Origin of the sequence: Phaeovulum sp., assembly GCF_030684035.1 — a bacterium.
Classification (GTDB): Bacteria; Pseudomonadota; Alphaproteobacteria; order Rhodobacterales; family Rhodobacteraceae; genus UBA6213.
The window spans coordinates 1-53,477 of record NZ_JAUXPI010000022.1 but is presented as its reverse complement, the minus strand read 5'-3'; the positions used below and the strand labels follow the sequence as shown (position 1 = coordinate 53,477).

The following is a 53,477-nucleotide window of genomic DNA, read 5'->3' as shown; positions in this document are numbered from 1 at the left end:
CATGGTCGATCTGGCGGCGCAGAAGCACGGGATGAAGGGGCTGCCACGCGATGAGTTGCCGAAATTCGGCAAGCTGGCGCGCCAGGTTTATCTGTTCATCCCGATCTTCATTCTGATCGGCGCGCTGTTCATGGGCTATTCGGTGATCCGTGCCGGAACGCTCGCCATGGCGGCGGCGACCGTGGTCAGCTGGCTCACGCCATACAGGATGGGCCCGCGCGCGATTCTCTATGCGCTTGAAATTGCGGCGAAGATGAGCCTGCAACTGGTGGCCGTCTGCGCCGCGGCAGGGATCATTGTCGGGGTCATCGCGCTGACCGGGGTCGGCACCCGCTTTTCATCGCTGCTGCTCGGCCTTGCCGGCCAGAGCCAGGCGATGGCGCTTTTCTTCGCGATGGTGGTGGCGATCATCCTCGGCATGGGCATGCCGACCACGGCGGCCTATGCGGTGGCGGCCTCGGTCATCGCGCCCGGCCTGGTGCAGATGGGCATTCCAATGCTGACCGCGCACTTTTTCATCTTCTATTTCGCGGTGATGTCGGCGATCACGCCCCCGGTGGCACTGGCGGCCTATGCCGGGGCCGCGATCGCGCAATCGGACCCGATGCGAACATCGGTGGAAAGCTTCAAGATCGGTCTTGCCGCCTTTGTGGTGCCGTTCATGTTCTTCTCCTCGCCCGCCATGCTGATGCAGGGCACATGGATTGAAATAACCCATGTGTTCGTTTCGGCGGCCTTCGGCATCTTTCTGCTGTCGTCGATGGTGCAGGGCTGGTTCTTTGGCGCGCTTTCCTGGCCGCTGCGGATCGTGTTGCTGGTTGCGGCGCTCGGCATGATCGATGGTGGCTGGCTGACAGATGCGATTGGCATCGGTGCGGGGCTTCTGGTCTGGGCGTTGCAAAAGCGGCTGCTGACGCCAAGCCGGATTTCGCGCGGTGCCGACTGAACGACCAGATGCGCATAGGCTGCGGCCCCCCTTGCGGGGGCCGTTTGGTTCAGGCGGCCGCAAGTGCCGCGATGATCGCGCCGAAATCGGCGGCCTTGAGGCTCGCGCCGCCCACCAGCGCGCCATCGACGTCGGGCAGGGCAAATATCTCGGCGGCGTTCGAAGGCTTCACCGAGCCGCCGTAAAGCAGCCGGAAGGCGGCACCCTCGGGCCCGAAGCGCGCCACCAGTTCGGCGCGCAGGAAGCCATGCACCTCGGCGATCTGTGCGGGCGTCGGCGTGCGCCCGGTGCCGATCGCCCAGACCGGTTCATAGGCGATCACCGTATCTGCCCCGGTCGCACTTTCGGGCACCGATGCACCAAGCTGCGCCCCGATCACGGCAAGGGTTGCGCCCGCATCGCGCTCGGCCTCGGTCTCGCCGAGGCAGATCACCGCCACCAGCCCGGCGGCCTGCGCGGCAAGCGCCTTGGCGCGCACCTCGGAGTTGGTTTCCCCATGATCGGCGCGGCGTTCGGAATGGCCGACGATGACATGGCTTGCGCCCGCATCAACCAGCATCGGAGCCGAAATGTCGCCGGTATGCGCGCCTGCGGCCTTGACGTGGCAATCCTGCCCGCCAAGCGCCAGCGGATGCGCTCCCTTGGCCCAGTTCATCTGCGCGATAAGCGTGGCGGGCGGGCAGATCAGCACCTCGCAGCCGGGCTCGGGGTGGGCGGCGATCAGCGCCTTGACCTCGGCGAGGTCCGCCGCCACTCCGTTCATTTTCCAGTTGCCTGCCGCCAGTTTCCGCCGCATCGCGCCACCCCCCGCTGCCTTGCCGCCAGACTAGGCAGCATGCGCGGCGCTGCAAGGCAAAAATCCGCTCAGGGCGCGTCGGGCGTGTCTTTGAAGCGGATCGACTCGCCGCAGCCGCAGGCTTCGGCGACATTGGGGTTGTTGAACCTGAAACCGGCGCTGAGCAGCCCGTCTTCATAGTCGATCTCGGTTCCGAACAGGAACATCTGCGCCATCGGCGCGATCAGCACCCGCGCGCCGTCCTGTTCGACCACCTCATCCATCGGCCCGGCCACCTCGGCGACCTCGAGCGTGTACTCCATGCCCGCGCAGCCGCCCTTCTTGACGCCAAGCCGCAGCCCCGCGCCGCCCCTCGCCGCCATCAGCCGCGCCACCTGCGCGACGGCGCGGGGGCTGAGCGTAACGGCCGCCTTGCCGGAAAGCCCGAACATCACATGAACCCCAGTTCAAGCCGCGCCTCGTCGGACATCATCTCCATGCCCCATTGCGGATCAAAGGTCATCTGCACATTGACCCGCTGCACACCATCGAGCGGTTCCACCGCATCGGCCACCCAACCCGGCATCTCGCCCGCGACAGGGCAACCCGGCGCGGTCAGTGTCATGGTAATATCGACCGCGTTCTCGGGGTTGATGTCGATCGTGTAGATCAGCCCGAGATCCCAGATGTTCACTGGAATTTCAGGGTCATATACGGTGCGACACGCTTCGACAACGCGCTCGTAGAGCGGGTGCTCGGTGCTGGAGGGGCGGATCAGCGGCGAGCCTTCAAGCGGGCCGGGGGCTTCGGTCATGGGGCACTCGTGTCAGGTTGTTGAGCGATTATATAGGGAATACCCGGCGCAAGGTCCAGTCCCGCTTGCGACTGCTTCAGTCAAAATATCCCCGCCGGAGGCTCTTGCGGGCGGTGCTGCGCTCCGCGGGGGATATTTGATCCGAAGCAGTTGCAGCTCCCGGTCTTGGCAAGGGCGGCGCTTTGGCCTATGGCGGCGAAGGTTTGGCAGGGGGCGGCGGTGGCGACGGGATTTGGCTTCACGGTAGCGGCTGTTGACGGGCGCGCCCGCGCGGGGGTGATCACCACACCGCGCGGCGCGGTGCGCACCCCCGCCTTCATGCCGGTGGGCACCGCCGCGACGGTGAAGGCGATGCTGCCCGAAAGCGTCGCCGCGACCGGGGCCGATATTCTGCTCGGCAACACCTATCATCTGATGCTGCGCCCCAGCGCGGAGCGCATCGACCGGCTTGGCGGGCTGCACCGGTTCATGAACTGGCAGCGCCCGATTCTGACCGACTCGGGCGGGTTTCAGGTGATGAGCCTCGCGGCCCTGCGCAAGATGAGCGAAGACGGGGTGAGCTTCAAAAGCCATATCGACGGCTCCGCGCACCATCTCACACCCGAGCGCAGCATGGAGATCCAGCGCCTGCTCGGTTCCGACATCGTCATGGCGTTTGACGAATGCCCGGCGCTGCCGGCGACGGATGCGGTGGTGGCCGCCTCGATGCGCCGCTCGATGCGTTGGGCGGCGCGGTCGCGCGCGGCCTTCGGGGCGCGCCCCGGCCGCGCGCTTTTCGGCATCATGCAGGGCGGGGTGACACATGATCTGCGCGCCGAAAGCGCCGAGGCGCTCCGCGCCATCGGTTTCGAGGGCTATGCGGTTGGTGGGTTGGCGGTGGGCGAGGGGCAGGAAGCGATGTTCGGGGTGCTCGACTATGCGCCGGGGATGCTGCCCGAGGATCGCCCGCGCTACCTGATGGGGGTCGGCAAGCCCGACGACATTGTCGGCGCGGTCGAGCGCGGCATCGACATGATGGATTGCGTGCTGCCCTCGCGGTCGGGGCGCACCGGGCAGGCTTTCACCCGGGCCGGCGTGGTCAACATCAAGAACGCGCGGCATATGGATGATCCGCGCCCGCTTGACGAGGCCTGTTCCTGCCCGGCCTGCAAAAGCTACAGCCGCGCCTATCTGCACCATGTGTTCCGGTCCGGCGAAATCATCGCCTCGATGCTGCTGACATGGCACAACCTGCACTATTATCAGGAGCTTATGGCGGGGCTGCGGGGGGCAATTGCAGCCGGGCAGCTGGCCGGTTTCGTGCGCGCGTTCCACGCGGCGCGGGCGGCGGGCGATATCGAGCCGCGCTAGGCGTTCAGCCCATTGCCGCCGCCAGCGCCTTGAGTGCCGCGACAGGGTCGGGGGCGGACCAGACTTCATCGCCAAAGGCGAAGAAATCGGTGACCGGTGCAAGCTCGGCCACCAGCGCGGCGGTAAGCGCGCCTTCGGCGACGACCGGCACCTCGATCACTTCCGACCACCACGAAAACAGTGCGCGTTCGGCGATGGCGCCGTTATGCAGCGGCGTTTCGGCCATCGGGCCGAAGCAGACATAATCTGCCCCCGCCTCGCCCGCCGCCATGCCCGCGTGTTTAGAGGCACCGCACCAGGCACCGACGATGGCATCGGCCCCGAGCTCCTTGCGCGCCAGCCGCACCGAGCGGGCGGCATCCATCAGATGCACGCCGTCAAGCCCGTGCGGTTCGACCAGTTTCAGATGTTCGGCGATCACGATCGCCACATCGCGTTCATGCGCGGCCATCCGGCAGGCATCGGCGGCGCGGGCGATGGCGTCTTCATCGCGCCCGGCAAGCGCGAGCCGCAGGCAGGCCACCTCGACCGCGTCAAGCACGGCACCGAGCCGGGGAATGAAGCTTTCGAGTTCGAACACCGGCGGCGTGAGAAGGTAGATCTGCGGGCGGTCGGTGCTGGTCATGACATGTCCCTTTGGGGTTTGCGCCTTCCTAGCCTTTCGCGGCCTTGGGCGGAAGGCCCCGCGCATGCGCCAGCGCCAGTGCGGAAAGGCGCGCGCGCGGCGCGTCTTCGGCCGCATCGGGGGCCACCTCGACCATGCCACCCATTGGCCTGCCGGTGAAGGTGAGCGGACGCACCGAAGGCAGCGCCAGCGCCTCGGCATAGGACGGCTTTCCGACGCGATAGATCAGCGCTTCGCCCGAGACGCCGCAGACCATGTTGCCATCGAGCAGGAAGCAGACACCGCCGAACATGCGCCGTTCGGTGATGCCGGGGGCATCGGCGAGGTCGTCGCGCATCAGTTCCAGCAATCCGGGGTCGAGCGGCATTGCGGCTCTCCTTGTCACTTGGCTTGCGCCAGCGTATCAGGCGCGCAGGTTTTGGAAAGCGCGATGACCGGCCAGCCCGTCTTCATTCTGGTGCGCCCGCAGATGGGCGAGAACATCGGCGCGGCGGCGCGGGCGATGCTCAACTTCGGCCTTGACCGGCTGCGGCTGGTCGATCCGCGCGACGGCTGGCCCAATCCGCGTGCCGTGGCGATGGCTTCGGGGGCGGCGTCGCAGGTGCTCGACCATGCTGGCGTATTCGCCGATCTGGCGGCGGCAATGGCCGATTGCGACTATGTCTTTGCCACCACCGCGCGCGGGCGCGAACTGTCCAAACCAGTGTTCACCCCCGAGGCGGCGATGGTGCATGCCCGCGCGCTGGTGGCAGGTGGCGCACGGGTGGCAGTGCTGTTCGGGGCCGAGCGGGCAGGGCTTGCAAACGAAGATGTGGCGCGCGCCAGCGCGATCATCACCATTCCGGTCAACCCCGCGTTCTTCTCGCTCAACCTCGGGCAGGCGGTGCTGCTGATAGCCTACGAATGGGCGCGCGGCGGAGCCATGCCCGAGGCGGTTCAGCCGCCCGGTGATCTGGCCTCGGCCGAGGCTGTGGCGCGGCTTGGCGATCATTACGAGGCGGAGCTGGAGGCGGCGGGTTTTTTCTTCCCGCCCGTCAAGGCGGCGCGGATGAAGCTGAACCTGCGCAACATGTGGGCACGGCTGAGGCTGACCCAGGCCGAGGTGCAGACCTTGCATGGCATGTTGCGCCAGCTTTTGCGGCGCGGCGGCTAGTGCCTGTCCGACAAAAGTGGGCACCGGTTTTGTCGCAAGACAGGTGCAAACCATGAAGCTGACACCTGTCTGGCGCTTCTATCTGTGCCAGACAGACTCCAGCCGTCAATTTCGCGTGATACCCGTGGTTTCCGGAGTGACTTGCGCAACTGTCGCATGGTCCTGAAGTGCTGAAGGCGCATAGTCCGCGCATCTTTGGAGGAACCCCATGCGCCTTGTTGCCCTTGCCCTTGCCCTGCTGTTTGCCGCCACTGCGGCGTTTGCCGCCGATACCAGCCTCAACGGAATCCGTATCGTCAGCCCGCAGCTGGTGCTGCCGCCGCCGACGGCGATGTCGGCTGCGGCCTATATGACGATCATCAACGAAGGCACCGCGCCCAACCTTCTGATCGCGGTCGAGACCGACGCCGCGATGCACGCAATGCTGCACGAGACGGTGATTGGCGAAGACGGCATCGCGCGGATGTTCGAACTGCCGCCACTGATTGTGGCACCCGGCGAAACCTTCAGCTTTGTTGGCGGCGTTGCGCATATCATGCTGATGCACCTCAACGATGGTTACAAGGTCGGCGACCAGGTGCCGTTCCTGCTGACCTTCGATGTGGCCGGAGAGATACCGGTGATGTTCGAGGTCGTCGCGACCGCCCCGACCGGAAAGTGAAAACCGGCGAGCCGCGCGTTGGGGGCGGCCGTTGCGCCGATCACCACCCTGGGGCGTGGCACCCATTGCCAATAGCCATCCACAACCACGCCGAAAGGTCGCCGCCATGAAACCCTTTGCCCTCGCACTCGCCCTGCTCTTCGCCGCACCCGCGGCACTGGCGCATGACCTGATTGTGGGCGGGCTGCATTTCGTGCACCCGTTCATCGCCGCGCCGATCCCGGGTTCGATGTCTGGTGCCGCCTATGTGGTGATCGCCAACGAGGGCAGTCAGGCCGACACGCTGCTTGGTGTCGAAACCGATATCGCCATGATGTCGATGCTGCACACGACCATGTTCGGCACTGACGGGGTTGCCCGGATGGTGGAACTGCCGCAGATGATAATCGAGCCGGGCGACGTGTTCGGCTTCGAGCCGGGTGCGGCGCATATCATGCTGATGATGCTGACGCGACAACTGGCGGTGGGCGACGTTGTGCCCTTCACGCTGGTTTTTGAAAACGCGGGCCGTATCGAGGTGGAGTTCGTCGTCGATCCCGCCGACTTGCACGAACCCGCCGCAGCCATGGAACACATGCACTGATCGCCTTGTGCCCTTGAAGCCCCTGCCGCGCCACCCTAGTGTCGGGCGCGGATGCAGATCCGGGGGGCAAGGTGGCCACGAAGCGCAGCATATTCCAGGAGGTCGGCGGCACGGCTCCACCGCCGCCGCCACTGGGCGGGATGATCGAGCGGGCCCCACGCGGGGCGCGGCGCGCGGTGCGGGCCTGGCTCGGGCTCCTGTTCGTGCTGGTGGTGGCGATGATCGCGGTGGGCGGGCTGACCCGTCTGACCGACTCGGGGCTATCGATCACCGAATGGAAGCCGCTTTCGGGTGCCTTGCCGCCAATCGGCGAGGCCGCCTGGCTGCGCGAATTCGCCGCCTACCAGCAAAGCCCCGAATTCATCCTGCAGAACTTTGAAATGACGCTTGCGGGGTTCAAGGAAATCTTCTGGTGGGAATGGAGCCACCGGCAACTCGGCAGGGTTGTCGGGCTGGTCTGGGCAGCGGGGTTTTTCGGCTTCTGGGCGACGGGGCGAATACCGCCGGGCTGGAAGGGGCGGCTTCTCGTGCTTGGCCTGCTTGGCGGCGCGCAGGGGGCAATCGGCTGGTGGATGGTCGCCTCGGGGCTGGGCGGCGAGGCGGTCGATGTTGCAAGCTACCGTCTGGCAACGCACCTAGGCCTCGCCTTTGTTCTTCTGGCGCTGATCGCGGCGCAGATGCAGGCGCTGGGGCGCAGCGAGGCCGAACTGATGGTGGCGCGCCGCAGTGGCGAGGCATCGCTGGCGCGGCTCGGGGTCTGGCTGATCGGGCTTGCCTTCGTGCAGGTGCTGCTTGGCGCGCTGGTGGCGGGGATTGATGCGGGTCGCGGCTTTCCGACCTGGCCCTTGATGAACGGCGCGTTCTTTCCCGCCGATGCCTTCGTGGTGGCCAACGGCGGCCCCGGCTGGCGCGCGTTTTTCGAAAACCCCGGCCTCGTGCAATTCCTGCACCGGATCAGCGGCTATCTCTTGCTGGCGGCGGGCCTTCTGGTCTGGCTGCGCGCGCGCGCCAGCGCCCAGGCCGCCACCCGCAGCGCATTTGGCCTGGCGGTGCTGGTGCTGATCGGGCAGGCCGTGCTTGGCATTTTCACCGCGCTTTACGCCGCCCCGCTGGCCCTCGGGCTGGCGCATCAGCTTGGGGCGGTTGCGCTCTGGGTGCTGTTGATCCGCGCCGAAGGCCTTGCCCGCGCACCCCTGGCACAATCGATCCGAGGAACGAAATGACTGCATTTACCGAATTGATGGCGCATCAGCGCAGCACCGAAGCGCTTTCACTGGTGGCCGAGCGGCTTGGCTGGGATCAGGAAACGATGATGCCGCGCGGGGCCGCGGAACAGCGCGCCGAGGAATTGGCGGCAATGGAACAGGTTCTGCATGCGCGGCGCACCGACCCGCGTCTTGCCGAATGGATTGCCAAGGCCGAGGCCCCCGATGCCGCCGCCGCGCGGGCCATGGCGCTGATCGCGCACGCGCTCAGGCGCAACGGCGCGGTGCCCGCCTCGCTTGCCGAGGAACTGGCGCGCACCACCAGCCTCGCGCAAGGCATCTGGGCCGAGGCGCGCGCCAATAACGACGTCGGGCATTTTCTGCCGATGCTGAAGCGCGTCGTGGCGCTGCGCCGCGAGGAAGGCCAGGCGATGGCGGCGGCGGGCATTGGCGGCGGCGATGCCTATGATGCGCTGATCGATGGCTATGAGCCGGGGGCGACCGCCGCAAGCCTTGCCGCGATGTTCGCTGCCATGCGCCCGCGCCTGGTGGCGCTGCGCGAGGCGGTGCTCGGCGCACCCGCGCCAAACGCGCTGGCAGGCAGCTTTCCGGCGGCGGGGCAACTGGCGCTGGCGCGCCGCGCCGCCTCGGCCTTCGGCTATGACTGGACGCGGGGGCGGCTCGATCTGGCGGTGCACCCGTTTTCGTCGGGCGGGGTAAACGATTCGCGCATTACCACGCGGGTGGTGGAAACCGATCCGTTCAACTGCCTCTATTCGACGATCCACGAGGTCGGCCATTCGAGTTACGAGCTTGCAATCGACGCGGCGCACCATTTCACCCCGCTTGGCCATGGCGTGTCGATGGGGGTGCACGAAAGCCAGAGCCGGATCTACGAAAACCAGCTTGGCCGCTCGCGCGCCTTTGCGGGCTGGCTGCTCACCCAGATGCAGGCGGAGTTCGGCGCGCTTGGCGTTGCCGATGCCGATGCCTTCTATGCCACCCTCAACCGTGTGCAGCAGGGCTTTATCCGCACCGAGGCGGATGAGCTGCAATACAACCTCCACGTCATGCTGCGCTTTGATCTGGAACGCGCGCTGATCGGTGGCAGGCTCGATGTGGCCGACATCGAAGAGGCGTGGAATGCCCGCTTCCTTTCGGATTTCGGTTTCGCGGTGGATGTGCCCGCAAACGGCGTCTTGCAGGATGTGCACTGGTCCGTAGGCGCAATCGGCTATTTTGCCACCTACAGCCTTGGCAACGTCTATGCGGGCTGCCTCAACCAAGCGATGCGCCGCGATCTGCCAGACCTCGACGCCTCGCTGGCTACCGGCGATGCGCGCCCGGCAACCGACTGGCTCTGCGCCAAGGTGCAACGCTTCGGAAGCCTCTATACCCCCGCCGAAGTCATCACCCGTGCCTGCGGGGAAGCGCCCAGCGAAGCCCCTCTGCTCGACTATCTCGAGACCAAGTTCCGCGCGCTCTACAATCTTTGAAGCAGGGCGGGGGGCTTTGCGCCCCCGCCCTTCAGCGCGGGGTGAGCGCAAGCCAGATGCCATCACGCCCGCGCACGGTCAGATGCGCCACCGGCATTGCCGCGCGTCCGGGCACCGGGGCAATGCGGAAGGCGCGGGCGATCATTGCAAGCATCAGCGGCCCCTCGGCCATGGCAAAGGCGGCACCGGGGCAAACGCGCTGGCCGGTGGAAAAGGGAATGTAGGCATTGCGCAGGCAGGCCTTGCCGTTCGCGGTGGCAAAACGGTCGGGGTCGAACTCGTCGGGGCGCTCCCAGAGCCGCTCGTGGCGGTGCAGGTGCCAGGGCGAGATCACGATCTGCGCGCCCTTTGGCAGGTCCCGGTCGCGAAAATGCTCGGGGCAGCTTGCCTCGCGCACCATCATCGGCACCGGCGGGTAAAGCCGCATCGCTTCGCGAAACACCGCGCGGGCCTGCTTTAGCCGGTTGATGATCGAGAAATACGGGATTTCGGGCCCGATCACCGCCTCTGCCTCGGCCGCAAGCCTGTCGCCCCAGTCGGGGAAAAGCGCAAGCAGGTAGAGCGACCAGCCAAATGCCGAGGCCGAGGTTTCGTGCCCGGCAAGAAAGAAGATCGCCACCTGATCGACCATCTCGGCGGTATCGAAGGTGTCGCCGGTCACCGGGTCGGCGGTGGTCATGATCTTGGTCGCAAGGTCGTTCGGCGCGGTGCCCGCCTTGATCTGCGTCATCCGCGCCGCCGTCAGTTCGGTAATCAGGCCGCGGATGGTGGCGGCGGTGCGCCGGGCCTTGCGCGAATGAAACCGCGGCACCCATTTCGGCAGCGCCAGAAGCGCGCCGAGGTTGACGATCGGCTGCGCCTTCTGATGCGCGCGGAACTCGGAAAACGCCGCCGCCGCCACGGCGTTCTCGATAGGGATCGAGAACAGGGTGCGAAAGATCACATCGGCTGCGGCGTGGCTGGTTTCGGCCTCGATCTCGATGGGCTGGCCATCGGCGCGGGCACGCAGGCGCTCGACGCAGGCAATTCCGGCGTCCCACATCGCCGGAAAGGTGTCGCGCAGCCGTCCGCCCTCGAAAGCCGGGTCGATGATCCGGCGCTGGCGTTCCCAGACCGGGCCGTTGGTGATGAACACCGAATTGCCCAAGAGCGGGGCCAGCCCCTCGCGGATACGATCTGACTTGGGGAAATCCTTTGGCCGCTTTTGCAGCACGAGGTCCACCAGTTCGGGGTCGTTGCAGAGGTAGGAGTGAAAGAACGGCGTACGGAATTCGGCCATCCAGGCGCGGTAAAGCCGGGCCGGCTGGGCGGAAAGGATATCGCTGCGGAAAAGCCGGAAGTAGCGCCAGAGCGAAACCTTGTCGGGGCGCGCGGCGGGCTTGGGCGGCAGCGGGTTCTGGGCGCGGGCTTGGGTCATCGGGTGTCCTTGTACCTGTTCACCGGGCGCTCGATGCGGCTGGCCGAGGGGTTGCGCCCGGCATAGCGGGTTTGCAGTGTCGTCGGCCCGGCGGTGATCTGGAAATAATCATAGTCGCCGGGCCTGTCGAAGGCGGAAAGATACTGGAAATGCAGCCGGAAAAAGCGCCAGCGGAGCGCTTTCCAGCGTGCCGGGCTCAGCGTTTTGGTGAAGGCGGCGGAAAGCACCAGTGGCCAGCGTTTGTCTGGCGGTGCCACGCCGGAGACCGAAACCGGGTCACACAGCGCGAAGGCGCAGCCATCGCCTGGGGCGGTGACATCGACCCAGGCCAATTCGTCGCGGGCGCTCAGAAACGCCAGATCGCCGCGCAGGCGCTGGGCGCGGGGCAGGAACGAGACCATCGGCACCACCTGGCCGAGCGTCAGCAGCCCCAGTGCCGGGCCCGTCGCGGGCACCCGCCCGGCGCGGATCAGATCGGCGAGGATCGAGATCGCAAGATGCGCCCCCGAGGAATGGCCGACCACCAGAACCTCGTCCCATGCGCCTTCCAAAGCCGCTGCAATGGTGTCGCCGAACTCGGCAAGCCGGGCTTCGAGGTCGGGCGGGTAGGCCCCGGAAAGCTGCGCGGTATGGGCGTAGTCATGCATCAGGTAATAGGCGTAAAAGCGGCCGTCGGCCTTGCGGAACCGGCGCAGGATCGCGGCGGCGACCACCAGCGACACCGCGGTGCAGACCAGATTGCTGCCGAAAAACATCGGTACCACCCACATCGCGGCCCAACCCACGACCCAGCCAAGCGCCAGCGCCAGCGCAAGCTGCAAGAGCAGCGCGAAGATCGGGTAGAGCGCGGCGATCATCGGCCCCTTGCGCAGCCGCATCAGCCGGAAGAGCGAGCCGGAGGCAATGTAGGTGGCGGTGGTGCGCAGCAGTTGCAGGTAGGTTGCCGGGATCGACTGGCCCATGCTGGCCGCGACGATATCCGACCAGACCAGCACCTCGAAATCGGCCTCGCAGGTGTCGCCGCCAATGGTGGCAGTGGCGTGCCAGCCAAAGGGTCCGCCCGCGTGTTTGGGTGCAAGCGCGATCTGGTAGCCCGAGATTGCCGCCTGCGCGGCCCCCTCCTTGCGGTAAAGCTCGCGGTAGCGGCGCGGGTGGATTGGGTCGTAGCCCGGGATGTAGAACACCCGCCGCCGCCTGACCTCTGGCGCAAAAAGCCCGCTCATCCGCTCCTCGACTGTCGCTGGCGTGAAGGCTAGCGCAATGAGCCAATGAGGGTAAGCCTTTGCACGCGGCAGGGGGGCGCGATGATCAGTCGCGGGGGGCGGGGTGCCAGCGCGCCTCCAGCGCCTCGATCGCGGCGATCCGGTCTGCCGATTTCGGATGCGAGAGGATCCAGGCAGGGGCACCGGCACCGGGCGCGCCGGTCAACCGCTCCAGCCGCGCGAACAGCGCCTTTTGCGGCCGGGTGCCGATGCCTGCCTTGACCAGCAGCGCCGAGGCCCAGGCGTCGGCCTCGTATTCGTCCTGCCGCGAAAGCCGTGCCGCAAGCGCGCTGGCGGCGAGGTTCGCGATCCAGACCCCGATGCCGGGAAGAAACCGCCCGAGCACGGTTGCCAGCACCATGCGCAGCGCGTTCTGGCCGGTGAAGTCGATCATCCGTCGCCGCGAATGACCCAGCGCCACATGCCCCAGTTCGTGCGCCACCACCGCGCCAAGTTCCTCAGGGGTGACCTGCCCGGCATCGAGGGCGCGCAGGAAGCCGCGGGTCAGGAAAACCCGGCCATCGGGTGCGGCAAGGCCGTTGACCGGCTCGACCTCGTAAAGATGCAGCGGAATCCGCGCGACACCCACCGCCCGCGCCAGCCGCGCCAGCACCGGGGCGAGCCGCGCATCGGTCAGCGGATGCGAGCGCGCGGCAAGCTCGCGCCCGAGTTGCCACGCCGAAAAGCGCCACATGGCAAAACCGTAAGCGACGAGCAGGAGCAGGGGCAAAAGCTTGATCATGGCTTGAATATGGGGCGCTGCGGGCCGGGGTCAATCACCGCGGCGGCGGGCGGCACCAATCAGCCACCAGCCGAACACCACCAGCGCCGCGAAAGCTGCCAAGAGGCCAAGCGTCGATGAGGCAAGTTCGGTTGCCGCTTCCAGATTGGCACCGAAGGCATAGCCGATGCCGACATATAGCCCGACCCAGACCACCTCGCCCGCGATTCCCGCGAGGGTGAAGGCCCGATGCGGGTGGCCAAGCGCCCCGGCCGCGACATTCACCGATGGCCCGAGCGGCGCAAACAGCCAGCGGCTGAAAAACACCGCCGCGTTGCCGTTGCGCCTGAGTTTCTGCCGCGCCCTTGCCATTGCCCGGGCGCGCTTGCCGCGCAGCCGCGGCAGGAACCGCCCGGCACCGCGCCCGGCGAAAAAACCGACCTGATCGCCCGCAATCGCACCGGCCAGCGCGCCCCCCGCCGCAGCAGGCAGTGCAAGGTCGCCCGTTGCCACCAACGCCCCGCCCGCCAGCATCAGCATCGAGGCCGGGATCGGCAGCATCAGGCATGAGAGGAACGTGGTCGTGGCCAGAAGCCACGGCCCCCATGTGGGCAAGAGCGCCAGCAGGGTCTCGGTCATGGCGGCGTGAGCAGCGGCAGCAGCGGTGCCAGCAGCACCTCGAGCGGCACACCGCGTTCGGCGGCAAGCTCGGCAAGGGTCATCCGGCGCGGCTGGTCGCGGTCAAGCCCGAGCGCCTCGGCAACCGCTTCGGGCGGCAGGTGGCGCGCGCGCGCCAGCATGCCCGGCGTCATCCAGCCTTCGATCGGGCCATCGCGATGCGCCGGGTCGGACCAGTAGATGGTGAAAACCAGCATCCGCGCCGCGAAGAACAATACCGCGAACGCGGCAAGGGTGAAGCCGATCAGCGCCAGCCGGTTGTTGCGCCACAATCGCCGCAGGGTTTTCATCCCAACACCCTCATTGCCTTGGTGATGCCCGCAAGCGTCAGCGGCAGCATCCGCCCCGCGAAGGCCTGCGCGATCATGCCGATGCTTGGCGTATGCGGCCAGTGCTTTTCGGGCAGCGGGTTCAGCCAGACATGCGCGGGCCACTGTGCGCGGGCGCGCGCCAGCCAGCTGGCACCGCTTTCGGGATTCCAGTGTTCGTTGGCCCCGCCGGGGTGGCTGATCTCATAGGGGCTCATTGCGGCGTCACCCACAAAAATGCATTTGTAATCCGGCCCGTAGCGGTTGAGCAGGTCAAGGGTCGGGGTCTGTTCATCCCAGCGGCGGCGGCTGTTGCGCCAGACCTGCTCGTAAAGGCAGTTGTGAAAATAGTAGTGCTCGAGATGCTTGAATTCGCTCCGGGAAGCAGAAAATAGCTCCTCCACCACGCGCACATGCGCCTCCATCGAGCCGCCGACATCGAGAAACAGCACGACCTTGACCGCGTTGTGCCGCTCGGGCCGGGTTTTCACGTCGATATAGCCCGCATCGGCCGAGGCGCGAATGGTGGCGGGCAGGTCCAGCTCTTCCGCCGCGCCGTGCCGGGCCCACTGCCGGAGCCGCCTCAGCGCCACCTTGATGTTGCGGGTGCCAAGTTCCACCCGGTCGTCGAAATCGCGAAACTCGCGGCGATCCCAGACTTTTGCGGCGCGGCCCTCGCGCCCCTCTGCCTGGCCGATGCGCACGCCTTCGGGGTTGTAGCCATAGGCCCCAAAGGGGCTGGTGCCGGCGGTGCCGATCCATTTCGAGCCGCCCTGATGGCGGCCCTTTTGTTCTGCCAGCCGTGCGCGCAGGGTCTCCATCAACCTCTCAAAGCCGCCAAGCGCCTCAATCTCGGCCCGTTCCTCGGCTGTCAGGTGGCGTTCGGCGAGCTTTTTCAGCCATTCGGCGGGCAGCGCCACCGCCTCCAGCACCGCCTCGGGCGGGATCGTCTCCAGCCCTTTGAACGCTGCGGAAAAAGCCCGGTCGAATCGGTCAAGGTGGCGCTCATCCTTGACCATGGCGGTGCGGGCAAGAAAGTAGAAGGCCTCGATATCATAGGTGGCAAGCCCTGCCGCCATGGCTTCGAGAAAGCCCAGAAATTCACGCAGGCTGACCGGAACCCCGGCGCGGCGAAGGCTGTCGAAGAAGGGCAGGAACATCGCGCCCCCTCAGATCAGCCGGTCAACGGCGAGTGTCGCGAACATGCCGATGATGGCGAAGATGATGGCGTAGACGGCGCTGTACTGGGCGCGGTCAAGGCCGTTGCCGCCGCGGCGGAATGCCTGCCAGTAACCCAGCAGCGCGCCGACAAGCGCGCCAAGAATAACGATCATTGTGGCCTCCGGCCTCTTGGGTCAACGCAGCCGCGAAGCACCTTGCGCCAGCGCGGCAACTTCGGCTGCGCGGCGGTCGGCCGCAGCCTGACTGCCAAAGCCATAGCCCGCCCAGCGGGCCGAGTCGAGCCGCGCCGCAGCAGCCGCCGCCATCTGGCCGCGCGCCGCGAAAGCCTCGGCGCGGATCAGGTGCAGGGTTGCGGCAAGTGCCGGGTTTTCGGCGGCTATTGCAGGGCCAAGCGCGCGGTCGGCCAGCGCCAGCGCTTCCTCCGGCTGGCGCGCGGCCAGCGCCAGCACGGCAAGCTGCATTTCGACATGGGCATAGTGGATCGCTGCGCCCGGCAAGCGGCGATAGATGGCGGCAGCCATCAGCAACGCTTCGCGCGCCGCGGCAGGGTCGGAAGCGGCGCTGAGCCGCCCGAGCGCGAACCAGGCGAAGCCTGCGCGCGCGTCATTCCAGCCCGCAGCGGTGGCGATCGAAACCGCATTTCGCGCAGCGGAGCGGCGGACTTCGGTCGAGGCACCGCCCGCCAGTGCCGCGTCGATCGCGGTCTGGAAACTGCGTGGCGTGGGTATTTGCGGAGCCGGTGCCGCAGCCCGGCCACCGGCGGGATTGAGCCGCGCCAGAAGCGCCGGCAGGCGCGCCGCAACCTCGGCCTCGGTCATGCCGCTTGCCAGTTCGGGCGCGTAATAGACCCGCAGCACCAGCATATCGGTGCGGGTCAGCACGGCCTGGAAGTTGTCATCGTTGAAAACCGAATCGGTGAGCCGGTAGAGGTCGTTGAGCGGCCCCAACGCCTGCGCCACTTCTTCGTGCAGGCAGTCGCGCATTTCCTGCGGTGCGACATCGGAGGGCAGGAACACCGAGACCCGGCTGCGCGTTGCAAGCAGGGTCCAGTCGGTGGCACTGCTGCCGCGCAGGGCGCGATAGTCTTGCCAGCCCGAAACCCCGGGCACCACGAAGCAGGCGGCATTGGGCACCAGCGCCTGCATGTCGTGGCGCGGCAGAAACTCGACCGTGATCGCCGCCGCGCCGCGCTGTTCCTGCCAGATCGCAATGCCCGCCTCGCCACGCAAACGCGCCAGAAGCCCCGCCACCTCTTCGCCAGCACCGGGTGGCACGGCACCGGCAAGCGCCAGGGTTATGGGCTCTTCGAAACGCGTGAGAACCGGCAGGCGGCGACCGCTTTCAAGGCTGAAGGCGAGTTCCAGAAAGTCGCGCGCGATCTCGGCGTTGCTGGCGGCGCGGCGCGGGGGCGGGCCGACGGGGCCGGGGTCGAACCCGGCAATCAACGGCGGTGACAGGAGTTCCGAGGCTGCGCGCGCGGTTGTGCCGCCGGGCAAATCTGCCGCGCAACCCGCCAGAGCGGCGGCAAAGAAGAAGAGCGTGGTCCGGTGCAGCAGCATGAAACCCCAAGCGTAGTCGCGGAGGGTCAGACTACCCCTTTGCGCGAGCTTCACCTAGCAAAAGCTTGGGAAACAATCTGTATTCGATTTGAGAGCGCAGATGTTGTGGCCCGGTCAAAGCGGCGCACGGCCCCTAGGGTCAGCGCCGGGCAAAGGCGGCGGGCGGTACCTTGCCGCCGCACCACGCCCGAATCGCCCGGCTACCCGCGCCCGCGCCTGCGCCCGCCGCGTGCGCCACCTGCGGCCAGTGCCGCAGCGCTTGCCTCGGCGAAGGTCGCGCCCTCTTTCACTGCCTCGAGCACGCGGGAAAAGCGGATCCATTCAAAGCCGTTCGCATCGTGATCCATCAGCATGTTGGCGGCGCGAATTGCCTCCATCTCGACCGAACGGACCGGGTTCATGATGGCGCTGGTCATGCCCGCGCCGATCGCCATCGGCAGGAAGGCGGCGTTGACGCCGTGCCGGTTGGGCAGGCCAAAGGAGATGTTCGAGGCGCCGCAGGTGGTGTTCACGCCCAGCTCGCGCAGGCGGCGCACCAGCTCAAACACCTGCCGCCCGGCGCTGGCCAGCGCTCCTACCGGCATCACCAGCGGGTCAACCACGATGTCATGCGCGGGAATGCCGAAATCGGCGGCGCGCTCGACGATCTTCTTTGCCACCGCAAAGCGCACCTCGGGGTCCATCGAAATGCCCGAGTCGTCGTTCGAGATCGCCACCACCGGCACGTTGAATTTCTTCACCAACGGCAGCACCCGCTCCAGCCGCTCTTCCTCGCCGGTGACGGAATTGAGCAGCGGTCGCCCCTCGGCTGCCGCAAGCCCGGCTTCGAGCGCCGCGGGCACCGACGAGTCGATGCAAAGCGGCACATCGACCAAGCCCTGCACCAGTTTCAGCATCGCCACCATCAGCGGCGGTTCGGTCTCGTTCGGGTTGGGGTTCGAGTTGTAAACCACCCCGGCGTTGACATCGAGCACCATCGCGCCACAGGCAACCTGTTCGAGCGCGTCAAGCTCGACGGTCGTGTAATTGCCCGCCTCGAGTTCGGCGGCCAGTTTCTTGCGCCCGGTCGGGTTGATGCGCTCGCCGATCACGCAAAACGGCTCGTCAAAGCCGATCACTACGGTTTTCGATTTGGATTCCAGAACGGTGCGGGTCATGCGGTCTCGCCTTTTGTGTGCTCGGCCACCCAGGTGGCAGCGGTCTTGATGCCCCCAAGCGGGAAGAAATGCACCGATTCGATGCCGAAAGCCGGGCTGGCTGCCTTGTGCGCGGCAAGCGCCGCGACCATCTCGCCCGGCTCGAAGGGCAAAAGCAGCTTGGTCACGTCGCGCGCGCGCCGTTGCAACACGCGCAACGAGGGGCCGACACCGCAGGCGATGGCGAATTTGACCAGGGTTTGCAGCTTTGCCGGGCCGGCGATGCCGATGTGCACCGGCAGATGGATGCCGAGGCTGGCCAGCTTGTCCACCCAGGCGATCACCGGGGCGGGCTCAAAGCAGAACTGGGTGACGATTGCCATTTTTGCATCTGACCGGGCCGCCCACTCCTGCTTGAGCCGCAGCGCCTGCAGGGCAATGGCGTCGCCGCCGTCGCTGTCGATATCCCGGTTGCCCTCGGGGTGGCCCGCCATGTGCAGCCGGGTGAAGCCGTCGAAGGCACCGCTTTCAAGCATCTGCATCGCCGAGGTGTAATCGCCCGCAGGGGTGTTGACGCCGCCGCCGAGTAACAGCGCCTGATGCACTCCGGCCTCGGCCTTGTAGCGGTTCACCCAGTCGCGCAGGATGGCTTCGGAGGCGATCAGGCGCGCCGGAAAATGCGGCATCGGCTCGAATCCCTCGCGGCGCAGGCGCGCGGCGCAGGCCACCATGTCGGCAATCGGGGTGCCGTCGATATGGGCGATGTAGACGCGGGTTCCGGCGGGCAGGATGGCGCTGAAATCTTCGACCCCCGCCGCGGTGCGTGGCATCACCTCGATGGAAAACCCATCCAGAAAGGCCGGAACCGGGCCAAGATCGGCGGCTGCATCGGGGGCCGCATCGCGGCGAAAATTCATAAGCGCCATCATGGCCTCCGGTCAGGGGCGGGGGGTTCCCAGCCATCGTTTGCAACAAGTGCGGCAAGCCGCGCGGGGTCGTATTCGGCAAGAATGCGCGCCAGTTCGGCCTCGGCGGCTTCGGCATCGGAGCCGGGATGCACCGCTTGGGCCACCTTGCGCCATTCGGCCATGTAGGCTTCCGACCCTTGCGCGCCGATCTTCATCGCGCAGCGGTCGATTGCCTGCTCAAAGCGTTCGGGCAAAGGCTTTTTCACCGCCGCACGGCCCTTGCCCGCAATGACCTGCGCCGGGATGTCGCGCCAGAGAACAAGGGTGATTTCGGCCATTGGTGATTCCTTCCTCGCGCCAGCATTACGCCCGGATGCGACGCCTCCGGCGACGGATTTCGACATTCTGAGCGGGGCGAACGACGCCGACCTGACCCCGGCGGTCAATTTGGCCGGGCGCGCCCCTGCGGGGCAACGGCAAAGCGCAGGCGAGGTGGTGAAATCGGCGCATGATCTGCATGAGTCGCGCGAGATGCGCGCCGCGCGGTGCCTGCGGCGCGCGCCACGGGGGCGGCGCGCGCCGGGGCGGCGCTTCGGGGTGGTTTTCAACACTTTGTAAACCCTGATCTGGCAAAACCTGCCAAGGGGGCTCTCGCTCCGGGCGCAGGCATGACCGAGGACAAGCTGCATAGCGTTATCCGACGCAAGGCGGGGGCAGGGCGGGCTTCGCACGGGCCTGCGCAGATGACCGCGGCGCGCGCGCTTGGCCTGTCGCTTGCCAAGGCCGCACAGGATGGCATGGCGCTGGCGCTGCGCGTGCTGCGGGTCGAGGAGCGGCGGCTTTCGCTGGCCGAACTGACCGAGGCGATCGAGGAGCGCGCGCTGCTTGCGGTGCTTGAGGGCCCGGCCGAGGGGCTGGGGCTTGCCGCGATTGCGCCGTCGCTGCTGGCAGCGCTGATCGAGGTGCAGACCACCGGCAGGCTTGGTGCAACCGCGCCGCCCGCCCGCCGCCCCACCCGCACCGATGCCGCGATGGCGGCGGGCTTCATCGATGCGGCCCTCGCCGGGTTCGAGGAGATGCTCGCCGAGCTGCCCGAAATTGTCTGGGCCGGGGGGTTTCGCTATGCCTCGTATCTCGACGATCCGCGCCCGCTCGGCCTGCTGCTGGAAGATGCCGGGTTTCGCGTGCTGCAACTGGAACTGGCGCTTGGTCCCTCCGGGCAGCGCAAGGGCGGGCTGGTACTGGCCCTGCCTGCCACCGGGCGCGGTGGCGGCCCGCGTCGGGTGCCGGGCACGGGCGGGCAAACCGTCAGCGCAACAGACGCCGCAGAGGCCGAGGCGGCGCGCTGGCAGGCGGATATCGAGCGGGTGGTGCAGCACGCCCCGGTCACGCTCGACGCGGTTCTCTATCGGCTGACACTGCCGCTTTCGGCGGTGCTGACCTTTGCACCGGGCAGCGAGTTGCCGCTGCCCGCCGCCGCGCTGGAGGAATTGCGGCTTGAAGGCTACGGGCACCGGCTTCTGGCGCATGGGCGGCTTGGCCAGAATCGGGGCTTTCGCGCGGTGCGGCTGGTGGCCGAGGCTGACGATACGGCACCCGCCGCCCCGGCCGCGGAACCCGGGTTGCTGGCGGTGGCGGTGCCCCGCAGCGCTGCCCCGCGCGGCGGCGCTGAGCCTGCCAGCCGGTCGAAGCCGCTGCCCGTCCCGCAGCCGATCGCACCCCTTCCCGGTGCCGGACCGTTGCCATTGGCAGCCCCGGCCGATACCGAAGCCGAGGCTTTCGCCCTGGCCCCTCTGAAGATGGGTTCGGGGTTCTGAGCGCCGCGACCACCGCGACGCGGCGGCGCGGGCAGCACCTTTGCCTCAGCCCTCGGCCGGGGCATCCAGCAGGTCAAGCCTGCGCTGCAAGAGCGGGCTTGCCGCCATGCCAAGCGCCATTGCCGCCACGAATACCCAGACCTGCCAGCCGCCAAAACCAAGCGCGGCCAGCGCCGGGCCGGGGCAAAAGCCGGCGATTCCCCAGCCCGCGCCGAACATGAGCGAGCCGAGCACCAGGTTGCGGTCCACCAGCAGCGGCAGGTCGCGCGGCATCGGCAGTCCGAGAAGCGATTTCTCCCGCCGCTTCGCCAGCCGCCAGACCAGAACCATCGGTGCCACCGCGCCGCCGAGCACAAATGCCAGCGTCGGGTCCCAGATGCCGAATACATCAAGCCAGCCCTGCACCTTGGCGGTATCGACCATGCCCGAAACCAGCAACCCGGCACCAAAAAGCCCGCCCGCGACCAGCGCCAGAAGATTGCGCAGCATCAGATCACCCCCAGAAGATGCCGACCGATCACCAGCGCCAGCCCGCCACCCAGAAGGTAAAAGGCGGTCGCCACGATGCCCCGCAGCGAAAACCGCGAAATGCCGCAAACGCCGTGCCCCGAGGTGCAGCCATTGGCAAGCCGGGTGCCGATGCCAACCAGCAGCCCGGCGACGGCAAGCAGCGGCAGGCTGGAACTCGCATGGGTTTCGACCCGATGATAAAGCGGCACCAGCAGCAGCGGCACCACGACGAGACCTGCCAGAAACCACAGCCGTTCCTGCGCGTTGTCGCGCCCGCTGCCGTCGATCAGCCCGCCGATAATGCCACTGGCACCCAGAATGCGCCCATGCAGCAAAAGATACAGCCCCGCCGCGGTGCCAATCATCAACCCGCCCGCAAGGCCCCACCACCAATCTGCCTGCATTGCATCCCCTCGGTTTCGGCTTTCGGCGCGCAATCTAGGCGGCGCAGGTGGCAATGCAAGTCAATTTTCGCTGCACTGCGGCAACGACCTGGTTTGACCTGTGTCATGGTCATCGGGTGCCGCAACGCGCAGCATGGGCCAACCGCAAGGAGCGTATCATGAAATCCGTCGCCAAACGCAAAACCCAGCTGCTGACCCGCCTCGCGCATCTGCAATCGCGGATATCGACGATCGGGGACGAGTTGCTTTCGCATGACTCGCGCGACTGGGAGGAACTGGCAATCGAGCGCGCCGATGAGCAGGTGCTGGAAGACCTCGGGCAATCGGCGCAATCCGAGATCCGCATGCTTGAAGCGGCGCTGAAGCGCATCGAAGCGGGTGAATATGGCAGTTGCGCCTACTGCGGCGAACCGATTTCGGAAGCCAGGCTTGACACGCTTCCCGCAACCCCCTTCTGCCGCAACCATGCCCGCGCCGCTGACCGGCACTGACCTGCCCGCGAGTGCTGATTTTGAGCGTTTTCCTTGCAGGTTTAAGCGGCTACACTCTGGCTGGGCACCGCTTCGTGGGGTGGCTTGACAGGGGTGGACATGCACCGGCGGGTGACAGTGGAATTGCGCGGTGGTGTGGCGGTGGTCAGCCTTGCGCCGGCAGCCGGAGTGAACGCGCGCCTGCCTGACCCCGGTTTTGACGCAAGGCTGCGCGGCGAACTTGCGCGCGCGCTTGACGAGATTGCCGGTTCCGGTGCCGCGTCGGCGGTGCTGCTGCGGGCAGGGGCGGGCGGCTGGCCCGTTGCCGCCGACCCGGTTGCCGAGCGCCGCAACGAAGTTGACGCACCCGAGATGGCCGGGCTTGCGGCCACGTTGGCGGGGCTGGGCAAGCCGGTGGTGATGGCGCTTGGTGGGCGCATCGGCGGCACCGCACTGCGGCTTGCACTTGCGGCGGGCTGGCGTCTGGCCGCTCCCGAGACCCTGTTCGCGCTGCAAGAGCCAGCGCTCGCGACCCTGCCCGAGGCCGGTCTCTTGCTTGGCGTCGCACGGCTGGCTGGGGCGGGTGCCGCGCTCAGGCTGGGCGAAGCGAGCCGCCCGATCAGCGCCGCCGAGGCGGCGGCGCTGGGGCTGATCGACGGCGTTGTCGAAACCGGCGATACCGAGGCGGCTGCGCTTTCGGTAGCGCAGGGGTTGGCAGTGGCAAGTGCCGATACCCCGCTGCCGCCGCGCCGCGCCGATGGCGCGGGCCTTGCTGACGCGGCGGCTTTTCTGGCGGCGGTTGCGGCGGCGCGGGGCGCGCTGCACGAGGTGCCGGGCGCGTTGCGCATGGCCCGCACGCGCCTGATCGACAGCGTCGAGGCGGCGCTTTTGCTGCCGCAAGCGGCGGCACTTCAGTTTGCCGAGGTCGCGCGCGATGATCTGGAGACCGCGCCCGCCTTTCAGGCACTTGCCCATGTGGCGGCGGCAGAGCGGGGTGCTGCGGCGCGCGCACAGGTGGCGACGGGTGATGTGGTGCCGCGCGTCGGGGTCTGGGACGCCAGCGTTGCCTTTGTGCCCTTGGTCGAGGCGCTGAGCGCGGCGGGAACCGGCGTGGTGCTGGGGGCGGCTGACGAGGCCGCGCTGGCCACGGTACTGGCATCGGTGGCGCGCCAGCAGCAGGCGGCGGAGGCGGCGGGGCGGCTGAGCGCCGGGGCACGCGCCGCCGCCTGGGCGCGCATCGAGCCTGCCGCCAGTGCCGCCGATCTGGTGGGCTGCGGCTGGGTGCTGAGCCGCGACGGCGCGGCGGCGGTTTTGCCCGCGGGCATGCCGCTGGTGCTGGAAGGTGATCTTTCGGCGGCTTTCCCCGCAGCACCGGCGCTGCGCGTGGTCGCGCCGGGATTGGCGGAACTGGTGCCCGACGCCGGGTCTGACCCCAAGCTCGGCGCGCCGCTCATGGCGTCGGTCGCGGCGACGCTGGCGCAGGCGCGGATCATGCCGCTGCGGTGCGGTGCCGCGCCAGGGGGCATCGCCGCGCGGCTTTTTGCGCGGCTCCATGTGGCCGCCGAGCGCGCGGTGCTGGCCGGGGCGCGGCCCGATCAGGTCGATGCCGCGCTGGGGCTTGCCGATCCGCCGTTTCGCCGCGCCGACAGGCTGGGGTTGCCGCGGGTGATTGGCGAACTGCGCGCGCTCGGGCGCACACCCGGGCCGCTCAGCCTGCGGCTGCTGGCCGAAAGGCTGGTCGGCAAGCCCTCGACCTTTTACCGTGGCGAGGGTGCTGCACCCGACCGCGCGGTGGCAGAAGTTACCGCGCTTCTGCCCGGTCTGCGCGCCGAGGCGGGGATTGCCGCGCTGCCGCTCAGCCCGGCGCAGATCCGGGCGCGGGTGCTGGCCGAGCTAGCCGACGAGGGTGCCGCAATGCTGCAATCGGGGGTAGCGCTGGCGGCGGGCGACATCGACCTTGTGGCGATCCATGTGCTCGGCCTGCCGCGCGCCAGCGGCGGGCCGATGCATCTGGCCGATACCGCGGGGATGCTTGCCACGCGGGCGCAATTGCGCGGCCTTGCCTCCCTAGGAGCGCCGCAGCCGCAGGCGCTTTGGGATGTGCTGATCCGCAACGGCCGCCACTTTGGCGACCTTGATGCGGGCTGAGGCCGACCGCGGGTTTCAGTAGCCGCCGTTGCGAAAGTAATCGAGCACGTCCTGCCAGGTGACAGCGCCGTCATCAGGGCCATAATGCCCGGTACGATCGCGCACCTTCCAGAAAAGCGCGCTCAGCACCTCTTGCTCGCTTGCCTGGCTGATTTCCTTTTCCTGGGTCATCGTGTCGCCGCTGGTATGGAGCCAGATGCCATTGCGAAACTGCAGGTAGGAAAAGCTCTCCTTGTTGCCGGAAAGCACGACCTCGTCGCGCGCCGCGACACAATCCAGAATCGCGCGCTGCATGGCCTCCATCGCTCAACCCTCCACCCGAAACTGCGCCTGCCGCGCATCGATTTCGCTGCCCGCGCGCAGCAGCCGCGCGGTGGCGGTGTAGCTGCCCTGCGGCCAGCCCGCGGGCGAGGGGATGCGGGCCCCCGCGTAGCGGTAAAAAAGCGCCTGATCGCGCGTTATCCGCGCCTCATGGGCAAAGCTGTAACCCTTTGGGCCGGTGAGCGTGAGCGCCAGCACATCGCCTTCGCGAACCCCCCAGCCGTAGCCCCATAAGATCAGCTGCGGTGCCTTGGCGGGCAGCACATTGGCGCGCGCCGCCCCGGCCTTGACGCTGGCATATTCAGGCGCGGTCAAGCCGAGGCCAAGGTCAAGCAGCCCGGCGGGCTGGTAGGGGGGTGGCAATTGCCAAAGCGCGGCGGCGGCATCGGCGGGGCAGGTGGCGGCGGGGTCGGGCGCGAACGGGTCCACCGTGACGCCGTTATGGCGCAGCGTCAGGTGCAGATGCGGGAACTCGGACTTGCCCGAAAGCCCGACCCGGCCAAGCGTGGTGCCTGCCGCCACCCTGTCGCCCGGTGCGACCATGACCGAGCCTGACGCGAGGTGGCAATACTGGCTTTGCCAGCCCGCGCCGTGGTCGATCATCACGCCATTGCCGCATTCCCTGCCCGCCACCGCAGCGCCTGCGGCAAAGTCCCCGTCCGGTTCGCCATCGCGGCTGGCGGTGACGGTGCCGGGGGCGGCAGCCAGCACCGAAACGCCCGCGGCCATTGCCGAAAGCGTGGGCAGCGCAAAATCGGTGCCGTCGTGGCCATCGTAGCTTGCGGTGCCACAGGCATGATCGCGCACGCCCGCGCCGGGGTCGCGGTCGGGGTAGTGCCGGATGTAGCAGGTTTCGCCAAGCGCGCAGGCGAGCGGCAGCGCCAAGCGCGGCACCTGCGCCCCCGCGGGGGCGGCAAGTGCCAGCGCCAGAACCGCCGCCAACCGCCTCATTGCGCCGTGAGCAGCGGCGGGCGGGTGCTGGAAAGCTTGGGCCTCTGCGGCTCTTCGACGTCGATCACAATCGCCCCGTCGCGCACCGAAACCTTGGCGATGCCGCCCTTGGTCAGCCGACCAAAGAGCAGCTCTTCCGCCAGCGGCTTCTTGATATGCTCCTGAATCGTGCGCCCCAGCGGGCGCGCGCCCATACGTTCGTCATAGCCCCTTTCGGCCAGCCAGTCGGCAGCTTCGGCGGTCAGCTCGATATGCACGTTGCGGTCGATAAGCTGGGCTTCGAGTTGCAGCACGAACTTGTCGACCACCCGCAAGATCACCTCGCGCGGCAGCGGCAGGAAACTGACCACCGCATCAAGCCGGTTGCGGAATTCGGGGCTGAAGGCCCGCTCGACCGCCGCCGTGTCTTCGCCCTCGCGCCGGGCGCGGCCAAAGCCGATGGCGGATTTGGCCTGTTCCACCGCACCCGCATTCGAGGTCATGATCAGGATCACGTTGCGGAAATCGACCTGACGGCCGTTGTGGTCGGTGAGCTTGCCGTGGTCCATCACCTGCAACAGGATGTTGTAGACATCCGGGTGCGCCTTTTCGATTTCATCGAGCAGCAACACGCAATGCGGGTGCTGATCGACGCCGTCGGTCAGCATGCCGCCCTGATCGAAGCCGACATAGCCCGGCGGCGCGCCGATAAGGCGCGAAACCGCGTGTTTTTCCATGTATTCCGACATGTCGAAGCGCAGAAGCTCCACCCCCAGCACATCGGCAAGCTGTTTGGCGACTTCGGTTTTGCCAACCCCGGTGGGGCCGGTGAAAAGGTAGTTGCCGATCGGCTTTTCAGGCTCGCGCAGACCGGCGCGGGCAAGCTTGATGGCGCTGGCGAGGGTTTCGATTGCCTTGTCCTGCCCGAACACCGCGCGCTTGAGCGATTTTTCAAGATCGCGCAGCACCTCGGCATCGTCCTTGGAAACGTTGCGCGGTGGAATCCGGGCGATCTTTGCCACCACCGCCTCGATCTCCTTGGGACCGAGTGTCTTGCGGCGCTTCGCGACGGCCAGCAGGTGTTGCGCGGCCCCGGCCTCGTCGATCACGTCGATTGCCTTGTCGGGCAGCTTGCGGTCGTGGATGTAGCGGGCGGCAAGTTCGACCGCCGCCTTGATCGCATCATTGGTATAGCGCAGGTCGTGGTGTTTTTCGAAATAGGGTTTCAGCCCCATCAGGATCTTGATCGTGTCGGGCACCGAAGGTTCGTTCACGTCGATCTTCTGGAACCGGCGGGCAAGTGCGCGGTCCTTTTCGAAGTGCTGGCGGAATTCCTTGTAGGTGGTCGAGCCCATGCAGCGCAGGCTGCCGCTTTGCAGCGCGGGCTTGAGCAGGTTCGAGGCATCCATCGAGCCGCCCGAGGTGGCCCCCGCGCCGATGACAGTATGGATTTCGTCAATGAACAGAATCGCGTCGGGGTGGTCTTCCAGTTCCTTGACCACCGCCTTCAGCCGTTCTTCGAAATCGCCACGGTAGCGGGTGCCGGCCAGAAGCGCGCCCATGTCGAGCGAGTAGATCGTGGACTTGGCCAGAATTTCGGGGGTTTCGCCACGGGTGATCTTCAACGCCAGACCCTCGGCAATGGCGGTTTTGCCAACGCCGGGGTCGCCGACCAGCAACGGGTTGTTCTTGCGGCGCCGGCAAAGCACCTGAATGCAGCGCTCCACCTCTTCCTCACGCCCGATCAGCGGGTCTATCTCGCCCTTTTTCGATTTCGCGTTGAGGTCAACGCAGTATTTGGCGAGCGCCGAATCCTTGGCGTCGGGCTGCGACTGGGACGGCTCGGCAGGTTCCTCGTCGGCACCGACGACCGGGCGGCTTTCGCCAAAACCGGGGTCCTTGGCGACGCCATGGGCGATGAAATTGACCGCGTCGTAGCGGGTCATGTCCTGCTCTTGCAGGAAATAGGCGGCGTTCGATTCGCGCTCGGCAAAGATCGCCACCAGCACGTTGCCGCCGGTAACCTCGGAGCGGCCCGAGCTTTGAACGTGAATCGCGGCGCGCTGGATGACGCGCTGGAAAGCGGCGGTCGGCACCGCCTCGGAGCCTTCGACATCGGTGACAAGGGTTGCAAGCTCGTCATCGACAAACTCGGTCAGCACCCGCCGCAGATCGTCGAGATCGACGCCGCAGGCGCGCATCACCCGCACCGCATCGGGTTCATCAAGCAGCGCCAGCAAGAGATGCTCCAGCGTCGCGAGTTCGTGGCGGCGGGCATTGGCAAGCGCCAGAGCGCCGTGAATGGCCTGTTCGAGCGTCGTCGAGAACGATGGCACGTCGGTGCTCCTTTCAGCGGGCGGCGGCGCGTGGCGGTGGCCGCGGCCGGACCCTGTCTCATTGGTCTTAAACTTCGGTGGAAATCGCGCCGCTTCAAGGCCTTTCTTGGCAATTTGCCGCAGCCGGGCGGATCGGTGCTGAAAATGTGATCGCAACCGGGCCGGGGCGGGCTCAGAAACGGTCCTTGCGGGCGCGCAGTTCGGTGAATACGGCAAGCTCATCGGCACCCGCCATGCCGATTGCGGCGGCAAGGGCAGGGTCGGCGGCGCGCAGGAACGGGTTGGTGGCGCGTTCGAGCGCCAGCGGCACCGGCAGGGTCGGGCGTGATTCCATGCGCAGGGTTTGCGCCGCCTTCATGCGCGCCACGAGTTCGGGCTTGCCGGGCTCAAGGCTCAGGGCAAATCGACCATTGCTGAGCGTGTATTCGTGCCCCGGGCAAATCCGCGTATCGGCGGGCAGCGCCGCAAGCAGGTGCAGCGAGCCGAGCATTTGCGCCGGTGTGCCTTCAAACAACCTGCCGCAGCCCCAGCCCATCAGGCTGTCGCCGGTAAAGGCAAGGCCGGCACCGGCAAAATGAAAGGCGAGGTGGCCGAGTGTGTGGCCGGGAACGCCGATCACCTCGACCGCCTGCATGCCGATTGGAATGACATCGCCCGGTGCCACCGCTTCGGTCAGCGGCGGCAGGCGGTAGGCATCCGCATCCGCGCCGATCATCCGCGCGCCGGTGGCTGCCTCCAGCATTGGCGCGCCCTGGATATGGTCGGAGTGGTGATGGGTCAGAAGAATATGGCTCAGTTTCCAGCCGCGCGCATAAAGCTCATGCAGGATCGGCGCGGCTTCGGGCGCGTCCACCACCACCGTGGTATCGGTGGCGGCGTCGTGCACGAGCCAAGCATAATTGTCGGCAAGGCAGGGGATGGCGACAAGTTCTAGCGGCATGATCCTCGCGCGAAAAAAGCATTCTGGAGGCGCAGTTTCGCGCAAGCGCGCGGCCAGCGCAATGGACCTTGCACCTGTCGAAAAGTGCAGGCCCAAGGCAAGCGGGCACCGCATCGCGCTTGCATCGCGCGCCGCGCCGCCCCACCTTTGCGCCAGACCCCGGCGACCGGGCCAGAAAGAAGACTGCCATGCACCTCGACGTGGTCGACCTGCGCAATTTCTACTACCGAACCCAGCTTGGCCGGGCGGCGCAAAGGGCTGTGCGCGACCGGGTGCTTGGGCTTTGGCCCGCCGGTCAGGCCGAGATGACCGGGTTGACCGTGGTAGGCTTCGGCTTTGCGGTGCCGCTCCTGCGGCCTTACCTTGAGCACGCGCGCCGGGTGATCGGGCTGATGCCCGCCGAACAGGGGGTGATGCCCTGGCCGACGGGCCTGCCCAATGTTTCGGTGCTTTGCGATGAAGTCCGCTGGCCGCTGGAAACCGGCATGGCAGACCGCATTGTGATGCTGCACGGGCTCGAGACATCGGATAACGCCAGCGCGCTGATGGCCGAGGCGTGGCGGGTGCTTGGCCCCGGCGGGCGCGCGCTTTTCATCGTGCCGAACCGCGCCGGACTCTGGGCCCCGCGCGAGGGCACGCCATTTGGCTGCGGGCGGCCCTACACGCTTGGCCAGCTTGACGCGCAGGCCCGCGCCGCAGGCTTTGTTCCCGAACGCCAAGCGGCGGCGCTTTACATTCCGCCCTCGCATCGCCGCTTCTGGTTGCGCTCCGCGCCGATGTGGGAACGCATGGGGCAGCAGGTTTCGGGGTTTCTGGCAGCGGGGGTGGTGATGCTGGAAGTCTCGAAACAGCTTCACGCACCGCGCCGTGGCGGGCTTGGCGAGGCGGTGCGGCGCCCGCTGCGCGTACTCGAAGGGCAACCGCGCCCCAGCGCCAAACCGGCTTGAATGCCCGGCAGCGGGGCCGCGCGGAGCCGCCGCCTGGTTGCCGTTTACAAAATGCGGGCGCTGCGCAACGCCTGGGCAATTCTGGCGCGCACCTCGTCGGGCTCGGCATCGATCGCCGCGAGCACCGCGCGCAGCTCTCCGCGCAGCCCGTGCATCTGATCGACCAGCGAAATCACCATGCCGAGCGCGTCATCGGCAAGGTCGAACTGCTCGCAGAGTTCACACAGCAATTCCATCCGGGCAAGGTCGATCTGGCGAAACATGAACCCCGCCTCGGTGCGCTCGGGCACCACCACCTCGGCCTCGACAAAGGCGACAAGCTGGCTTCGGGTCAGGCGGGCAACTGCCGCAACCGCCTCGGCTTCGGAATATCGGTCGGTCATGTCCGCATCCCCTTGCGCGGGTCATGGGCGTGGGTCTTGCGCCAGTCGCGCAGGAACTCCGCCAGCGCCTCGTCAACCTTCGGCGGTGCCACGATCCGCAATTCGAGCTTCAGATCACCCGCGCCGCCGCCCGCAGATTTCACCCCGCGCCCGCGCAGCCGCAGGGTCTGGCCACTGCTCGCGCCAACCGGAATGGTCACGCTGACCGCACCGCCGGGGGTCGGCACCTCGACCTTGCCGCCAAGCACCGCCTCGTCGATGGTGATCGGCAGGGACATCAGAATATCGTTGCCGTCGCGGCGATAAAGCGGATGCGGGCGCACCGTCAGGGTCACATAGGCATCCCCCGCCGGGCCGCCGCCAAGCCCCGGTGCGCCCTTGCCGCGCAGCCGCAGGGTCTGGCCGTCAGCGGTGCCTGCGGGGATCTTCACATCCAGCATGCTGCCATCGGGCAGGGTGATGCGGGTGCTGCCGCCATTGACGGCATCGAGAAACGGCACCTCCATCGTGTAGCGCATGTCGGCCCCGCCAGCGCGGAACCCCTGCGAAGACCGCGCGCTGCCGGTCTGCCCCTGCTGGCGGAGAAACTCGGCGAAGATGTCGGAAACGTCGGGAAAGTCTTCGGCGCGCTGGCCCCCGCGATAGGGGTTGCCCGGCGCTTCGGCATAATTGCGGTAGTAGGTGCGCGGCGCGCGCTCGGCACCGCTGGCGTCGATCTCGCCGCGGTCGAAACGCGCCCTTGTCTCGGGGTCCTTGAGCAGGTCATAGGCGGCGGATGCGGCCTTGAAACGCGCCTCGGCGGTCTTGTCGTCGGGGTTCAGATCCGGGTGGGCGCTGCGGGCGATCTTGCGATAGGCCTTCTTGATCTCGGCGGCGCTCGCCGATCTGGTCACGCCGAGCGCAGCATAGGGATCGCTGGTCATGGAGCCTCCGGGCTGCGGGCTTGACCACCCGCGATGAGGACTATCGTGCAAAACTGGGTCCGCCACAAGCGCGGCGCGCCCTTGTCGGGCCGCGTGCGCAGGGTGAATCACCCGCCTTTGCCGCGCCAATCCTCGGGGTTCTGCCGCAGTGTGGGCGGCGGTGCCGCGGCTGTTAGCGCCCGCATCCGCGGCTGCGACCGCAAACAATGCGCCGCCGCCAAAAATAGCGGCCATGGTGGCGAAAAACCTCCGCCCAAGACGGTTGCGGGGGCCAAGGTGCTCTGCTACACCCGCGCCGAAATCAGACGTGCAGGACCACTTGCACGCCACGGGGGGCCTGCGGTCTGCGACAGCGGACCGGCGCAAATATCGGAAGGGTGGATGTGTCCGAACCAGCTTCGATTTCCGCGAGTATAGCCGGGCGTTATGCCTCGGCCATATTCGAGCTTTCGCAAGAAACCAAGGCGCTAGGCGCGCTCGAATCCGATGTGGCGGCGCTTGAAACGGCACTTGCCGACAGCGCAGACCTGCGCGACCTGATCGCCTCGCCGCTTTATGCGCGCGACGCCCAGGGCCGCGCTGTCGCGGCACTTGCGGCCAAGATGGGGCTGGCAGCGGTCACCGCCAATTCGCTGGCGCTGCTGGCCGACAAGCGCCGCCTTTTCGTGCTGCCGCATCTGCTTGCCAGCCTGCGCGCCCGCATTGCCGAAGCCAAGGGTGAAGTGACCGCCGAGGTTACCGCCGCGCAGGCGCTGAGCGAGGCGCAGGCCAAGAAACTCGCCGCGACGCTCGCCAAGCAGACCGGCAAGACGGTGAAACTGAATGTCGCTGTCGATGAAAGCCTCATCGGCGGCATGATCGTGAAGCTGGGCTCGAAAATGATCGACACTTCGGTCAAGTCCAAGCTCGCTTCCTTGCAAAATGCCATGAAAGAGGTCGGATAATGGGAATCCAAGCTGCTGAGATCTCTGCGATCCTGAAAGAGCAGATCAAGAACTTCGGGCAGGATGCCCAGGTCGCAGAAGTTGGCCGCGTGCTCAGCGTCGGCGACGGTATTGCGCGCGTGCACGGCCTCGACAACGTCCAGGCGGGCGAGATGGTCGAGTTTCCCGGCGGCATCCGCGGCATGGCGCTCAACCTTGAGGTTGACAACGTCGGCATCGTGATTTTCGGTTCTGACCGCGATATCAAGGAAGGCGATACCGTCAAGCGCACGAAAGCCATTGTGGACGTGCCGGTGGGCGAGGCGCTTCTGGGCCGCGTGGTCGATGGCCTCGGCAACCCGATTGACGGCAAGGGCCCGATCAACACCACCGAGCGGCGCGTCGCCGACGTGAAGGCACCGGGCATCATTCCGCGCAAATCGGTGCACCAGCCGATGGCGACCGGCCTCAAGTCGGTCGATGCGATGATCCCGATCGGCCGTGGCCAGCGCGAGTTGATCATCGGCGACCGCCAGACCGGCAAGACCGCGATCGCGCTTGATACCATCCTGAACCAGAAAAGCTACAACGACCTGAACCCGAAGATGAAGCTGCATTGCTTCTATGTCGCGATCGGGCAAAAGCGCTCCACCGTGGCGCAGTTGGTGAAGAAACTCGAAGAAGCCGGCGCGATGGAATATACCACCGTGATCGCGGCCACCGCCTCGGACCCGGCACCGCTGCAATTCCTCGCGCCCTATTCGGCGACCGCTATGGCCGAATACTTCCGCGATTCGGGCCGCCATGCGCTGATCATCTATGATGACCTGTCCAAGCAGGCCGTTTCCTACCGCCAGATGTCGCTGCTGCTGCGCCGCCCGCCGGGGCGTGAAGCCTATCCGGGCGACGTGTTCTATCTGCACTCGCGTCTGCTGGAACGTTCGGCCAAGCTGAACGATGACTTCGGTGGCGGTTCGTTGACGGCGCTGCCGATCATCGAGACGCAAGGCGGCGACGTTTCGGCCTTCATTCCGACCAACGTGATCTCGATCACCGATGGCCAGATCTTTCTTGAAACCGAACTTTTCTATCAGGGCGTCCGCCCGGCCGTGAACACCGGCCTCAGCGTGTCGCGCGTCGGTTCCTCGGCACAGACCAATGCGATGAAATCGGTGGCGGGTCCGGTGAAACTGGAACTTGCGCAATACCGCGAGATGGCGGCTTTCGCGCAATTCGGCTCCGACCTTGATGCGGCGACGCAGAAGCTCTTGAACCGTGGCGCGCGGCTGACCGAGTTGATGAAACAGCCGCAATATTCGCCGCTGACCAACGCCGAGATCGTGATTGCGATCTTCGCGGGCACCAAGGGTTACCTTGATGGCATCGGCGTGAAGGATGTGGGCCGGTTCGAGGCGGGGCTGATGGCGCATTTGCGTGCCAACCATGCCGAACTTCTGGCCGATATCACCAACAACGACCGCAAGGTGGCGGGCGAGCTTGAAAAAGCGATCCGCGCCGCGCTGGACACATACGCCAAGACCTTCGCCTGAGCGCGTGAGAGGAGTGGGGCATGCCCAGCCTTAAGGACCTGAAAAACCGGATCGCGAGCGTCAAGAACACGCGCAAGATCACCAAGGCGATGCAGATGGTCTCGGCGGCAAAGCTGCGCCGGGCACAGGACGCCGCCGTGGCCGCGCGGCCCTATGCCGAACGGATGACCGCCGTGATGGCAGGGCTTGCCGCCTCGGTCGGCGCTTCCGACGGCGCGCCAAGGTTGTTGCGCGGCACCGGCTCGGACCAGACCCACCTTCTGGTGGTGATGACCGCCGAGCGCGGGCTTTGCGGCGGTTTCAACTCGACCATCGTGCGGCTTGCCCGCGCCCGCATCAACGAGCTTCTGGCGGCCGGCAAGACGGTGAAGATCCTGACCGTCGGCAAGAAGGGCCGCGAGCAGCTCAAGCGGGAATATGGCAGGCATTTTGTCGGCCATGTCGATCTGACCGAAGTGAAGCGCATGGGCTATGATACCGCCCGGGCGATCGCCCATGACATTCTTGGCCGCTTCGAGGCGGGCGAGTTTGACGTGGCAACGCTTTACTACAACCGCTTCCAATCGGTGATCGCGCAGATCCCGACCCCGCGCCAGATCATTCCGGCGGCGTTCGAAGGGGCGGCGCAGGCGGCTGCGGGCTATGACTACGAGCCCGGCGAAGAAGCCATTCTGGCTGACCTTCTGCCGCGTGGCGTGGCCACGCAGGTGTTCACCGCGCTCTTGGAAAACGGTGCCTCGGAGCAGGGTGCCCGGATGTCGGCAATGGACAGCGCCACGCGCAATGCGGGCGAGATGATCGACAAGCTGACGATCCAGTACAACCGCTCGCGCCAGGCCGCGATCACCAAAGAGCTCATCGAAATCATTTCGGGCGCCGAGGCGCTCTGACGGAACCGGAGAGAAAACGACATGGCAATAGCAGTTGGCAAAATCACCCAGGTGATCGGCGCCGTCGTCGACGTGCAGTTCGAAGACAACCTGCCGGCAATTCTTAATGCGCTCGAAACGCACAACAACGGCAAGCGGCTGATCCTTGAAGTGGCGCAGCACCTTGGCGAAAACACCGTCCGCGCGGTGGCGATGGACGCCACCGAAGGCCTGGTGCGCGGCGAGAAGGTTACCGATACCGGTGGCCCGATCACCGTGCCGGTGGGCAACGCCACGCTGGGGCGGATCATCAACGTGATCGGCGAGCCGGTCGATGAAAAGGGCCCGGTGTCGCGGGAAATGACCCGCTCCATCCACCAGCCCGCCCCGGCGTTTTCGGAGCAATCCACCGAAAGCGTTGTGCTGGTAACCGGCATCAAGGTGATCGACCTTCTGGCCCCCTACGCCAAGGGCGGCAAGATCGGCCTCTTCGGCGGTGCCGGTGTGGGCAAGACCGTGCTGATCATGGAACTGATCAACAACATCGCCAAGGTGCACTCGGGCTTTTCGGTGTTCGCGGGTGTCGGAGAGCGGACCCGCGAGGGCAACGACCTTTACCACGAAATGATCGAATCCGGCGTTATCAACCTCGACAGCATGGAAGAGTCGAAGGTGGCGCTGGTTTACGGTCAGATGAACGAACCGCCGGGCGCGCGGATGCGTGTGGCGCTGACCGGCCTGACCCTGGCCGAGCAGTTCCGCGACCAGTCGGGCACCGATGTGCTGTTCTTCGTCGACAACATCTTCCGCTTCACCCAGGCGGGTTCCGAAGTGTCGGCGCTGCTGGGCCGGATCCCTTCGGCCGTGGGCTACCAGCCAACACTCGCCACCGACATGGGCACGCTGCAAGAGCGCATCACCTCGACCCGTGCCGGCTCGATCACCTCGGTGCAGGCAATCTATGTGCCTGCCGATGACCTTACCGACCCGGCCCCCGCGACCTCGTTTGCCCACCTTGATGCGACCACCGTGCTCAGCCGCGCCATTTCGGAGCTGGGTATCTACCCGGCCGTGGACCCGCTCGATTCGACCTCGCGCCTTCTGGACCCGGCAATCATCGGTGCCGAGCACTACAAGGTGGCGACCGACGTGCAGCAGATCCTGCAACGCTACAAGTCGCTGCAAGACATCATCGCCATTCTCGGCATGGACGAGTTGAGCGAGGACGACAAGCTGACCGTGGCGCGTGCCCGCAAGATCCAGCGTTTCCTCAGCCAGCCGTTCGACGTGGCCAAGGTGTTCACCGGCTCGGATGGCAAGCAGGTGCCGCTGGAAGACACGATCAAGTCGTTCAAGGCGGTGGTCGCGGGCGAATACGACCATCTGCCGGAAGCCGCCTTCTACATGGTCGGTGGCATCGAGGAAGTGGTCGCCAAGGCGCAGCGTCTGGCCGCCGAAGCAGCCTGAGGAGGGCGGAGAGATGGCCGATACGATGCAGTTCGATCTGGTCTCGCCCGAGCGCCGTCTGGCCTCGGTTGCGGCGCGCGAAGTGCGCATTCCGGGGGCAGACGGCGATCTGACCGCCATGCCCGGCCATGCGGCGCTGATCACCACGCTGCGCCCCGGCATTCTGACCGTGGTTTCGGCCGAAGGCACCGCCGACTATGCGGTGACCGGCGGCTTTGCCGAAATCAGCGCCGATGCGGTGACGGTTCTGGCCGAGCGCGGCCTGCCCAAAGCCGAGGTGACAAGCGCGATCATGGCCGCTTTGGTGGCCGATGCGCGCGCCGCGCGCGCTGCGGCACCGCATCATATGGTCGATGAGGCGGTCAAGCTTCTGGCTGACATGGAAGCGCTGGGCACCCAGATCGGGCTTTGATAGCCCCGCGCAACGCTTGAGGCCCCGGTTCGCGCCGGGGCTTTTTTCTTTGCGCCCGCCAAGCTACAGCTTGCAGGCGAAGGGAGCGTGGCGAATGCAGCGTCTGGGCAACCATGAGGTCGGCATCGAGCAGGGTTCGCAGATCCTGTTCTCGGACTATCTCGACGGCGGCGCGATGTGGACCGGCGAAGGCCCGCGCGAATTGCGCCGTCTTGTCGATTTCTCGCAGCCATTCCGCGCCCCGCCCGCAGTGCAGGTCAGCCTGTCGATGTGGGATGTTGACCAAAAGCACAACGGCCGGATGGACCTTTCCGCCGACATGGTGACCGCGGAAGGCTTCGTGATCGTGTTCCGCACCTGGGGCGACAGCCGGGTGGCGCGGGTGCGCGCTGACTGGCTGGCAATCGGCGCGCTCGGCAGCGAGGACGATTGGGAGGTCGAATGACCGCGCCCGCAGCACCGTGGGCGCAATGAAAAAGGGCACCCGAAGGTGCCCTGATCCGCATTCTTTGCCTGAAAGCTCAGGCGAGCGCCAGATTCGTCGCCGATTCGCGGCCGTCGCGGCCGGATTCGATGTCGAAGGTCACAGCCTGGCCGTCATCCAGCTGGCGAATGCCTGCGCGCTCCAGCGCCGAGATGTGCACGAACACATCACGCTTGCCGCCTTCCGGGGCAATGAAGCCGAAGCCTTTGGTGGCGTTGAACCATTTCACGGTGCCTTTGGCCATCGTGAGATCTCCCGTTTCTGTTTCGCCATCCGCAAGATGCGATGGCCCGGCTCAGTCTCATCTGGATCGAAAACTGAACCGTGAGGAAACAGCGGGTCGATGAAGAAAGCGTCGCGGCGCTACGATACATGGAAATGCGACAGAAAACAAACCTTTTGCCGCCGGGGCTCAGCTTCGGTAGCTGTGACGAGAAAGCGCTGCAAACCCGACGCCACCCAGCACCAAAGCCGAGGCCACGCCGAAGCGCCACGAGATCGGCTCGCCGATCAGCACCGCGCCACCTGCCGCAGCGATAAGCGGAACGGTAAGCTGTGCCACGGCACCGCGCGCCGCCCCGAGGCGCGGCAGCAGCGCATACCAAAGCGCATAACCTGCGCCCGAGGCCAGGGCACCCGAGAGCGCGGCAAGTGCCGCCCCTGCCGCCGTCATGGCACCGAGGCCAAGGCTCAGCGCAAGCGCAACACCAACCGGCACCGCGAAAATGAAGTTTGCGGCGGTCGCGCCAAGCGCATCGCGGGTGCCGCGCCCGGCCAGCGAATAGATGCCCCAGCCGATGCCCGCCACTGCCATTGCCGCCGCGTGCAGCCCGGGCGGATCGCCGCCCCCGCCCGGCACCAGCAACACCACCAGCCCGCCGAAAGCGAGCGCCGACCCCGCCCAGCGGTGCCATGGCACCGGCTCGCGCAGCATGAAAGCGCCCGCGAACATGGTTATCTGCACCGCACCGAACAGGATCAGCGCCCCGCCGCCTGCGTCAAGCGCGCCGTAGGCAAGCGAGAAGCCAAAGAGATAGACCAGCAGCGACCCCGCCCCGAGCGCCGTTTGCGCGATCTGCCTTGGCGCTTTTGGCGCTGTCCCGGATCGGGCGTGGCGCAGCCCCACCAAAGCGCCAAGCATTGCAGCCCCGGCCAGAAGCCGCAGCATCGCGAAACCCAGCGGCCCGATCAGTTCGCCGCCGACCGCGAGCCGGTTCAACACCGAATTGGCGGCAAAGGCGAACATTGTCAGTGTGGTCAGGGTGAAAAGGCGCATGCCGTAGCGAAAGCCGCCGCAACTGTTTCGCGCAACCGGGAAATTGCCTTTTCACGACAACGCGAAGATATCACGCCGCCCGCCGCCTGCCTTGGTCAAAATATCCCCCCGCTGAGCACGAAAAAGGGCACCCGAAGGTGCCCTTTCCGGCAAGCGATCCGGTTGGATCGGCTTACATCATGCCGTCCATGCCGCCCATGCCGCCCATGCCGCCGCCTTGCGGGGCCGATTTCGGCTCGGGCTTCTCGGCAACCATCGCTTCGGTGGTGATCAGCAGGCCAGCGATCGAGGCCGCGTCTTCCAGCGCCGTGCGCACCACCTTGGCCGGGTCGATCACGCCGAACTTGAACATGTCGCCGAATTCTTCGGTCTGCGCGTTGAAGCCGAAGGTCGGATCCTTGCTGTCGCGCACCCGGCCCGCAACCACGGCACCATCGACGCCCGCGTTTTCCGCGATCTGGCGCAGCGGCGCTTCCAGCGCCTTGCGCACGATCGCGATGCCTGCGGTCTGATCGGCATTTGCGCCGGTCATTTTCGCCAGCAGTTTCGCGGCCTGGACCAGTGCCACGCCACCGCCAACGACGATGCCTTCCTGCACGGCCGCACGGGTCGCGTTGAGCGAATCGTCAACCCGGTCCTTGCGCTCTTTCACTTCGGTCTCGGTCATGCCGCCAACCCGGATCACCGCAACCCCGCCCGCCAGCTTGGCGACGCGCTCTTGCAGTTTTTCCTTGTCGTAATCGGAGGTGGTATCTTCGATCTGGGTGCGGATCTGGGCGACGCGGGCTTCGATTTCGGCCTTGTCGCCAGCGCCGTCGATGATCGTCGTGGTGTCCTTGGTGATCGAGACTTTCTTGGCCTTGCCAAGCATGTCGAGCCCGACATTTTCAAGCTTCATGCCAAGGTCTTCGGAAATCACCTGACCGCCGGTCAGAATCGCGATGTCCTGCAACATCGCCTTGCGGCGGTCGCCAAAGCCCGGTGCCTTCACGGCAGCGATCTTGAGGCCGCCGCGCAGCTTGTTGACCACCAGGGTCGCCAGCGCCTCGCCTTCGACATCTTCCGAGATGATCAGCAGCGGCTTGCCCGACTGGATCACCGATTCCAAGAGCGGCACCATCGGTTGCAGCGAGCCGAGTTTCTTTTCGTGCAGCAGGATCAGCGCGTCTTCAAGCTCGGCCACCATCTTGTCGGCGTTGGTGACGAAATAGGGCGAAAGGTAGCCACGGTCGAACTGCATGCCTTCGACCACTTCGACCTCGGTCTCCATGCCCTTGTTTTCTTCGACGGTGATGACACCCTCGTTGCCGACCTTTTGCATCGCATCGGCGATCATGCGGCCGATGTTGGCCTCGCCGTTGGCGGAAATGGTGCCAACCTGAGCCACTTCATCGCTGTCTTTCACCGGGCGCGCGGCAGCCTTGATCGCTTCCACGACGCGGGTGGTGGCAAGGTCGATGCCGCGCTTGAGGTCCATCGGGTTCATCCCCGCGGCGACCGATTTCAGGCCCTCCTTGATGATCGCCTGGGCGAGCACGGTGGCGGTGGTGGTGCCGTCGCCGGCTTCGTCATTGGTGCGGGAAGCGACTTCCTTCACCATCTGCGCGCCCATGTTCTCGAACTTGTCCGAAAGCTCGATTTCCTTGGCGACCGTCACCCCGTCCTTGGTGATGCGCGGCGCGCCGTAGGATTTTTCGATCACCACGTTGCGGCCTTTCGGGCCGAGGGTAACCTTTACCGCGTCAGCGAGAATGTTGACGCCGCGCAACATGCGGTCGCGGGCATCGGTGGAAAACTTGACTTCCTTGGCAGCCATGTGTCTGCTCCTGTTTTCAAGATTGCGTTGGGGCAAGGCGGCGGCTCAGGCGAGAACGCCGAGCCGGTCGCCATCAGGCGATGATCCCGAGGATATCGCTTTCCTTCATGATCAGCAGTTCTTCGCCGTCGAGCGTGACCTCGGTGCCCGACCATTTGCCGAACAGAATGCGGTCGCCCGCCTTTACCGAGGGGGCAATCAGCTCGCCCGAGTCCTTGCGCGCGCCCTCGCCGACCGAAATGATCTCGCCTTCGGCGGGTTTTTCTTTTGCGTTATCGGGGATGATCAGACCGCCCTTGGTCTTTTCTTCGCCCTGAACGCGGCGGACCAGAACGCGGTCGTGCAGCGGTTTGAAAGCCATGTGAAAGCTCCGTTGGTTCTCGTGTTGCATGAAATTGGCACTCACCCAGGGCGAGTGCCAGCAGGGCTGAGATAGGCAACCGTTCCCGACCTGTCAACGGGCCTGCAAGGATAAAATGCAGTTTCGCGACAGAGCTTGGCGCGGGCGGAAATGCGTGGCACCCTTGGCCCATGCGCGCCGCCCGAACCTTGCTCCGATCCCTCGCCATGGCCGCGGTCTGCCTCATGGCGGCGGCTGGCGCAAAGGCGGCCTGCGCTGGCGCAAACCTGTTTGATGCGCTTTCCCCCGAAATCCGCGCCGAGCTTCGGCACCGTGCCGCGCAGGTTCCTCATGCCGAAGGCCTGCTCTGGCGGGCGGAGCGCGGGATCGAGCGGATCACGCTGGTCGGCACCTTCCATTTTGACGACCCCCGGCATGAAGCCAGCATGGCCGCATTGCAGCCGGTGCTCGCCAGCGCCCGCACGCTTCTGGTCGAGGCCGGACCCGAGGAAGAGCTGCTGCTCAAGCAGGCCCTGTCGGAACGGCTCGATCTCTTTTTCGTGCCGAGCGGCCCGACCCTGCCGGACCGCATGTCGGCACCTGACTGGCAGCGCCTCGCCGATGCCATGCGCGCCCGCGGCGTGCCTGGTTTTCTCGCCGCCAAGTTCAAGCCCTGGTATGCCGCGATGACACTGTCGCTTTCGCCTTGCGCGCTGGGCGAGGTGGCGGCGGGGCGCGAGGGTCTTGACGGTCGGTTGATCGCCGAGGCAAGGGCGCGCGGGCTTCCGGTGCTGGCGATGGAACCCTATGACGCCGCGCTGACATTGTTTGACCTGATCCCCGATGGCGACCAGATCGACCTGATCCGGGCGGCGCTGATCACCGCCGAAGCTTCCGATGACTATACGGCCACCCTCGCCGATGCCTATTTCGCCGAGGAAACCCGGCTGATCTGGGAATTCACCCGCCATGATGCGCTGACCGGTTCGGGCATGGCCGCCGCTGTGGTTGAAGCCCAGATGCGGCTTGCCGAAGACCTTCTGATCGCTCGGCGCAACCGGGCCTGGCTGGCACCCATCCTCGCCGCTGCCGGGCGCGGACCAGTGCTGGTTGCCTCCGGCGCGCTGCACCTGCCCGGCGAAGCTGGCCTGCTGGCGCTGCTCGAAGCCGAGGGCTTTGCCCTGACCCGCCTGCCCATCACCCGCTGATTGCTGCATCGCGGCAAGTGACAAGCCCGGTGCCAGCCCCTATAACGCGGCTAACCATCGCATGTGAGGCATATCATGATTACCGTTCTTGGCCACAAATCCCCCGATACCGACGCCACCTGCTCGCCGATCATCTGGGCCTGGTATCTGACGGCGGTGAAAAACACCCCCGCCCGCGCGGTTTTGCTGGGCGAGCCCAACACCGAGGCCGCCTTCGTGCTCAAGCGCTGGAACCTGCCGAGGCCGCCGATCATCGCCGATGTGGCGGCGGGCGAAAAGGTGGTGATCGTCGATACCAACAACCCCGCCGAGCTGCCGCCCTCGATCAACGAAGCGAACGTGATCGGCATCATCGACCACCACCTTCTCGCCGGTGGCATCAAGACCAAGGCACCGATCGAGGTCACCATTCGCCCGCTTGCCTGCACCGCCACCGTGCTTTTTGATCTGATGGGCGAAAGTGCCGCAAGAATGCCCGATCCGATCAAATGCGCGATGCTGTCGTGCATCCTTTCGGACACGCTCGAATTCCGCAGCCCGACCACTACCGGCCATGACCGCGCCGTGGCCGAGAAGCTGGCACACGATCTGCACATCTCCATCCCCGACTACGCCGCCGAGCTTTTCGCCGCCAAGTCCGACGTTTCGGCCTTCTCGGATGCGGAACTGCTGCGCATGGACAGCAAGGAATATGAAGTCGCGGGCAAGCATCTGCGGGTTTCGGTGCTGGAAACCACCGCGCCGCAGCTTTTGCTCGACCGCAAGGCGGCACTGATGGCGGCAATGCCGGGCGTCGCTGCTGCGGATGGTGCCGATCAGGTGCTGCTCTTCATCATCGACATCTTGCGCGAAGAGGCGACGCTGCTGGTGCCGAATGCGCTGGTCAAGCAGATCGCCGAAGCCTCGTTTGCCTGCAAGGTGGCCGACGACAGCGTGGTTCTGCCCGGCCTGATGAGCCGCAAGAAACAGATCATCCCGGCGCTGAAGCTCTGACATTCAGGGGCGACCAGCCCCGCCGGGTCGCTCCGGCGGGGTTGCGCTTTCAACAGATGGCGCAGTCCGCGCGCACCGTCTGGTAGCCCTGCGCGACCTGCTGGCTCATGCCGCCCGCGACCGAGGTGATCGGGTTCGGGATCATGCTCGCCAAAGCTTCGGCGGCAAGTGAACTGCGGTTGCCCGAATGGCAGATCAGAATCAGCGCGCGCCCATCGGCAAGCTCGGGGCCGACAACGTTCAAAAAGCTCTGCGGACTTGCGAAGGTCACCAGCCTTGCGCCATCGATCACCCCGGTTTCGGCCCATTCGTCGGGCCTGCGGATATCGACGATCAGCGCCCCGGTTGCCTGCATCTCGGCGACCGTCATGAACCTTGATGCAAAAGCGGGCGCGGCGGGCTGCCTGCGCGCGCCGGTCACCGCCACCCATCCGTAGGCCGCCCCCGCCACCGTTAGCGCGCCGATCCCGTAGCTGATGAAGTGCCGCCTCGTCATGCCGCTCATGGAACGAATTCCCCTGATCATATTCAGGTGGTGATATATGAGCAGTGGACGGCGGCGCAAGTAAAGTCTTCGCGCGCCGCCGGGTCTTTCCTTTTTGCGCCAAGGCGGTCACAACGGCGCGAAACGGGAGCCTCGCATGACCCAGATGATCACTGCACTGGCCGAAATATCGCCCGCCTATGACGCGGTGCTTTGCGATCTCTGGGGTTGCCTGCACAATGGCATGGCACCATTCCCCGCCGCCGTCGCCGCGTTGCAGCAATTCCGCAGGAATGGCGGCAAGGTGGTGCTTCTGACCAATGCCCCGCGCCCGTCGCGGTTTGTCATCGACGGGCTCGATCGCATGGGGGTGCCGCGCGACGCCTGGGATCTGGTGGTTTCCTCCGGCGATGCCGCACAGGATGCAATGTTTTCGGGTGCCGTGGGTCGCCGCGTCTGGCACCTCGGCCCGCCAAAGGACGAAGGCTTCTTTACCGCAGTTCCGCCGGAATGGGCCGCCGCGCCCCTGATCGAGCGGGTGCCGCTGGCCGAGGCCGAGGCGATTGTCTGCACCGGCCCGTTCGAAGAACTGACCGAGGTGCCGGAGGACTACCGCGCCCGCCTGCTTTTCGCCAAGGCCCGCGGCCTGCCGATGCTCTGCGCCAACCCGGATCTGGTGGTCGACATGGGCTCGGCGCGGATCTACTGCGCCGGTGCGCTTGCCGCGCTCTACGAGGAAATGGGCGGCACGGCGCTCTATTTCGGCAAACCGCACCCGCCGATCTACGATCTGGCGATGCGCCGTCTCGAGGCCCTGGGCGGCACCGCCGAGGCCAGGGTGCTCGCAATTGGCGATGGCATCGGCACCGATGTTGCGGGGGCTGCGGGCGAGGGGCTCGATGTGCTGTTCATTACCAGCGGGCTTGCCGCTGCCGAATTCGGCCCCGATCCTGAAAACCCTGACCCGGAACTGCTCGACCGCTGGCTGGCGGGGCAAATGCAGGCCCCCGGCTATGCGGCGGCGCGGCTTCGCTGAGACTGCGCCCGTCATACTGCTTTGGTCCAAATATCCTCGGGGGGAGGCAGCGGGCCGCCCGTTGAGGGCGGCGCGCTGCCCGGGGGGCAGACGGCCCCCCGCAGCCCCGCCCGCCGCAGGCGCTGAGCAACATAGTTGCGAAAAACTGCCTGCATGTGTTAAAAAGTTGCGCGAGCCTCTTGCGCGGTGCCCGCACTGCCGTTATGCTGCACTGCAACATAAATCTGGGGACCGGGATGATGCTCGACAATCTGCCGCGCGGCACGATCTTCATCGAAGACATCGAAATCGGCATGACGCGGGGCTTGCAGAAGCTCATCACCGACCATGACATCGCGCTCTTCGCCGAAGTATCGACAGACCGCAACCCGGTGCATCTTGACGATGCCTACGCGCAGGAAACGATTTTCGAGGGCCGCATCGCGCATGGCATGCTGACCGCGGCACTCATTTCGGCGGTGATCGGCGAGCAGTTGCCGGGCCACGGTGCTGTCTATCTTGGCCAATCGCTGCGCTTCATGGCCCCGGTGCGGCCGGGCGACGTGGTGCGCGCCGAGGTCAAGGTGATGGCAATCGACCATGCGCGGCGCCGCGTCACGCTTGAAACCCTCTGCTTCGTGGGCGATACGGTGGTGCTGAAAGGCGAAGCGCTGGTGCTTGCGCCAAGCCACAAGTTCGACTGATCGGGCGGGCCACCCCGCCGCAAGCGCGAAGCGGGGAACATGCAGACCATTTCCGACTGGCAGGGGCTTTCCCCGGCGCTCAGGGGCGCATCGGTGGCGATGGGTAATTTCGACGGCGTGCATCTTGGCCACCGATCGGTGATAACGCTTGCCCAGGCGCAGCCCGCGCCTCTTGGTATCGTCACTTTCGAGCCGCACCCGCGCGCCTTCTTTGCCCCAGCCGCTGCCCCCTTCCGGCTGATGAATGCCGAAGCGCGCGCGCACCGGCTGGAAAAGCTCGGGGTCGAGCTGCTTTGTGAGCTGCGCTTTGATGCAAGGCTTGCGGCGATGGGCGCGGAGGCCTTCGCGCGGGATGTTCTCGGTGCCGGGCTCGGGGTTTCGCATGTGACCGTCGGCACCGATTTCCGTTTCGGCAAGGGTCGCGTCGGCAGCGCTGAAACCCTGGCGCGGCTGGGCGGGGCTTGCGGCTTCGGCGTCACCATTGCGCCGCTTTTGCAGATCGACGGGGTTGAGGTTTCCTCAACCGCGATCCGCACCGCGCTGAGCGAGGGCCGCCCGCGCGATGCCGCCGCCATGCTCGGCCACTGGCACCGGATCGAAGGCGCGGTGGAACATGGTGCCAAGCGCGGCCGCGAACTTGGCTACCCCACCGCCAACATGGGCCTTGCCGGGCTGCATCTGCCGCGCCTTGGCGTCTATGCGGCCCGGGTCGATGTGCTGACCGGCGCGCAGGCGGGCAGTTACGACGGTGTGGCAAGCCTTGGCGTGCGGCCGATGTTTGGCGAAAACGCGCCGAATCTTGAGACCCATATTTTCGACTTCGGCGGCGATCTTTATGGCCAGCACCTTTCGGTTGCGCTGATCGATTTTCTGCGCCCCGAAGCGAAATTCGCATCACTCGCCGCGCTTATCCAGCAGATCGAGGCGGATTGCGCAGCGGCGCGGTCATGCCTGACCGCGCTGTGACCCCTTTCCATTCGCCTGGCTTTGCGGCAGCTTCCGCGCCATGACACCGCCCAACCGCCCCCGTTTCTGGGAACTGCCGCTTGGCAAGCTGACGCCTTCGGAATGGGAGGCGCTTTGCGACGGCTGCGGCAAATGCTGCCTCAACAAGCTTGAGTTCGAGGATGACGGCGAGGTTGCCTTTACCCGGGTCGCCTGCCGCCTGCTCGACAGCCAGGCCTGCCGCTGCAAAAGCTACGAGAACCGCCACCAGTTCGTGCCGGAGTGCATTCGGATGACGCCGCGGAGCATCAAGGAGGGTGCCTATTGGATGCCCTCGACCTGTGCCTATCGGCTGCGGTTCTTCGGCAAACCGCTGCCCGACTGGCACCCGCTGCTGACCGGCGACCCCGAAAGCGTGCATGCCGCGGGCCAGTCTGTGCGCGGCTGGACGGTGTCAGAGCGCGACGTGCCCGAAGCCGATTGGGAAGCCCATATCATCGAGGATCTCTGAATGAATTTTGCCTCCGACAATGCCTCTGCCGCCGCCCCCGATATCCTCGCGGCCGTGGCCGCCGCCAACAGCGGTTACGCCATGCCCTACGGCAACGATGCGCTGAGCGAGCAGGTGCGGGAGCGGCTGCGCGCGCTCTTTGAGGCACCCGAGGCGGCGGTCTATCTGGTGGCCACCGGCACCGTTGCCAACGCGCTTTCCTGCGCGATTCTGACCGAACCCTGGGGTGCGATCTTCTGCCACCGCAACGCGCATATCGAAGAGGATGAATGCGGCGCGCCCGAGTTCTACACCGGTGGCTCCAAGCTGGTTCTGGTCGATGGCGCGCATGCCAAGATGGCCCCCGAAGCGCTTGCCGAGGCAATTGGCTTCACCGGGCGTTCGGGGGTGCATAACGTTCAGCGCGGCATGGTGAGTCTGACCAATGCCAGCGAGCACGGCACCGTCTACACGCCCGCCGAGGTAGCGGCGCTTTCGGAAGTGGCCAGGGGGTTTGGCCTGCCGGTGCATATGGATGGTGCGCGTTTTGCCAATGCGATTGTCGCTTCGGGTGCCAGCCCCGCCGAGATGACCTGGCGCGCGGGGGTGGATGTGCTGTCGTTTGGTGGCACCAAGAACGGCTGCCTCGGGGTCGAGGCGGTAATCATCTTCGATCCGGCGAAAGCATGGGAGTTCGAGCTTCGGCGCAAGCGGGGCGGGCATCTTTTTTCCAAGCACAGGTTTCTTGCAGCGCAGATGCTGGCCTATCTGGAGGGCGGGCTCTGGCTTCGGCTTGCGGGCCATGCCAATGCCATGGCGGCGCGACTGGCAGATGGCATTCTGCGTCTGCCCGGTGCCTCTCTGGTGCACCCGACCGAAGCCAACGCGGTCTTTGCGGCTTTTCCGCGCGCTGCGCACCGGCGGGCGCATGCGGGCGGGGCCGCCTATTACCTCTGGCCTTTTGACCAGTCGCTTGCAGGCGATGCCGACGCGCCGCTTTCGGCGCGGCTCGTGTGCAGTTGGTCCACCACCCCGGAGGATGTCGAGGGGCTGCTTGCGCTCATGCGCGGCTGAGGTTGAGCGCGATCAGCTCGGCGACCCCTGCGGCATGGGTGAGCGGCAGCATATGCCCCGCCCCCGGCATCACCGCAACGCCCACATCGGGCAGCCGCGCGGCAATGGCTTCGCAGATGATCGCCATGATCGAGGGGCTTTTCTCGCCCCGGATCAGCATCACCGGGGCGTCGATACCCTCAAGCCCGCCGGCGCGCAACACCTCGGCGGTATCGGCAAAGGTCGCCTCGCCCCCCGCCAGAACCAGCGGCATCTGCGCCACAAACGCCCGGCGGGTGTTCAGGTCGAGCTTCTCCCAAGGCAGCCCGGCCCCCCATTGACCGACAAAGCCCCGCGCCGCAGCTTCGGTGTCGCCCGCGTCGATCAATGCCTGAAGCCTGACATTGTCGGCCATCTGCGCGGCAAATTCGGCGGTGCCAGCGGCAGCGACAAACAGCACCGGTTCGATCAGTGTCAGCGTACGCACCGCCTCGGGGGCGGCCACTGCCAGCCGCAGCGCGACCGTTGCGCCGAAGGAATGACCGATCAGGTCGATCGGGCGGTCGATGAAGCTGGCGGCGATGCGGGTGACATCGCCCTGATAATCACTGCCCGCCCAGGCCGCGCTCTGGCCGTGGCCGGGCATGTCGAAGGCGGTGATCGCGAGTTCTGGCAGACGCGCCGCGACCCCGGCCCAGGCACCGGAATGGGCCAGCGTGCAATGCACTGCGAGGGCAGGGCGCGCGCCACTGCCAAAAACCTGCCAGAAGGTCGGATGCCCCGCCCGTATCTCGCGCGGCATCAGAGCCCCGCGAGATGGTCGTCGAGCATGTCCAGCCGGTCCTGCCCCCAGAACCGCGCATCGGTTTCGCGCACGATGTAGAAGGGCGCACCGAATGCGCCACGCTCGACAGCGGTTTCAAGGTTGCGCTCGTAGGTGTCTGCCCCGATGAACAGGCCGCTATCGGCAAGTGCCGGGTCGAAGCCATGGCGCGCCAGCAGATCGCGGATCACCGCATCTTCGGCAATGTCGCGCCCTTCGGCCCATGCCGCCCGAAGCACCCCCTGCACGAGGCCTGCCAAATCGCCAGTGGCACCCTTTGCCGCAGCCGCCTGCGCGGCGATGATGGCATAGGAGGCGGGGGCGGGGTTGGTGGGGATATGCGCGGGCTTGAGGTTGAACGGCATCCCGAGCCGTTTGGCCCAGCGCACAAGTTCCTGCGCGCGGTAGGCCTGGCGCGAAGGGTGGCGCGCGGCGGGCGCGGTGCCACCGGTGCGCGCGAACAGCGCCACCACGTCGAGCGGATAGTAGTGCACCCGCGCGCCATGCCGTGCCGCAATCTTTTCCAGCCGATCACCCGCAAGATAGGTCCAGGGCGAGACAGTCGAGAAAAAGTAGTCGATATGCGCCATGCTGCTGGCCCCCCTGTCGCTTGCGTTTGCGGGCAGGCTAGCCCGGTGCTAAGGCAGGCGCAATTGCCCGAATCCCGTCGAACGGCGGTCGCACCGCCTGACTTTCCTCGCAGGAGCTGCCCAATGCCCGCCATGACCGAACCCAAACTCATCTCCGGCAATGCCAACCGCCCGCTCGCCCAGGCCATCGCGCGGCGCATGTCGATGCACCGGGGCATGAATGTGGCACTGGTCGAGGCGCGGGTCGAACGCTTCAACGATGGCGAGATATTCGTGGAAGTGTTCGAGAACGTGCGCGGCGAGGACATGTATATCATCCAGCCGACATCGAACCCGGCCAACGACAACCTGATGGAACTCTTGATCATGGTCGATGCGCTGCGCCGGTCTTCGGCGGCGCGGATTACCGCGGTGATCCCCTATTTCGGCTACGCAAGGCAAGACCGCCGCGCCAAGGCCCGCACCCCGATTTCGGCAAAACTGGTAGCGAACCTCCTGACCGAGGCGGGGGTGCACCGGGTGCTCACGCTCGATCTGCACGCGGCGCAGATTCAGGGATTTTTCGACATTCCGGTGGACAACCTTTATGCCGCACCGGTGTTCGGGCTTGATATCAAACACCATTTTGCAGGCCAGCTTGGCGATATCATGGTAATCTCGCCCGATGTCGGCGGCGTGGCGCGGGCGCGCGACCTTGCGCAGCGGCTTGGTGCGCCGCTGGCGATCGTCGACAAGCGCCGCGAAAAGGCGGGCGAGGTGGCGGGCATGACGGTGATCGGCGATGTTTCGGGCAAGAAATGCATCATCGTCGATGACATCTGCGATACTGCGGGCACGCTCTGCAAAGCCGCCGACATCCTGATGGAACATGGTGCCACCGAGGTGCACAGCTACATCTCCCATGGCGTGCTTTCTGGCCCGGCGGTCGAGCGGATCAAGGCGTCGGTGATGAAATCGCTGGTCATAACCGATTCGATCGAGCCCACGGCGGCGGTGCGGTCCTGCCCGAATATCCGCATCGTGCCGGTGGCCCCGATGTTCGCGCAGGCGGTGCTGAACATCTGGAATGGCACTTCCGTATCGTCGCTGTTTGAAACCGATACTCTGGTGCCGATCTACGAAGGAATGTATTCGCGCGCCTGACCCCGCGGGGCTGGAAACCGGTGCCCCGGCAGCTTACATTCATGCCATGTTGCGCCGCATTTCATTGGCCCTGATGCTGTTGCTGGCCACCTCGGTTGTGGCCGAAGCGCGCTGTGCGGTGCTTTTGCACGGGCTCGCGCGGTCTGACCGGTCGCTGCTGCTGCTGCAGGGCGTATTGTCGCGGCTTGGCTATCAGGTGGTCAATTCCGATTACCCCTCGACCGACGAGGCGCTGCAAAACCTTGTCGGCTATGTCGATGCCGCGGTGGCCGAGTGCAAGGACCCGGGCGCGGTCGATTTCGTTACCCATTCGATGGGCGGTATCCTGTTGCGGGTCTGGGCGCTCCGGGCGGAGAACACCGCCCGCATCGGTCGCGCGGTTATGCTCGCGCCGCCAAACCAGGGTTCGGAAGTCGCCGACCTGCTGACCCGGTCCGATACGCTCGCCTGGCTGCGCGGGCCTTCGGCAATGCAGCTTGCCACCGAGGGCGAAACCGCGCTGGCGGGACGTTTGCCCGGCGTGGCATTTGAACTTGGGGTGATCGCGGGCGACCGGTCGATCAATCCGGCGTCGCGGATTCTGTTCGACGGCGAGAATGACGGGCTGGTAAGCGTCGAAAGCACCCGTGTCGAGGGGATGAACGACCATATCGTGCTGCCGGTCACCCATACGCTCATGGTCAACGACCCGCAGGTGATCTTCGAGGTACAAAGCTTCCTTTCCAAGGGCTATTTCGTGCCGGTGCCAAGCTGGCGCGAGGCCATGCAGCGGCTCATCGACGGCAACTGGTAGCACGGGCGGAAGCCCGTGCCGGGCACCATTGCCGGGACCGTTCAGCGCAGCCCGATCACCGACATCGCATCCAGCAGATCGCGCGGCAGAGGGTCGGTGTGGTCACGACCCTGTGGCAGGTCGCGCGGCGCGTCGGCGGGCATGAGGTAGCGCCAGCCCTGAAACGGGCGGCGCGGTTGCGCCTCGGTGCGCAGGGCCTCGGGTGCCAGGATCAGCGCGCAGCGCAAGATACCGTCGGCACCGCGCCGTTCTTCAAGCCGCAGCAGCCTCTGATGCGCCAGTACCGCCCCCTTGAACACCCAGTAAAGCGAGCCGCCCGCCAGAAGCTCGGCCTCACGCCTGGGCCACATGCGGGTGACATGTTCTGCCGGACCATCGCCAAACCGGGCGTGCTGCCAGGCCAGCAGATCATCGACCCCCTCGGCCCCGACGCAAAGCTTTATCAGATGCAGCATATCGGCCAATCACCCCCTTCGGACCCTATATAGTGGAGCCCCAGGCCAAGGCAACGTTGACCCGCGCCCGCGCGGCGCGTATCGTGGCAGCCCCTTGCCCGCGCAATTTCCCAACTCCGGACCTCCCATGAGCCGCTTTGCCGCCCCCATCGCCGAACAGATCTGGGACATGAAATACCGCCTGAAGGCGGCTGATGGCGCGCCCATCGACCAGACGGTCGAAGATAGCTGGCGCCGCGTTGCCCGCGCCCTTGCCGAGGCCGAGGCGGAACCTGCGCTGTGGGAAGCGCGGTTCTACGAAGCGCTGGAAGATTTCAAGTTCCTTCCCGCCGGGCGGATTGCCGCAGGTGCGGGCACCGGCCGGGCGGTGACGCTGTTCAACTGCTTCGTGATGGGCACCATTCCCGATTCGATGGGTGGCATTTTCGAGATGCTGAAAGAGGCCGCGCTGACCATGCAGCAGGGCGGTGGCATCGGCTATGATTTTTCCACCATCCGCCCGCGCGGGGCCGAGGTGAAAGGGGTGGCGGCGGATGCCTCGGGCCCGCTCAGCTTCATGGATGTGTGGGATGCGATGTGTCGCACGATCATGTCGGCGGGCTCGCGCCGGGGTGCGATGATGGCGACCATGCGCTGCGACCACCCCGACATCGAGGCCTTCATTTCGGCCAAACAGGATGCGGCGCGGCTGCGGATGTTCAACCTTTCGGTGCTGGTGACCGATCCGTTCATGGCGGCGGTCAAGGCCGACGGTCCTTGGGATCTGCGCTTTGGCGGCAAGATCTACCAAACCCTCAACGCCCGCGATCTCTGGATGCGGATCATGCGCGCGACCTATGATTTCGCCGAGCCGGGGGTGATCTTCATCGACCGCATCAACGCGATGAACAATCTCAGCTACTGCGAGACCATTGCTGCAACCAACCCCTGTGGCGAGCAGCCGCTGCCGCCCTATGGTGCCTGCCTGCTGGGCAGCATCAACCTTGCCCGGCTGGTGGCGCGACCGTTCGAAGCCGGGGCGGCGCTTGATGCAGGCGCGCTTGACCGGCTGGTGCGGGTCGCGGTGCGGATGATGGATAACGTGGTTGATGCCAGCCGTTTTCCGCTGCCACAGCAGGCGGCGGAAGCGCAGGCGAAACGGCGCATCGGCCTTGGTGTCACCGGGCTGGCGGATGCGCTTTTGATGCTGGGTCTGCGCTATGGCAGCAGCGCGGCGGCGGCGCAGACGGAAGCCTGGATGCACGCGATTGCCCGCGCGGCCTACCTTGCCAGCGCCGAACTGGCGCGTGAAAAGGGGCCGTTTCCGCTGTTTGATGCCGAGAAATACCTGGCCTCGGGCACCATGCAGGCGATGGATGCCGATGTGCGCGAGGCGATCCGCGCCCACGGCATCCGCAACAGCCACCTGACCTCGATTGCCCCCACCGGCACCATCTCGCTTTACGCCGGCAACGTCAGTTCCGGCATCGAACCGGTCTTTGCCTATGCCTATACCCGCAAGGTGCTGCAACCCGATGGCAGCCGCAGCGAAGAGGAAGTGGTCGATTACGCCGTGCAGATGTGGCGCGACCTGCGCGGCGACGCTGCCTTGCCCGAGCATTTTGCCAACGCCCAGACGCTGCCGCCGCTTGACCATGTGCGGATGCAGGCGGCGGCGCAGAAATGGGTGGACAGTTCCATTTCCAAAACCATCAACTGTCCCGCCGACATCAGCTTTGACGATTTCCAGCAGGTCTATATGGCGGCCTGGGATGCGGGCTGCAAAGGCTGCACCACCTACCGCCCGAACGCGGTGACGGGTTCGGTGCTGGCGGTAAGCGAGGCTGGCGAAAAGGCACCCGAGCGCGATAGCGGGGTCGAGGTGGTGTATCTGACCGAACCGCTCAGCCGCCCGGCGGCGCTGGAGGGTGCCACCTACAAGCTGAAATGGCCGGGCTCGGAGCACGCCATCTACATCACCGTCAACGATATCCTGCAAGGCGGCCACCGGCGGCCTTTCGAGGTGTTCATCAACTCGAAGAACATGGAGCATTTCGCCTGGACCGTGGCGCTGACGCGGATGATTTCGGCGGTGTTCCGGCGCGGCGGCGATGTGAGCTTCGTGGTCGAGGAGCTGAAGGCGGTGTTCGACCCGCGCGGCGGGGCCTGGATGGAGGGCAAGTATGTGCCCTCGATCCTTGCCGCGATTGGCGGGGTGATCGAACGCCACCTGATCGCCATCGGCTTCATTGCGGGTGAAGGGCTGGGGTTGAAGTCTGACCCGCGCGCTCTGGCGCTTGCCGCCGACGGCACCCCGCGCGCGCCCGCCTGCCCCAATTGCGGTGCCTATGCCATGCGGATGGTCGAGGGCTGCATGGTTTGCGCGGACTGCGGCCATTCGAAATGCAGCTGACGCATGGGGAATGACAAGGCCACGCGAAACCGGACGCCGAATTGGCGGCGTTAAAATGGTTCGCCTGTTATAAGCGCGCACGTCCAAACGCGGGCATTGCCCGCTGCTGGTATTTTAGATCTCATGGTCGCCAACAAGCCAGGCAGTCAAAGCCGGGACGCCGGACCGCCTGACTCGTTGGGTTTGACGGCACCTGCGCTCGGGGCACTAGTGTTCCGAGTCTGACATTTGCTACCGATTTCCCCTGATTTCATCGAGAGCATCGAGCGCGCGGCGCTCGCGGGTGATGATATCATCGGCGGTCTTGCTCCAGACGAAGGGCTTCGGTTTGGCGTTGTGCTGCA

Annotated in this window: 60 protein-coding genes (1 of these 60 running past the window's edge); 28 read left to right on the top strand and 32 right to left on the bottom strand. The window is 66.2% G+C overall.

Annotation, left to right across the window (positions count from 1 at the left end):
• Positions 1 to 946, top strand: the end of a protein-coding gene (locus Q8J98_RS05995) for a TRAP transporter fused permease subunit (protein WP_305293574.1). The gene continues 1,232 nt to the left of window position 1, outside the view; only the last 946 of its 2,178 coding nucleotides appear in the window; its start codon lies beyond the left edge, outside the window; its stop codon occupies positions 944 to 946.
• Positions 947 to 995: 49 nt separating this feature from the next.
• Here the strand turns inward: Q8J98_RS05995 and tpiA are convergent, their stop codons facing one another.
• The 3 genes from tpiA to Q8J98_RS05980 all read right to left on the bottom strand — a co-directional run bounded on the left by tpiA (position 996) and on the right by Q8J98_RS05980 (position 2,535).
• A complete protein-coding gene (gene tpiA / locus Q8J98_RS05990; RefSeq protein WP_305293573.1) occupies positions 996 to 1,742 on the bottom strand; it encodes a triose-phosphate isomerase in 747 nt (248 codons plus the stop codon).
• 68 nt (positions 1,743 to 1,810) lie between these two features.
• Complete coding sequence (locus Q8J98_RS05985; protein WP_305183837.1) at positions 1,811 to 2,173, bottom strand: iron-sulfur cluster assembly accessory protein; 363 nt, start codon at positions 2,171 to 2,173, stop codon at positions 1,811 to 1,813.
• Positions 2,173 to 2,535 carry an SUF system Fe-S cluster assembly protein gene (locus Q8J98_RS05980; protein ID WP_305183838.1) on the bottom strand — a complete coding sequence of 121 codons (363 nt, stop codon included), beginning with the start codon at positions 2,533 to 2,535 and terminating at the stop codon, positions 2,173 to 2,175. Before Q8J98_RS05980 ends, Q8J98_RS05985 begins: the two co-directional genes overlap by 1 nt.
• Positions 2,536 to 2,754: 219 nt before the next feature.
• Here Q8J98_RS05980 and tgt point away from each other — a divergent pair, with 219 nt between their 5' ends.
• Positions 2,755 to 3,885, top strand: a complete 1,131-nt coding sequence (tgt, locus tag Q8J98_RS05975; protein ID WP_305293572.1) for a tRNA guanosine(34) transglycosylase Tgt — start codon at positions 2,755 to 2,757, stop codon at positions 3,883 to 3,885.
• 4 nt (positions 3,886 to 3,889) lie between these two features.
• Here tgt and Q8J98_RS05970 read toward each other — a convergent pair whose 3' ends face one another.
• Both Q8J98_RS05970 and Q8J98_RS05965 read right to left on the bottom strand, forming a co-directional pair.
• Positions 3,890 to 4,510: a thiamine phosphate synthase gene (locus tag Q8J98_RS05970; protein WP_305293571.1), complete on the bottom strand. Its 621-nt coding sequence runs from the start codon at positions 4,508 to 4,510 to the stop codon at positions 3,890 to 3,892.
• A gap of 28 nt (positions 4,511 to 4,538) precedes the next feature.
• Positions 4,539 to 4,877: a TfoX/Sxy family protein gene (locus tag Q8J98_RS05965; RefSeq protein ID WP_305293570.1), complete on the bottom strand. Its 339-nt coding sequence runs from the start codon at positions 4,875 to 4,877 to the stop codon at positions 4,539 to 4,541.
• 63 nt (positions 4,878 to 4,940) lie between these two features.
• Here Q8J98_RS05965 and Q8J98_RS05960 point away from each other — a divergent pair, with 63 nt between their 5' ends.
• The 5 genes from Q8J98_RS05960 (at position 4,941) to Q8J98_RS05940 (ending at position 9,608) form a co-directional block, all read left to right on the top strand.
• The gene (locus Q8J98_RS05960; protein WP_305293569.1) at positions 4,941 to 5,663 is read left to right on the top strand and encodes an RNA methyltransferase; all 723 of its coding nucleotides are present in this window, start codon (positions 4,941 to 4,943) and stop codon (positions 5,661 to 5,663) included.
• 208 nt (positions 5,664 to 5,871) lie between these two features.
• Positions 5,872 to 6,324 (top strand): copper chaperone PCu(A)C, encoded by a 453-nt coding sequence (locus Q8J98_RS05955; RefSeq protein ID WP_305293568.1) that lies wholly within the window; start codon positions 5,872 to 5,874, stop codon positions 6,322 to 6,324.
• 106 nt (positions 6,325 to 6,430) lie between these two features.
• Positions 6,431 to 6,907 (top strand): copper chaperone PCu(A)C, encoded by a 477-nt coding sequence (locus tag Q8J98_RS05950; RefSeq protein WP_305293567.1) that lies wholly within the window; start codon positions 6,431 to 6,433, stop codon positions 6,905 to 6,907.
• A gap of 71 nt (positions 6,908 to 6,978) precedes the next feature.
• On the top strand, positions 6,979 to 8,130 hold the full coding sequence (gene ctaA / locus Q8J98_RS05945) for a heme A synthase (RefSeq protein WP_305293566.1): 1,152 nt from the start codon (positions 6,979 to 6,981) through the stop codon (positions 8,128 to 8,130).
• On the top strand, positions 8,127 to 9,608 hold the full coding sequence (locus tag Q8J98_RS05940) for a carboxypeptidase M32 (protein WP_305293565.1): 1,482 nt from the start codon (positions 8,127 to 8,129) through the stop codon (positions 9,606 to 9,608). The genes ctaA and Q8J98_RS05940 overlap by 4 nt, the downstream gene beginning before the upstream one ends.
• 31 nt (positions 9,609 to 9,639) lie before the next feature.
• On the opposite strand, the gene Q8J98_RS05935 is transcribed toward Q8J98_RS05940, so the two are convergent.
• The 11 genes from Q8J98_RS05935 to Q8J98_RS05885 form a co-directional block, all read right to left on the bottom strand.
• Complete coding sequence (locus Q8J98_RS05935; protein WP_305293564.1) at positions 9,640 to 11,025, bottom strand: cytochrome P450; 1,386 nt, start codon at positions 11,023 to 11,025, stop codon at positions 9,640 to 9,642.
• Positions 11,022 to 12,248, bottom strand: coding sequence for a hypothetical protein (locus Q8J98_RS05930; protein WP_305293563.1), 1,227 nt, complete (start codon positions 12,246 to 12,248; stop codon positions 11,022 to 11,024). Before Q8J98_RS05930 ends, Q8J98_RS05935 begins: the two co-directional genes overlap by 4 nt.
• 85 nt (positions 12,249 to 12,333) lie before the next feature.
• Positions 12,334 to 13,029 carry a M48 family metalloprotease gene (locus Q8J98_RS05925; protein ID WP_305293562.1) on the bottom strand — a complete coding sequence of 232 codons (696 nt, stop codon included), beginning with the start codon at positions 13,027 to 13,029 and terminating at the stop codon, positions 12,334 to 12,336.
• Between the two features lie 30 nt (positions 13,030 to 13,059).
• The gene (locus Q8J98_RS05920) at positions 13,060 to 13,647 is read right to left on the bottom strand and encodes a DedA family protein (protein WP_305293561.1); all 588 of its coding nucleotides are present in this window, start codon (positions 13,645 to 13,647) and stop codon (positions 13,060 to 13,062) included.
• Positions 13,644 to 13,976, bottom strand: a complete 333-nt coding sequence (locus Q8J98_RS05915; protein WP_305183851.1) for a hypothetical protein — start codon at positions 13,974 to 13,976, stop codon at positions 13,644 to 13,646. The genes Q8J98_RS05920 and Q8J98_RS05915 overlap by 4 nt, the downstream gene beginning before the upstream one ends.
• Positions 13,973 to 15,154 (bottom strand): VWA domain-containing protein, encoded by a 1,182-nt coding sequence (locus tag Q8J98_RS05910; protein ID WP_305293560.1) that lies wholly within the window; start codon positions 15,152 to 15,154, stop codon positions 13,973 to 13,975. Before Q8J98_RS05910 ends, Q8J98_RS05915 begins: the two co-directional genes overlap by 4 nt.
• Positions 15,155 to 15,163: 9 nt before the next feature.
• A complete protein-coding gene (locus Q8J98_RS05905; protein WP_305293559.1) occupies positions 15,164 to 15,328 on the bottom strand; it encodes a hypothetical protein in 165 nt (54 codons plus the stop codon).
• A gap of 21 nt (positions 15,329 to 15,349) precedes the next feature.
• Positions 15,350 to 16,735, bottom strand: a complete 1,386-nt coding sequence (locus Q8J98_RS05900) for a DUF2927 domain-containing protein (RefSeq protein WP_305293558.1) — start codon at positions 16,733 to 16,735, stop codon at positions 15,350 to 15,352.
• Positions 16,736 to 16,935: 200 nt separating this feature from the next.
• Positions 16,936 to 17,892 (bottom strand): methyltetrahydrofolate cobalamin methyltransferase, encoded by a 957-nt coding sequence (locus Q8J98_RS05895; protein ID WP_305293557.1) that lies wholly within the window; start codon positions 17,890 to 17,892, stop codon positions 16,936 to 16,938.
• Complete coding sequence (locus Q8J98_RS05890) at positions 17,889 to 18,797, bottom strand: methylenetetrahydrofolate reductase (RefSeq protein ID WP_305293556.1); 909 nt, start codon at positions 18,795 to 18,797, stop codon at positions 17,889 to 17,891. Before Q8J98_RS05890 ends, Q8J98_RS05895 begins: the two co-directional genes overlap by 4 nt.
• Positions 18,797 to 19,117, bottom strand: coding sequence for a virulence factor (locus tag Q8J98_RS05885; RefSeq protein WP_305183857.1), 321 nt, complete (start codon positions 19,115 to 19,117; stop codon positions 18,797 to 18,799). The genes Q8J98_RS05890 and Q8J98_RS05885 overlap by 1 nt, the downstream gene beginning before the upstream one ends.
• Between Q8J98_RS05885 and Q8J98_RS05880 the strand changes: the two genes are divergently transcribed.
• A complete protein-coding gene (locus tag Q8J98_RS05880; RefSeq protein WP_305293555.1) occupies positions 19,104 to 19,397 on the top strand; it encodes a hypothetical protein in 294 nt (97 codons plus the stop codon). The genes Q8J98_RS05885 and Q8J98_RS05880 overlap by 14 nt on opposite strands.
• A 50-nt stretch (positions 19,398 to 19,447) precedes the next feature.
• Complete coding sequence (locus tag Q8J98_RS05875) at positions 19,448 to 20,596, top strand: FliM/FliN family flagellar motor switch protein (RefSeq protein ID WP_305293554.1); 1,149 nt, start codon at positions 19,448 to 19,450, stop codon at positions 20,594 to 20,596.
• A 45-nt stretch (positions 20,597 to 20,641) separates the two neighbouring features.
• On the opposite strand, the gene Q8J98_RS05870 is transcribed toward Q8J98_RS05875, so the two are convergent.
• Positions 20,642 to 21,085: a DUF6691 family protein gene (locus Q8J98_RS05870; protein WP_305293553.1), complete on the bottom strand. Its 444-nt coding sequence runs from the start codon at positions 21,083 to 21,085 to the stop codon at positions 20,642 to 20,644.
• The gene (locus Q8J98_RS05865) at positions 21,085 to 21,510 is read right to left on the bottom strand and encodes a YeeE/YedE family protein (RefSeq protein ID WP_305293552.1); all 426 of its coding nucleotides are present in this window, start codon (positions 21,508 to 21,510) and stop codon (positions 21,085 to 21,087) included. Before Q8J98_RS05865 ends, Q8J98_RS05870 begins: the two co-directional genes overlap by 1 nt.
• A gap of 158 nt (positions 21,511 to 21,668) precedes the next feature.
• Here Q8J98_RS05865 and Q8J98_RS05860 point away from each other — a divergent pair, with 158 nt between their 5' ends.
• Together Q8J98_RS05860 and Q8J98_RS05855 are read left to right on the top strand one after the other, a co-directional pair.
• The gene (locus Q8J98_RS05860) at positions 21,669 to 22,001 is read left to right on the top strand and encodes a TraR/DksA C4-type zinc finger protein (protein WP_305183862.1); all 333 of its coding nucleotides are present in this window, start codon (positions 21,669 to 21,671) and stop codon (positions 21,999 to 22,001) included.
• A gap of 99 nt (positions 22,002 to 22,100) precedes the next feature.
• Entirely contained in the window at positions 22,101 to 24,128 is a 2,028-nt protein-coding gene (locus tag Q8J98_RS05855) for an enoyl-CoA hydratase-related protein (protein ID WP_305293551.1), read from the top strand.
• 15 nt (positions 24,129 to 24,143) lie between these two features.
• On the opposite strand, the gene Q8J98_RS05850 is transcribed toward Q8J98_RS05855, so the two are convergent.
• The 4 genes from Q8J98_RS05850 to gloB form a co-directional block, all read right to left on the bottom strand.
• The gene (locus Q8J98_RS05850; protein WP_305293550.1) at positions 24,144 to 24,431 is read right to left on the bottom strand and encodes a hypothetical protein; all 288 of its coding nucleotides are present in this window, start codon (positions 24,429 to 24,431) and stop codon (positions 24,144 to 24,146) included.
• A 3-nt stretch (positions 24,432 to 24,434) separates the two neighbouring features.
• A complete protein-coding gene (locus Q8J98_RS05845) occupies positions 24,435 to 25,400 on the bottom strand; it encodes a M23 family metallopeptidase (RefSeq protein ID WP_305293549.1) in 966 nt (321 codons plus the stop codon).
• Positions 25,397 to 27,715: an ATP-dependent Clp protease ATP-binding subunit ClpA gene (gene clpA / locus Q8J98_RS05840; protein ID WP_305293548.1), complete on the bottom strand. Its 2,319-nt coding sequence runs from the start codon at positions 27,713 to 27,715 to the stop codon at positions 25,397 to 25,399. The genes Q8J98_RS05845 and clpA overlap by 4 nt, the downstream gene beginning before the upstream one ends.
• A gap of 172 nt (positions 27,716 to 27,887) precedes the next feature.
• On the bottom strand, positions 27,888 to 28,655 hold the full coding sequence (gene gloB, locus Q8J98_RS05835) for a hydroxyacylglutathione hydrolase (protein WP_305293547.1): 768 nt from the start codon (positions 28,653 to 28,655) through the stop codon (positions 27,888 to 27,890).
• Positions 28,656 to 28,843: 188 nt separating this feature from the next.
• On the opposite strand from gloB, the gene Q8J98_RS05830 reads away from it, so the two are divergent.
• Positions 28,844 to 29,602 (top strand): methyltransferase domain-containing protein, encoded by a 759-nt coding sequence (locus Q8J98_RS05830; RefSeq protein WP_305293546.1) that lies wholly within the window; start codon positions 28,844 to 28,846, stop codon positions 29,600 to 29,602.
• 44 nt (positions 29,603 to 29,646) lie between these two features.
• Here Q8J98_RS05830 and Q8J98_RS05825 read toward each other — a convergent pair whose 3' ends face one another.
• Entirely contained in the window at positions 29,647 to 29,985 is a 339-nt protein-coding gene (locus Q8J98_RS05825) for a chaperone modulator CbpM (RefSeq protein WP_305183870.1), read from the bottom strand.
• Positions 29,982 to 30,908: a DnaJ C-terminal domain-containing protein gene (locus Q8J98_RS05820; protein WP_305293545.1), complete on the bottom strand. Its 927-nt coding sequence runs from the start codon at positions 30,906 to 30,908 to the stop codon at positions 29,982 to 29,984. The genes Q8J98_RS05825 and Q8J98_RS05820 overlap by 4 nt, the downstream gene beginning before the upstream one ends.
• Before the next feature lie 383 nt (positions 30,909 to 31,291).
• On the opposite strand from Q8J98_RS05820, the gene Q8J98_RS05815 reads away from it, so the two are divergent.
• The 6 genes from Q8J98_RS05815 to Q8J98_RS05790 all read left to right on the top strand — a co-directional run bounded on the left by Q8J98_RS05815 (position 31,292) and on the right by Q8J98_RS05790 (position 36,574).
• Positions 31,292 to 31,852 (top strand): F0F1 ATP synthase subunit delta, encoded by a 561-nt coding sequence (locus Q8J98_RS05815; RefSeq protein WP_305293544.1) that lies wholly within the window; start codon positions 31,292 to 31,294, stop codon positions 31,850 to 31,852.
• Positions 31,852 to 33,381, top strand: coding sequence for a F0F1 ATP synthase subunit alpha (atpA, locus tag Q8J98_RS05810; RefSeq protein WP_305183873.1), 1,530 nt, complete (start codon positions 31,852 to 31,854; stop codon positions 33,379 to 33,381). The genes Q8J98_RS05815 and atpA overlap by 1 nt, the downstream gene beginning before the upstream one ends.
• A gap of 20 nt (positions 33,382 to 33,401) precedes the next feature.
• Positions 33,402 to 34,271, top strand: coding sequence for a F0F1 ATP synthase subunit gamma (locus Q8J98_RS05805; protein WP_305293543.1), 870 nt, complete (start codon positions 33,402 to 33,404; stop codon positions 34,269 to 34,271).
• Positions 34,272 to 34,292: 21 nt separating this feature from the next.
• Positions 34,293 to 35,717 carry a F0F1 ATP synthase subunit beta gene (gene atpD / locus Q8J98_RS05800; RefSeq protein WP_305293542.1) on the top strand — a complete coding sequence of 475 codons (1,425 nt, stop codon included), beginning with the start codon at positions 34,293 to 34,295 and terminating at the stop codon, positions 35,715 to 35,717.
• Between the two features lie 13 nt (positions 35,718 to 35,730).
• A complete protein-coding gene (locus Q8J98_RS05795; protein ID WP_305183876.1) occupies positions 35,731 to 36,129 on the top strand; it encodes a F0F1 ATP synthase subunit epsilon in 399 nt (132 codons plus the stop codon).
• 94 nt (positions 36,130 to 36,223) lie between these two features.
• Entirely contained in the window at positions 36,224 to 36,574 is a 351-nt protein-coding gene (locus Q8J98_RS05790; protein ID WP_305293541.1) for an H-type lectin domain-containing protein, read from the top strand.
• 76 nt (positions 36,575 to 36,650) lie between these two features.
• Here the strand turns inward: Q8J98_RS05790 and Q8J98_RS05785 are convergent, their stop codons facing one another.
• The 4 genes from Q8J98_RS05785 to Q8J98_RS05770 all read right to left on the bottom strand — a co-directional run bounded on the left by Q8J98_RS05785 (position 36,651) and on the right by Q8J98_RS05770 (position 40,066).
• The gene (locus Q8J98_RS05785) at positions 36,651 to 36,857 is read right to left on the bottom strand and encodes a cold-shock protein (RefSeq protein ID WP_305183878.1); all 207 of its coding nucleotides are present in this window, start codon (positions 36,855 to 36,857) and stop codon (positions 36,651 to 36,653) included.
• A 168-nt stretch (positions 36,858 to 37,025) separates the two neighbouring features.
• Positions 37,026 to 37,889, bottom strand: a complete 864-nt coding sequence (locus Q8J98_RS05780) for a DMT family transporter (protein ID WP_305293540.1) — start codon at positions 37,887 to 37,889, stop codon at positions 37,026 to 37,028.
• A gap of 172 nt (positions 37,890 to 38,061) precedes the next feature.
• Entirely contained in the window at positions 38,062 to 39,705 is a 1,644-nt protein-coding gene (gene groL / locus Q8J98_RS05775) for a chaperonin GroEL (protein WP_305183880.1), read from the bottom strand.
• 73 nt (positions 39,706 to 39,778) lie between these two features.
• Positions 39,779 to 40,066, bottom strand: a complete 288-nt coding sequence (locus Q8J98_RS05770) for a co-chaperone GroES (protein WP_305183881.1) — start codon at positions 40,064 to 40,066, stop codon at positions 39,779 to 39,781.
• Between the two features lie 206 nt (positions 40,067 to 40,272).
• Between Q8J98_RS05770 and Q8J98_RS05765 the strand changes: the two genes are divergently transcribed.
• Together Q8J98_RS05765 and Q8J98_RS05760 are read left to right on the top strand one after the other, a co-directional pair.
• Positions 40,273 to 41,253 carry a TraB/GumN family protein gene (locus Q8J98_RS05765; RefSeq protein WP_305293539.1) on the top strand — a complete coding sequence of 327 codons (981 nt, stop codon included), beginning with the start codon at positions 40,273 to 40,275 and terminating at the stop codon, positions 41,251 to 41,253.
• A gap of 75 nt (positions 41,254 to 41,328) precedes the next feature.
• Entirely contained in the window at positions 41,329 to 42,246 is a 918-nt protein-coding gene (locus Q8J98_RS05760; protein WP_305293538.1) for a manganese-dependent inorganic pyrophosphatase, read from the top strand.
• Positions 42,247 to 42,295: 49 nt separating this feature from the next.
• Here the strand turns inward: Q8J98_RS05760 and Q8J98_RS05755 are convergent, their stop codons facing one another.
• Positions 42,296 to 42,751, bottom strand: a complete 456-nt coding sequence (locus Q8J98_RS05755; RefSeq protein WP_305293537.1) for a rhodanese-like domain-containing protein — start codon at positions 42,749 to 42,751, stop codon at positions 42,296 to 42,298.
• Between the two features lie 136 nt (positions 42,752 to 42,887).
• On the opposite strand from Q8J98_RS05755, the gene Q8J98_RS05750 reads away from it, so the two are divergent.
• From Q8J98_RS05750 to Q8J98_RS05730, 5 genes are all read left to right on the top strand, one after another.
• Positions 42,888 to 43,766: a TIGR01459 family HAD-type hydrolase gene (locus Q8J98_RS05750; protein ID WP_305293536.1), complete on the top strand. Its 879-nt coding sequence runs from the start codon at positions 42,888 to 42,890 to the stop codon at positions 43,764 to 43,766.
• 239 nt (positions 43,767 to 44,005) lie between these two features.
• Positions 44,006 to 44,449 (top strand): MaoC family dehydratase, encoded by a 444-nt coding sequence (locus Q8J98_RS05745; protein ID WP_305293580.1) that lies wholly within the window; start codon positions 44,006 to 44,008, stop codon positions 44,447 to 44,449.
• Positions 44,450 to 44,488: 39 nt separating this feature from the next.
• Positions 44,489 to 45,415, top strand: a complete 927-nt coding sequence (locus Q8J98_RS05740; protein WP_305293535.1) for a bifunctional riboflavin kinase/FAD synthetase — start codon at positions 44,489 to 44,491, stop codon at positions 45,413 to 45,415.
• Positions 45,416 to 45,455: 40 nt separating this feature from the next.
• Complete coding sequence (locus Q8J98_RS05735; protein WP_305293534.1) at positions 45,456 to 45,905, top strand: YcgN family cysteine cluster protein; 450 nt, start codon at positions 45,456 to 45,458, stop codon at positions 45,903 to 45,905.
• A complete protein-coding gene (locus Q8J98_RS05730) occupies positions 45,906 to 46,958 on the top strand; it encodes a low specificity L-threonine aldolase (protein ID WP_305293533.1) in 1,053 nt (350 codons plus the stop codon).
• Here Q8J98_RS05730 and Q8J98_RS05725 read toward each other — a convergent pair.
• Together Q8J98_RS05725 and Q8J98_RS05720 are read right to left on the bottom strand one after the other, a co-directional pair.
• The gene (locus tag Q8J98_RS05725) at positions 46,945 to 47,739 is read right to left on the bottom strand and encodes an alpha/beta fold hydrolase (protein WP_305293532.1); all 795 of its coding nucleotides are present in this window, start codon (positions 47,737 to 47,739) and stop codon (positions 46,945 to 46,947) included. The two genes, Q8J98_RS05730 and Q8J98_RS05725, sit on opposite strands and share 14 nt — an antisense overlap.
• Positions 47,739 to 48,350, bottom strand: a complete 612-nt coding sequence (locus Q8J98_RS05720) for a 2-hydroxychromene-2-carboxylate isomerase (RefSeq protein ID WP_305293531.1) — start codon at positions 48,348 to 48,350, stop codon at positions 47,739 to 47,741. The genes Q8J98_RS05725 and Q8J98_RS05720 overlap by 1 nt, the downstream gene beginning before the upstream one ends.
• Before the next feature lie 123 nt (positions 48,351 to 48,473).
• Between Q8J98_RS05720 and Q8J98_RS05715 the strand changes: the two genes are divergently transcribed.
• Positions 48,474 to 49,493 (top strand): ribose-phosphate pyrophosphokinase, encoded by a 1,020-nt coding sequence (locus Q8J98_RS05715; RefSeq protein WP_305183891.1) that lies wholly within the window; start codon positions 48,474 to 48,476, stop codon positions 49,491 to 49,493.
• Positions 49,494 to 49,539: 46 nt separating this feature from the next.
• The gene (locus Q8J98_RS05710; protein ID WP_305293530.1) at positions 49,540 to 50,286 is read left to right on the top strand and encodes an alpha/beta fold hydrolase; all 747 of its coding nucleotides are present in this window, start codon (positions 49,540 to 49,542) and stop codon (positions 50,284 to 50,286) included.
• Positions 50,287 to 50,327: 41 nt separating this feature from the next.
• Here Q8J98_RS05710 and Q8J98_RS05705 read toward each other — a convergent pair whose 3' ends face one another.
• Positions 50,328 to 50,750: a DUF1489 family protein gene (locus tag Q8J98_RS05705; RefSeq protein ID WP_305293529.1), complete on the bottom strand. Its 423-nt coding sequence runs from the start codon at positions 50,748 to 50,750 to the stop codon at positions 50,328 to 50,330.
• Positions 50,751 to 50,868: 118 nt separating this feature from the next.
• On the opposite strand from Q8J98_RS05705, the gene Q8J98_RS05700 reads away from it, so the two are divergent.
• Positions 50,869 to 53,133, top strand: a complete 2,265-nt coding sequence (locus Q8J98_RS05700; protein WP_305293528.1) for an adenosylcobalamin-dependent ribonucleoside-diphosphate reductase — start codon at positions 50,869 to 50,871, stop codon at positions 53,131 to 53,133.
• Positions 53,134 to 53,477 lie beyond the last annotated feature (344 nt).

Bases quoted from the DNA above. Each gene is read 5' to 3' on its own strand.
- Q8J98_RS05855 (WP_305293551.1), top strand. From the start codon at position 22,101: ATGCACCGGCGGGTGACAGTGGAATTGCGCGGTGGTGTGGCGGTGGTC.
- Q8J98_RS05960 (WP_305293569.1), top strand. From the start codon at position 4,941: ATGACCGGCCAGCCCGTCTTCATTCTGGTGCGCCCGCAGATGGGCGAG.
- Q8J98_RS05920 (WP_305293561.1), bottom strand. From the start codon at position 13,647: ATGACCGAGACCCTGCTGGCGCTCTTGCCCACATGGGGGCCGTGGCTT.
- Q8J98_RS05875 (WP_305293554.1), top strand. From the start codon at position 19,448: ATGACCGAGGACAAGCTGCATAGCGTTATCCGACGCAAGGCGGGGGCA.
- Q8J98_RS05940 (WP_305293565.1), top strand. From the start codon at position 8,127: ATGACTGCATTTACCGAATTGATGGCGCATCAGCGCAGCACCGAAGCG.
- groL (WP_305183880.1), bottom strand. From the start codon at position 39,705: ATGGCTGCCAAGGAAGTCAAGTTTTCCACCGATGCCCGCGACCGCATG.
- Q8J98_RS05890 (WP_305293556.1), bottom strand. From the start codon at position 18,797: ATGGCGCTTATGAATTTTCGCCGCGATGCGGCCCCCGATGCAGCCGCC.
- atpA (WP_305183873.1), top strand. From the start codon at position 31,852: ATGGGAATCCAAGCTGCTGAGATCTCTGCGATCCTGAAAGAGCAGATC.
- Q8J98_RS05935 (WP_305293564.1), bottom strand. From the start codon at position 11,025: ATGACCCAAGCCCGCGCCCAGAACCCGCTGCCGCCCAAGCCCGCCGCG.
- Q8J98_RS05900 (WP_305293558.1), bottom strand. From the start codon at position 16,735: ATGCTGCTGCACCGGACCACGCTCTTCTTCTTTGCCGCCGCTCTGGCG.
- Q8J98_RS05760 (WP_305293538.1), top strand. From the start codon at position 41,329: ATGATTACCGTTCTTGGCCACAAATCCCCCGATACCGACGCCACCTGC.
- Q8J98_RS05700 (WP_305293528.1), top strand. From the start codon at position 50,869: ATGAGCCGCTTTGCCGCCCCCATCGCCGAACAGATCTGGGACATGAAA.
- Q8J98_RS05755 (WP_305293537.1), bottom strand. From the start codon at position 42,751: ATGAGCGGCATGACGAGGCGGCACTTCATCAGCTACGGGATCGGCGCG.
- atpD (WP_305293542.1), top strand. From the start codon at position 34,293: ATGGCAATAGCAGTTGGCAAAATCACCCAGGTGATCGGCGCCGTCGTC.
- Q8J98_RS05965 (WP_305293570.1), bottom strand. From the start codon at position 4,877: ATGCCGCTCGACCCCGGATTGCTGGAACTGATGCGCGACGACCTCGCC.
- Q8J98_RS05930 (WP_305293563.1), bottom strand. From the start codon at position 12,248: ATGAGCGGGCTTTTTGCGCCAGAGGTCAGGCGGCGGCGGGTGTTCTAC.
- Q8J98_RS05790 (WP_305293541.1), top strand. From the start codon at position 36,224: ATGCAGCGTCTGGGCAACCATGAGGTCGGCATCGAGCAGGGTTCGCAG.
- Q8J98_RS05925 (WP_305293562.1), bottom strand. From the start codon at position 13,029: ATGATCAAGCTTTTGCCCCTGCTCCTGCTCGTCGCTTACGGTTTTGCC.
- Q8J98_RS05895 (WP_305293557.1), bottom strand. From the start codon at position 17,892: ATGACCCGCACCGTTCTGGAATCCAAATCGAAAACCGTAGTGATCGGC.
- Q8J98_RS05805 (WP_305293543.1), top strand. From the start codon at position 33,402: ATGCCCAGCCTTAAGGACCTGAAAAACCGGATCGCGAGCGTCAAGAAC.
- Q8J98_RS05885 (WP_305183857.1), bottom strand. From the start codon at position 19,117: ATGGCCGAAATCACCCTTGTTCTCTGGCGCGACATCCCGGCGCAGGTC.
- Q8J98_RS05905 (WP_305293559.1), bottom strand. From the start codon at position 15,328: ATGATCGTTATTCTTGGCGCGCTTGTCGGCGCGCTGCTGGGTTACTGG.
- Q8J98_RS05720 (WP_305293531.1), bottom strand. From the start codon at position 48,350: ATGGCGCATATCGACTACTTTTTCTCGACTGTCTCGCCCTGGACCTAT.
- Q8J98_RS05710 (WP_305293530.1), top strand. From the start codon at position 49,540: ATGTTGCGCCGCATTTCATTGGCCCTGATGCTGTTGCTGGCCACCTCG.
- gloB (WP_305293547.1), bottom strand. From the start codon at position 28,655: ATGCCGCTAGAACTTGTCGCCATCCCCTGCCTTGCCGACAATTATGCT.
- Q8J98_RS05830 (WP_305293546.1), top strand. From the start codon at position 28,844: ATGCACCTCGACGTGGTCGACCTGCGCAATTTCTACTACCGAACCCAG.
- Q8J98_RS05745 (WP_305293580.1), top strand. From the start codon at position 44,006: ATGCTCGACAATCTGCCGCGCGGCACGATCTTCATCGAAGACATCGAA.
- Q8J98_RS05915 (WP_305183851.1), bottom strand. From the start codon at position 13,976: ATGAAAACCCTGCGGCGATTGTGGCGCAACAACCGGCTGGCGCTGATC.
- Q8J98_RS05850 (WP_305293550.1), bottom strand. From the start codon at position 24,431: ATGGAGGCCATGCAGCGCGCGATTCTGGATTGTGTCGCGGCGCGCGAC.
- Q8J98_RS05765 (WP_305293539.1), top strand. From the start codon at position 40,273: ATGGCCGCGGTCTGCCTCATGGCGGCGGCTGGCGCAAAGGCGGCCTGC.
- Q8J98_RS05780 (WP_305293540.1), bottom strand. From the start codon at position 37,889: ATGCGCCTTTTCACCCTGACCACACTGACAATGTTCGCCTTTGCCGCC.
- Q8J98_RS05820 (WP_305293545.1), bottom strand. From the start codon at position 30,908: ATGACCAGCGATCCCTATGCTGCGCTCGGCGTGACCAGATCGGCGAGC.
- Q8J98_RS05845 (WP_305293549.1), bottom strand. From the start codon at position 25,400: ATGAGGCGGTTGGCGGCGGTTCTGGCGCTGGCACTTGCCGCCCCCGCG.
- Q8J98_RS05910 (WP_305293560.1), bottom strand. From the start codon at position 15,154: ATGTTCCTGCCCTTCTTCGACAGCCTTCGCCGCGCCGGGGTTCCGGTC.
- Q8J98_RS05770 (WP_305183881.1), bottom strand. From the start codon at position 40,066: ATGGCTTTCAAACCGCTGCACGACCGCGTTCTGGTCCGCCGCGTTCAG.
- Q8J98_RS05980 (WP_305183838.1), bottom strand. From the start codon at position 2,535: ATGACCGAAGCCCCCGGCCCGCTTGAAGGCTCGCCGCTGATCCGCCCC.
- Q8J98_RS05740 (WP_305293535.1), top strand. From the start codon at position 44,489: ATGCAGACCATTTCCGACTGGCAGGGGCTTTCCCCGGCGCTCAGGGGC.
- Q8J98_RS05730 (WP_305293533.1), top strand. From the start codon at position 45,906: ATGAATTTTGCCTCCGACAATGCCTCTGCCGCCGCCCCCGATATCCTC.
- Q8J98_RS05735 (WP_305293534.1), top strand. From the start codon at position 45,456: ATGACACCGCCCAACCGCCCCCGTTTCTGGGAACTGCCGCTTGGCAAG.
- Q8J98_RS05985 (WP_305183837.1), bottom strand. From the start codon at position 2,173: ATGTTCGGGCTTTCCGGCAAGGCGGCCGTTACGCTCAGCCCCCGCGCC.
- Q8J98_RS05795 (WP_305183876.1), top strand. From the start codon at position 35,731: ATGGCCGATACGATGCAGTTCGATCTGGTCTCGCCCGAGCGCCGTCTG.
- tpiA (WP_305293573.1), bottom strand. From the start codon at position 1,742: ATGCGGCGGAAACTGGCGGCAGGCAACTGGAAAATGAACGGAGTGGCG.
- Q8J98_RS05950 (WP_305293567.1), top strand. From the start codon at position 6,431: ATGAAACCCTTTGCCCTCGCACTCGCCCTGCTCTTCGCCGCACCCGCG.
- Q8J98_RS05860 (WP_305183862.1), top strand. From the start codon at position 21,669: ATGAAATCCGTCGCCAAACGCAAAACCCAGCTGCTGACCCGCCTCGCG.
- Q8J98_RS05870 (WP_305293553.1), bottom strand. From the start codon at position 21,085: ATGCTGCGCAATCTTCTGGCGCTGGTCGCGGGCGGGCTTTTTGGTGCC.
- Q8J98_RS05825 (WP_305183870.1), bottom strand. From the start codon at position 29,985: ATGACCGACCGATATTCCGAAGCCGAGGCGGTTGCGGCAGTTGCCCGC.
- Q8J98_RS05970 (WP_305293571.1), bottom strand. From the start codon at position 4,510: ATGACCAGCACCGACCGCCCGCAGATCTACCTTCTCACGCCGCCGGTG.
- Q8J98_RS05750 (WP_305293536.1), top strand. From the start codon at position 42,888: ATGACCCAGATGATCACTGCACTGGCCGAAATATCGCCCGCCTATGAC.
- Q8J98_RS05715 (WP_305183891.1), top strand. From the start codon at position 48,474: ATGCCCGCCATGACCGAACCCAAACTCATCTCCGGCAATGCCAACCGC.
- Q8J98_RS05865 (WP_305293552.1), bottom strand. From the start codon at position 21,510: ATGCAGGCAGATTGGTGGTGGGGCCTTGCGGGCGGGTTGATGATTGGC.
- Q8J98_RS05785 (WP_305183878.1), bottom strand. From the start codon at position 36,857: ATGGCCAAAGGCACCGTGAAATGGTTCAACGCCACCAAAGGCTTCGGC.
- Q8J98_RS05725 (WP_305293532.1), bottom strand. From the start codon at position 47,739: ATGCCGCGCGAGATACGGGCGGGGCATCCGACCTTCTGGCAGGTTTTT.
- Q8J98_RS05955 (WP_305293568.1), top strand. From the start codon at position 5,872: ATGCGCCTTGTTGCCCTTGCCCTTGCCCTGCTGTTTGCCGCCACTGCG.